Origin of the sequence: Methylobacterium sp. E-005, from assembly GCF_022829725.1 — a bacterium.
Taxonomy (GTDB): Bacteria; Pseudomonadota; Alphaproteobacteria; order Rhizobiales; family Beijerinckiaceae; genus Methylobacterium.
The window spans coordinates 1-56,494 of record NZ_JAKSYG010000030.1; the positions used below are offsets into that span (position 1 = coordinate 1).

Annotated in this window: 49 protein-coding genes and 1 other RNA gene (1 of these 50 cut by a window edge); 36 read left to right on the forward strand and 14 right to left on the reverse strand. The window is 69.4% G+C overall.

What is annotated here, in order from left to right:
* Positions 1-539, reverse strand: a 539-nt coding sequence (locus tag MKK88_RS02680; RefSeq protein WP_243997140.1) for a DEAD/DEAH box helicase, incomplete at its 3' end; no start/stop codon positions are given.
* The gene (locus MKK88_RS02685) at positions 536-1,492 is read right to left on the reverse strand and encodes an alpha/beta hydrolase (RefSeq protein WP_243997047.1); all 957 of its coding nucleotides are present in this window, start codon (positions 1,490-1,492) and stop codon (positions 536-538) included. The genes MKK88_RS02680 and MKK88_RS02685, both read right to left, overlap by 4 nt.
* A gap of 275 nt (positions 1,493-1,767) precedes the next feature.
* On the opposite strand from MKK88_RS02685, the gene MKK88_RS02690 reads away from it, so the two are divergent.
* Positions 1,768-2,121 carry a DUF6460 domain-containing protein gene (locus MKK88_RS02690; RefSeq protein WP_243997048.1) on the forward strand — a complete coding sequence of 118 codons (354 nt, stop codon included), beginning with the start codon at positions 1,768-1,770 and terminating at the stop codon, positions 2,119-2,121.
* A gap of 51 nt (positions 2,122-2,172) precedes the next feature.
* The gene (locus MKK88_RS02695; RefSeq protein ID WP_409566609.1) at positions 2,173-3,540 is read left to right on the forward strand and encodes an MATE family efflux transporter; all 1,368 of its coding nucleotides are present in this window, start codon (positions 2,173-2,175) and stop codon (positions 3,538-3,540) included.
* A gap of 229 nt (positions 3,541-3,769) precedes the next feature.
* On the opposite strand, the gene MKK88_RS02700 is transcribed toward MKK88_RS02695, so the two are convergent.
* A complete protein-coding gene (locus tag MKK88_RS02700; RefSeq protein WP_243997049.1) occupies positions 3,770-4,123 on the reverse strand; it encodes a hypothetical protein in 354 nt (117 codons plus the stop codon).
* Between the two features lie 215 nt (positions 4,124-4,338).
* On the opposite strand from MKK88_RS02700, the gene MKK88_RS02705 reads away from it, so the two are divergent.
* Positions 4,339-5,232, forward strand: coding sequence for an HpcH/HpaI aldolase/citrate lyase family protein (locus MKK88_RS02705; RefSeq protein WP_243997050.1), 894 nt, complete (start codon positions 4,339-4,341; stop codon positions 5,230-5,232).
* Positions 5,233-5,593: 361 nt separating this feature from the next.
* Here the strand turns inward: MKK88_RS02705 and MKK88_RS02710 are convergent, their stop codons facing one another.
* The 4 genes from MKK88_RS02710 to MKK88_RS02725 all read right to left on the reverse strand — a co-directional run bounded on the left by MKK88_RS02710 (position 5,594) and on the right by MKK88_RS02725 (position 9,736).
* A complete protein-coding gene (locus MKK88_RS02710) occupies positions 5,594-5,863 on the reverse strand; it encodes a hypothetical protein (RefSeq protein ID WP_243997051.1) in 270 nt (89 codons plus the stop codon).
* Complete coding sequence (locus MKK88_RS02715) at positions 5,860-8,157, reverse strand: FdhF/YdeP family oxidoreductase (protein ID WP_243997052.1); 2,298 nt, start codon at positions 8,155-8,157, stop codon at positions 5,860-5,862. Before MKK88_RS02715 ends, MKK88_RS02710 begins: the two co-directional genes overlap by 4 nt.
* Before the next feature lie 155 nt (positions 8,158-8,312).
* On the reverse strand, positions 8,313-9,389 hold the full coding sequence (locus MKK88_RS02720) for a quinone-dependent dihydroorotate dehydrogenase (protein ID WP_243997053.1): 1,077 nt from the start codon (positions 9,387-9,389) through the stop codon (positions 8,313-8,315).
* Positions 9,386-9,736, reverse strand: coding sequence for a DUF952 domain-containing protein (locus MKK88_RS02725; protein ID WP_243997054.1), 351 nt, complete (start codon positions 9,734-9,736; stop codon positions 9,386-9,388). The genes MKK88_RS02720 and MKK88_RS02725 overlap by 4 nt, the downstream gene beginning before the upstream one ends.
* Positions 9,737-10,048: 312 nt before the next feature.
* Between MKK88_RS02725 and MKK88_RS02730 the strand changes: the two genes are divergently transcribed.
* Both MKK88_RS02730 and MKK88_RS02735 read left to right on the forward strand, forming a co-directional pair.
* A complete protein-coding gene (locus tag MKK88_RS02730) occupies positions 10,049-10,681 on the forward strand; it encodes a helix-turn-helix transcriptional regulator (RefSeq protein WP_243997055.1) in 633 nt (210 codons plus the stop codon).
* 114 nt (positions 10,682-10,795) lie between these two features.
* The gene (locus MKK88_RS02735) at positions 10,796-11,893 is read left to right on the forward strand and encodes a two-component system sensor histidine kinase NtrB (RefSeq protein ID WP_243997056.1); all 1,098 of its coding nucleotides are present in this window, start codon (positions 10,796-10,798) and stop codon (positions 11,891-11,893) included.
* 97 nt (positions 11,894-11,990) lie between these two features.
* Here the strand turns inward: MKK88_RS02735 and MKK88_RS02740 are convergent, their stop codons facing one another.
* Positions 11,991-12,260, reverse strand: a complete 270-nt coding sequence (locus tag MKK88_RS02740; RefSeq protein WP_243997057.1) for a hypothetical protein — start codon at positions 12,258-12,260, stop codon at positions 11,991-11,993.
* Positions 12,261-12,452: 192 nt separating this feature from the next.
* Here MKK88_RS02740 and MKK88_RS02745 point away from each other — a divergent pair, with 192 nt between their 5' ends.
* The gene (locus MKK88_RS02745) at positions 12,453-12,707 is read left to right on the forward strand and encodes a hypothetical protein (RefSeq protein WP_243997058.1); all 255 of its coding nucleotides are present in this window, start codon (positions 12,453-12,455) and stop codon (positions 12,705-12,707) included.
* Between the two features lie 90 nt (positions 12,708-12,797).
* Here MKK88_RS02745 and MKK88_RS02750 read toward each other — a convergent pair whose 3' ends face one another.
* The gene (locus MKK88_RS02750) at positions 12,798-15,152 is read right to left on the reverse strand and encodes a PAS domain-containing sensor histidine kinase (RefSeq protein WP_243997059.1); all 2,355 of its coding nucleotides are present in this window, start codon (positions 15,150-15,152) and stop codon (positions 12,798-12,800) included.
* A gap of 177 nt (positions 15,153-15,329) precedes the next feature.
* A complete protein-coding gene (gene pepN / locus MKK88_RS02755; RefSeq protein ID WP_243997060.1) occupies positions 15,330-17,951 on the reverse strand; it encodes an aminopeptidase N in 2,622 nt (873 codons plus the stop codon).
* A 225-nt stretch (positions 17,952-18,176) separates the two neighbouring features.
* Between pepN and MKK88_RS02760 the strand changes: the two genes are divergently transcribed.
* The 9 genes from MKK88_RS02760 (at position 18,177) to murD (ending at position 28,537) form a co-directional block, all read left to right on the forward strand.
* Positions 18,177-18,617 (forward strand): VOC family protein, encoded by a 441-nt coding sequence (locus MKK88_RS02760; RefSeq protein WP_243997061.1) that lies wholly within the window; start codon positions 18,177-18,179, stop codon positions 18,615-18,617.
* 46 nt (positions 18,618-18,663) lie between these two features.
* Positions 18,664-19,059, forward strand: an RNA gene (rnpB, locus tag MKK88_RS02765) — RNase P RNA component class A.
* Between the two features lie 417 nt (positions 19,060-19,476).
* Positions 19,477-20,538 carry a 16S rRNA (cytosine(1402)-N(4))-methyltransferase RsmH gene (gene rsmH, locus MKK88_RS02770; RefSeq protein ID WP_243997062.1) on the forward strand — a complete coding sequence of 354 codons (1,062 nt, stop codon included), beginning with the start codon at positions 19,477-19,479 and terminating at the stop codon, positions 20,536-20,538.
* Complete coding sequence (locus tag MKK88_RS02775) at positions 20,535-20,948, forward strand: hypothetical protein (RefSeq protein ID WP_243997063.1); 414 nt, start codon at positions 20,535-20,537, stop codon at positions 20,946-20,948. Before rsmH ends, MKK88_RS02775 begins: the two co-directional genes overlap by 4 nt.
* A gap of 45 nt (positions 20,949-20,993) precedes the next feature.
* Positions 20,994-22,853, forward strand: a complete 1,860-nt coding sequence (locus tag MKK88_RS02780) for a peptidoglycan D,D-transpeptidase FtsI family protein (protein WP_409566610.1) — start codon at positions 20,994-20,996, stop codon at positions 22,851-22,853.
* A gap of 10 nt (positions 22,854-22,863) precedes the next feature.
* Positions 22,864-24,324: a UDP-N-acetylmuramoyl-L-alanyl-D-glutamate--2,6-diaminopimelate ligase gene (locus MKK88_RS02785; RefSeq protein WP_243997065.1), complete on the forward strand. Its 1,461-nt coding sequence runs from the start codon at positions 22,864-22,866 to the stop codon at positions 24,322-24,324.
* 18 nt (positions 24,325-24,342) lie between these two features.
* Positions 24,343-25,794: a UDP-N-acetylmuramoylalanyl-D-glutamyl-2,6-diaminopimelate--D-alanyl-D-alanine ligase gene (locus tag MKK88_RS02790; RefSeq protein ID WP_243997066.1), complete on the forward strand. Its 1,452-nt coding sequence runs from the start codon at positions 24,343-24,345 to the stop codon at positions 25,792-25,794.
* Between the two features lie 88 nt (positions 25,795-25,882).
* Entirely contained in the window at positions 25,883-26,968 is a 1,086-nt protein-coding gene (gene mraY / locus MKK88_RS02795; RefSeq protein WP_243997067.1) for a phospho-N-acetylmuramoyl-pentapeptide-transferase, read from the forward strand.
* A 204-nt stretch (positions 26,969-27,172) separates the two neighbouring features.
* The gene (murD, locus tag MKK88_RS02800) at positions 27,173-28,537 is read left to right on the forward strand and encodes a UDP-N-acetylmuramoyl-L-alanine--D-glutamate ligase (RefSeq protein ID WP_243997068.1); all 1,365 of its coding nucleotides are present in this window, start codon (positions 27,173-27,175) and stop codon (positions 28,535-28,537) included.
* 7 nt (positions 28,538-28,544) lie between these two features.
* Here murD and MKK88_RS02805 read toward each other — a convergent pair whose 3' ends face one another.
* Complete coding sequence (locus MKK88_RS02805) at positions 28,545-30,020, reverse strand: PAS domain S-box protein (RefSeq protein ID WP_243997069.1); 1,476 nt, start codon at positions 30,018-30,020, stop codon at positions 28,545-28,547.
* Between the two features lie 254 nt (positions 30,021-30,274).
* Between MKK88_RS02805 and MKK88_RS02810 the strand changes: the two genes are divergently transcribed.
* The 15 genes from MKK88_RS02810 to MKK88_RS02880 all read left to right on the forward strand — a co-directional run bounded on the left by MKK88_RS02810 (position 30,275) and on the right by MKK88_RS02880 (position 46,201).
* Positions 30,275-31,441, forward strand: coding sequence for an FtsW/RodA/SpoVE family cell cycle protein (locus MKK88_RS02810; RefSeq protein WP_243997070.1), 1,167 nt, complete (start codon positions 30,275-30,277; stop codon positions 31,439-31,441).
* Positions 31,438-32,547, forward strand: coding sequence for an undecaprenyldiphospho-muramoylpentapeptide beta-N-acetylglucosaminyltransferase (murG, locus tag MKK88_RS02815; protein WP_243997071.1), 1,110 nt, complete (start codon positions 31,438-31,440; stop codon positions 32,545-32,547). The genes MKK88_RS02810 and murG overlap by 4 nt, the downstream gene beginning before the upstream one ends.
* Before the next feature lie 50 nt (positions 32,548-32,597).
* Entirely contained in the window at positions 32,598-34,004 is a 1,407-nt protein-coding gene (gene murC / locus MKK88_RS02820; protein WP_243997072.1) for a UDP-N-acetylmuramate--L-alanine ligase, read from the forward strand.
* 66 nt (positions 34,005-34,070) lie between these two features.
* A complete protein-coding gene (locus MKK88_RS02825) occupies positions 34,071-34,547 on the forward strand; it encodes a DUF559 domain-containing protein (protein ID WP_243997073.1) in 477 nt (158 codons plus the stop codon).
* Positions 34,544-35,476, forward strand: a complete 933-nt coding sequence (gene murB / locus MKK88_RS02830; RefSeq protein WP_243997074.1) for a UDP-N-acetylmuramate dehydrogenase — start codon at positions 34,544-34,546, stop codon at positions 35,474-35,476. The genes MKK88_RS02825 and murB overlap by 4 nt, the downstream gene beginning before the upstream one ends.
* A gap of 30 nt (positions 35,477-35,506) precedes the next feature.
* Positions 35,507-35,740 carry an AbrB/MazE/SpoVT family DNA-binding domain-containing protein gene (locus MKK88_RS33710; protein ID WP_279602036.1) on the forward strand — a complete coding sequence of 78 codons (234 nt, stop codon included), beginning with the start codon at positions 35,507-35,509 and terminating at the stop codon, positions 35,738-35,740.
* Positions 35,727-36,083, forward strand: a complete 357-nt coding sequence (locus MKK88_RS02840) for a type II toxin-antitoxin system PemK/MazF family toxin (protein WP_243997076.1) — start codon at positions 35,727-35,729, stop codon at positions 36,081-36,083. The genes MKK88_RS33710 and MKK88_RS02840 overlap by 14 nt, the downstream gene beginning before the upstream one ends.
* 38 nt (positions 36,084-36,121) lie before the next feature.
* A complete protein-coding gene (locus MKK88_RS02845; protein WP_243997077.1) occupies positions 36,122-37,045 on the forward strand; it encodes a D-alanine--D-alanine ligase in 924 nt (307 codons plus the stop codon).
* Entirely contained in the window at positions 37,012-37,956 is a 945-nt protein-coding gene (locus tag MKK88_RS02850; RefSeq protein ID WP_243997078.1) for a cell division protein FtsQ/DivIB, read from the forward strand. The genes MKK88_RS02845 and MKK88_RS02850 overlap by 34 nt, the downstream gene beginning before the upstream one ends.
* A gap of 52 nt (positions 37,957-38,008) precedes the next feature.
* Entirely contained in the window at positions 38,009-39,331 is a 1,323-nt protein-coding gene (gene ftsA / locus MKK88_RS02855; protein WP_243997079.1) for a cell division protein FtsA, read from the forward strand.
* A gap of 93 nt (positions 39,332-39,424) precedes the next feature.
* Positions 39,425-41,161, forward strand: coding sequence for a cell division protein FtsZ (gene ftsZ / locus MKK88_RS02860; protein WP_243997080.1), 1,737 nt, complete (start codon positions 39,425-39,427; stop codon positions 41,159-41,161).
* Between the two features lie 437 nt (positions 41,162-41,598).
* Complete coding sequence (gene lpxC, locus MKK88_RS02865) at positions 41,599-42,546, forward strand: UDP-3-O-acyl-N-acetylglucosamine deacetylase (protein WP_243997081.1); 948 nt, start codon at positions 41,599-41,601, stop codon at positions 42,544-42,546.
* A gap of 190 nt (positions 42,547-42,736) precedes the next feature.
* A complete protein-coding gene (locus tag MKK88_RS02870) occupies positions 42,737-43,618 on the forward strand; it encodes an outer membrane protein assembly factor BamD (RefSeq protein WP_243997082.1) in 882 nt (293 codons plus the stop codon).
* A 504-nt stretch (positions 43,619-44,122) separates the two neighbouring features.
* Positions 44,123-45,796: a DNA repair protein RecN gene (recN, locus tag MKK88_RS02875; RefSeq protein ID WP_243997083.1), complete on the forward strand. Its 1,674-nt coding sequence runs from the start codon at positions 44,123-44,125 to the stop codon at positions 45,794-45,796.
* Between the two features lie 204 nt (positions 45,797-46,000).
* Positions 46,001-46,201, forward strand: coding sequence for a hypothetical protein (locus MKK88_RS02880; RefSeq protein ID WP_243997084.1), 201 nt, complete (start codon positions 46,001-46,003; stop codon positions 46,199-46,201).
* A 177-nt stretch (positions 46,202-46,378) separates the two neighbouring features.
* On the opposite strand, the gene MKK88_RS02885 is transcribed toward MKK88_RS02880, so the two are convergent.
* A complete protein-coding gene (locus tag MKK88_RS02885) occupies positions 46,379-46,597 on the reverse strand; it encodes a hypothetical protein (protein ID WP_243997085.1) in 219 nt (72 codons plus the stop codon).
* Positions 46,598-46,855: 258 nt separating this feature from the next.
* Here MKK88_RS02885 and pstS point away from each other — a divergent pair, with 258 nt between their 5' ends.
* The 6 genes from pstS to phoB all read left to right on the forward strand — a co-directional run bounded on the left by pstS (position 46,856) and on the right by phoB (position 52,369).
* Positions 46,856-47,896 carry a phosphate ABC transporter substrate-binding protein PstS gene (pstS, locus tag MKK88_RS02890; RefSeq protein WP_243997086.1) on the forward strand — a complete coding sequence of 347 codons (1,041 nt, stop codon included), beginning with the start codon at positions 46,856-46,858 and terminating at the stop codon, positions 47,894-47,896.
* Positions 47,897-47,981: 85 nt separating this feature from the next.
* Entirely contained in the window at positions 47,982-48,959 is a 978-nt protein-coding gene (gene pstC, locus MKK88_RS02895; RefSeq protein WP_243997087.1) for a phosphate ABC transporter permease subunit PstC, read from the forward strand.
* Positions 48,960-48,967: 8 nt separating this feature from the next.
* Positions 48,968-49,855 carry a phosphate ABC transporter permease PstA gene (gene pstA / locus MKK88_RS02900; protein WP_243997088.1) on the forward strand — a complete coding sequence of 296 codons (888 nt, stop codon included), beginning with the start codon at positions 48,968-48,970 and terminating at the stop codon, positions 49,853-49,855.
* Between the two features lie 23 nt (positions 49,856-49,878).
* Positions 49,879-50,709, forward strand: a complete 831-nt coding sequence (pstB, locus tag MKK88_RS02905) for a phosphate ABC transporter ATP-binding protein PstB (protein WP_243997089.1) — start codon at positions 49,879-49,881, stop codon at positions 50,707-50,709.
* Between the two features lie 115 nt (positions 50,710-50,824).
* Positions 50,825-51,544, forward strand: a complete 720-nt coding sequence (gene phoU, locus MKK88_RS02910; RefSeq protein WP_243997090.1) for a phosphate signaling complex protein PhoU — start codon at positions 50,825-50,827, stop codon at positions 51,542-51,544.
* 129 nt (positions 51,545-51,673) lie between these two features.
* Positions 51,674-52,369, forward strand: a complete 696-nt coding sequence (gene phoB / locus MKK88_RS02915; RefSeq protein WP_243997091.1) for a phosphate regulon transcriptional regulator PhoB — start codon at positions 51,674-51,676, stop codon at positions 52,367-52,369.
* A gap of 166 nt (positions 52,370-52,535) precedes the next feature.
* Here the strand turns inward: phoB and MKK88_RS02920 are convergent, their stop codons facing one another.
* Complete coding sequence (locus MKK88_RS02920) at positions 52,536-54,692, reverse strand: protein-disulfide reductase DsbD family protein (RefSeq protein ID WP_243997092.1); 2,157 nt, start codon at positions 54,690-54,692, stop codon at positions 52,536-52,538.
* 224 nt (positions 54,693-54,916) lie between these two features.
* On the reverse strand, positions 54,917-56,494 hold the 3' portion of the coding sequence (locus MKK88_RS02925) for an aminopeptidase P family protein (protein ID WP_243997093.1). Its footprint extends 261 nt past the window's final position; 1,578 of the gene's 1,839 nt are visible here — the last part of the coding sequence; its start codon lies off the right edge, out of view — the gene reads right to left on this strand; the stop codon is at positions 54,917-54,919.

The window sequence follows — 56,494 nt, forward strand, 5'->3', positions numbered from 1 at the left end:
AGCCGCGCCATCGCCAGCGACAGCAGATCACCCCGCTTCGACGTGACCAGCGCGTGCAACTCGTCCAGCACCACGCAGCGCAATCCGGAAAAGAAGTCCGTTGCCTCGCGATGGGCGATCAGCAGCGCCAGCTGCTCCGGCGTCGTCAGCAGGATATCGGGCGGCCGGCTGATCTGACGGGTGCGCTTGTGGGCCGGCGTGTCGCCGGTGCGGGTCTCGACGCGCACCGGCAGGTCCATCTCGGCGATCGGCGCCTCGAGGTTGCGGGCAATGTCGACCGCCAACGCTTTCAGCGGTGAGATATAGAGCGTGTGGAGCCCCGCCGGCTTCAGCTTCTGCGGCCCGCGCTCGGCCAAGGCGACGAGGCTTGGCAGGAAGCCGGCGAGCGTCTTGCCGGCCCCGGTCGGCGCCACCAGCAGGGCCGAGCGGCCCGCCCCCGCGATCCGCAGGAGATCGAGCTGATGTGGCCGTGGCGCCCAGCCACGCGCGGCGAACCACGCCCGGAAGCGTTCCGGCAGGATCTCCGCAGGCTCGCTCAGGCGAGGGCCATCAGGAAGCGGTCGATCAACTCCAGAGCCTGCTCGCTGATCGCGCTCGGATAGCGGGCGAAGACGTGGCAGCCGCCGGGATAGATCGCGGTGTGGCCGCCATTGCCCGCCGCCGCCCAGCGCGCCGACATGTAGAGCGTATCGTCCAGCAATGGGTCCCTGGTGCCGATCGTGAACAGGGCAGGCGGGAGACCCTTCAGCTCCGCGTAGATCGGCGACACGTCCGGCCGGCGGCGGTCGATCCCCTCGCGGACATAGCCGTTGGCGAAATTGGTGAGGTCGCGCGTGTTCACGACCAGGCGCTCCTCGCCCCAGTTGCGCACCGAGGGGGTCAGGCCCAGGTCGAAGAATCCGGCATTGAGGTTGGCGCCCCGGAACGCCCGCGTCAGGTTGTGCTTGTCGCGCAGACGCAGCAGCACCATCACGGCCAAGTGGGCGCCGACCGATTCACCGCCGATGGTCAGGGCGTGGATCCCGAACTCGGCTCGGCCGGGCCCAGCCAACCACAGGGCCGCCGCCTCGCAATCGAGCAGGGCGGCCGGATAGGGATGCTCCGGGGCCAGCCGGTACTCCACCGACAGGGCGACGAAGCCGCAGGCATCCGCGATCCGCTCCAGCCAGGGATCCTGCTCGTCCGCCGCACCCCAGACCCAGCCGCCCCGGTGGATGTGCAGGTAGGCGCCGCGCAGCTTCGTGCCGGGCTTCGGACGGATCACGCGGAGCTTGAGCGGGCCGCCGGGCCCGTCGATCGTCAGCCATTCGGCCCGGGCGCTGTGCGGCATCGCGGGCGCGGCCTTCGTGCCCTTCCGACGGCGCTCGCGGACCTCGTGGATCGACAGCGACCAGGGATCGGGCAAAGCCGCATGGGCGGCCACGATCTCGGCGTTCAGCCGGGTGGTCTCGGGATCGATCGTCGCCGGGTCGAACAGGGCGTGGTCGATCATCGTGCGTTGGGTCCCGTCGGCACCTGAAACCTCTTACGAAACATTCGGCTCCTGGGACATCGTCCCTGGACCCCTTGGCGCGGCCGGGGCAGTCCCGGCGCCGTCCCCGCCGCACCGGCCATCTTGGCGAGATCATCGCCGGTTGCCATCTCGGGGGGCGGGTGAAATCAGCCAACGCTCGATCGCCCCGCGGGTTTCGATGCGGTGTGATGTACCGGCCACGGTTCTGCCCGCTTCATCGATGATCGAACGGCGCGGGGTTTCACGAGGACACGATGCTCGTCGATCATCAACGGCACCGGCGGGACGACACGCAGCATGGGATGCCGCCGGGCGGCTACGGGGCGGATTCCTTCCGTCCCCGGGACTCGGCGTTGCGGCGCTTCCTCGGCGGTTCGCCGGCCGGGGTGTTCCTGCGCCTGCTGTTCCTGTCGATCCTCGTCGGCGCCTTCATGTCGATGCTGGGCCTGACGCCGGGGCGCCTGTTCTGGCACCTCTACGACTCGGCCCGGGCGCTGCTGGAAGTCGGCCTCGCCTCGCTGCATGATTTCGGCGGCTGGATCGTCGCGGGGGCAATCGTGGTCGTGCCGCTCTGGTTCATCGCGCGCCTGTTCTCCGTTTCGCGCTGATCGGCAGCCCGCAAGGGTTCACGAATCGTTCGCAGCCGCTAAGGTCGCGGCATGACGCCCGTGACCTTACGCCTGGATCAGCCGACGCATCGCCGGGTGCTGGCCCTCGCCCTGCCGATGACGCTCGCCAACGTCACGACGCCGATGCTCGGCTTCGTGGGCGCGGCGGTGATCGGCCGGCTGGGCGATGCGGCCCTGCTCGGGGCCGTCGCGCTCGGCGCGGTGATCTTCGACGCGCTCTTCTGGTCCTTCGGCACCCTGCGCATGGCGACCGCCGGCCTCACCGCGCAGGCGGTCGGCGCCCGCGACGACCGGGAGATCGACCGGATTCTGGCCCGGACGCTCGCGGCGGGCGTCCTGATCGGGCTTCTGCTGGTCGCGCTGCAATGGCCGGTCGGCCAGATCGCCTTCGCGATCAGCGGGGCGAGCGACGCCGTGCAGGCAGGGCTCGCGACCTACTTCCACATCCGCATCCTGTCGGCGCCGTTCGTGCTGGCGAATTACGGGGTGCTCGGCTCGGTCCTGGGTCGCGGCCGGACCGATCTCGGCCTGCTGCTTCAGGTGGCGATCAACCTGATCACTATCGGGCTGACCCTCGCGCTGGTCCTGGGTCTCGGCCTGGGACTGGCGGGCGCGGCGCTGGCGACCGTCTGCACGGAGGCGTTGGGCCTCGGGCTCGGGCTGATCGTGCTGGCGCGGCTGGGTTCACGCCCGTTCCAAGTGCCCCTGCGCGACCTGCGCGATGCAGCGGCCCTGCGCCGGACGCTGAGCGTCAACGTCGACGTGATCCTGCGGACCCTGGCACTGATCACCGCGATCGTCCTGTTCTCGGCGCTCGGCGCCCGCCAGGGCGACGTGGTGCTGGCGGCCAATTCCGTGCTGTGGAATCTCTTCCTGATCGGCGGTTTCTTCCTCGATGGCTTCGCCACGGCGGCTCAAACCCTGTGCGGGCGCGCGGTTGGTGCCCGGGACGCAGACGCGTTCCATGCCTCGGCCAGCTTGAGCCTGCGTTGGTGCCTCGGCTTCGGTCTCGTGGTCAGCCTGCTGGCCTTCGCGGGCGGGGGGGCCTTCATCGATTGCGTCACGACGAACGGTCCGGTGCGCGAGACCGCGCGGGCCTACCTCGTGATCGCCGCTTTGGCACCGCTCGTGGCCGCCGCGCCGTTCGCCTATGACGGCATCTATATCGGTGCGACCTGGACGCGGGTGATGCGCAACCTGATGCTCTGCGCCCTCGCGGTCTATGCCGTGGCGCTCGCCGCGGTTCAGGCGCTCGGCCTCGGCAATGCCGGCCTGTGGCTCGCCTTCGTGGCGTTCCTGGGCGCGAGGGGCCTCGGCCAGGCCTTCGCATATCCCTCGCTCACCCGCGCGACCTTTGCCGGGACGACCGGCCCGTTGCCCCTGCGGAGGGCGGCCTGAGCGTCGTCCATGGCGCTGCGGTTCACGGCATACGACGCAAGACCGGGAAGCTCTGGATCGACCATCCAATCCCCTCACCCTCCAGCTTCGGAGCGCCGCGCAGGCCTCGAAGGAGTCCTCCAGCTCGCTCCCGGATCCCTGGAGTTCCTCTTCGCGGCCCGGTGACGCGGTCAGCTCAGAACGAAGCGAGCGGATCGGACTGTCCGATGGCGAACGCGTTTTATGGCGCTCAGTGCGGATCCGTCCATGTGGTGGCGACGGGGGCGGGCGCCTGCGCGGCTGCAGATTGATTCACGGGCCGCGCCTCCCGCGGCACCGCAGCCTCCACCCGGCGCGCGACAGGTCGCCGGGGGGCCGCATAGCCGTAGCGGCGGCTGCGCCGCACCCGATGGCGCCGCCGCTCCGTCGAATTGCCGACGAGGCCGCCAACCACGGCCCCCGCGACGGCCCCGATCGGTCCGCCGACCAGCGCGCCCGCGACGGCGCCGGACCCAACCCCGAGTGTCGTCCGGCTCTGCGCCTGGGCCGCCCCGGGCGCGGCGAGCGCACCGATGAGGGCGAGGGCGACCAGAACTCTGCGCATGTCCAAAACTCACAGCCCGAGACTTCAATAAGCGCCGCCTTTAATCGTTGGAACATGACCAAACCACGGCTTTGATCCTCGAAGATTGAGCTCGGTATCAAACCGCAACGGAACTCACGAAACCGTACCTCTGGGGTGTAGCGCGAGGGGCCGTGTGCTTTAGGGTGCGCTGCAACGACGACAGGCCGCCCGGCGGCCATACGCGGGAGAAGCCCATGGCCCTGACGACCGACCTGCGCCTGCGCCGGAGCGTGCTCTACATGCCCGGATCGAATCAGCGGGCCCTCGACAAGGCGAAGACGCTGCCGGTGGACAGCATCATCCTCGATCTCGAGGACGCGGTCGGGCCCGAGGAGAAGGAGATTGCCCGCGCGCAGGTCTGCGCTGCGGTGAAGGGCGGGGAATACGGCAGCCGGGAGTTGGTGATCCGGGTCAACGCCCCGCAGACGCCCTGGGGCGAGGCGGATCTCCACGCGGCCATCGAGGCCAAACCCAACGCGATTCTGATGCCCAAGGTGTCGTCCCCGGCCGTGCTGGAGAGCATCGCCGACCGGCTCGAATCCCTCGACGCCCCGGAGGATCTCGCGATCTGGGCGATGATTGAGACGCCGGCCTCAATCCTGAACATTCAGGAGATCGCCCGGGCCAAGCGCGATCCCCGCAACCGCCTGACCTGTCTGGTGCTCGGCACCAACGACCTCGCCAAGGACACCTGGGCGAAGATCGTGCCGGGTCGCGTACCCATGCTGCCCTGGATGATGATGGCTTTGGCCGCCGCCCGGGCCGAGGGTCTCGCGATTCTCGACGGCGTCTACAACGACATCGCCGACACGGAGGGCTGCCGCGCGGAGTGCCGTCAGGCCCGCGATCTGGGTTTCGACGGCAAGACCCTGATCCATCCGACGCAGCTGGAACCGGCCAACACCTCCTTCGCGCCGACCGAGGAGGAGGTGCGCAGGGCCAAGTTGGTGATCGAGGCGTTCGAGCGGCCGGAATACGCGAAGCGCGGCGCGATCAAGCTGGAGGGCCGCCTCTACGAGCGTCAGCACCTCGGGGTGAACCGCCGGGCCGTGACCTGGGCGGAAGCCATCAAGGCGAAGGGGTTCTGAGGCGGGGAGCAGGTCAGGCGCGTCACGCGGCGGCCGAGAATGGGCGCTCTTGCCTTCCCCGCAGCGTCTCACGAACTCAGACATCGTTTACGACGTCGCGATCGTGGGATTGAGCGCGGGTCTCCCCTCCCGAGCGGAAGAGGGACAGGGTGAGGGACGAGAAATTTCAGTAGGAGGCTCGCCCTCTCGGCACATCAATCCTGTGCTCGATCCTGAGCGTTCTCGACCCTCGCCTCAACCTTCTGCCGCACGGAGAGGGGGGCTTGTCGCGCGGTCGCCAGCATCGGTGCCGACCCAGATCTTCGAGTGTCGGAGTTGGCAGAGGGGTAGGGAGAGTCAGGGGGGCTGGAAGCTCACCCCGTCATACACCCGCCGCCGCAAACCGCGTCCGCTGCGTCCGCGCATCCCGGGCCGTGACGGCGATGCGACCGGCTTCCTCCAGCCCGGCAAGTGCCCGCAGCACGAGCGCGTGCTCCACCCCGAAAGTCCGGGCAAAGGCACGGCTGTCGCCGGGCAGGCCGACATCCAACGCCGCCAAGAGGCCGGCCTCCAGGGGCGGCAACGCCGGGCAAGCCGCCGCAATCCGGTCGAGGGCCGCGACGAAGGCCGCCTCCTCGGGCGATTCGCTCACGCGGCCGCGCGCGCCTGAAGCGTCACCAACACCGACTTGGAAGTTGGCGTGTCACTCTTCTCGCCGTAGGTCGAGAGCGGCACGAGCACGTTCAGCTCCGGGTAGTAGCCTGCCAGCGCACCGCGGGGCATGTCGAACGGCACGAGGCGGAAATCCTCGGCCCGCCGGGTGATGCCGTCCGCATGCGTGCCGACGATGTCGACGCGCTCGCCGAGCCGATCGCGGATCTCCGCGAGGTCGTCCGGATGGGCGAAGACCACACGGCGCTCGCCGTAGACGCCCCGATAGCGGTCATCGAGCCCGTAGATCGTGGTGTTGTACTGGTCGTGGCTGCGGAAAGTCTGCAGCACGTAGGTGTCGCTGGTCTTTCGGGCGGCCTGATGCTCGGTTTCGACCGGAAGGGCCTCGGCCGAAAAATTGGCCCTGCCTGTATCGGTCTCGAACACCCGCTCGGCCGCAAGGTTGCGGAGCTTGAAGCCGCGCGGCTTGCGGACCCGGCTGTTGTAGCCGTCGAAACCGGGGATGGTCGCACCGATCGCGTCACGGATCCGGTCGTAATCGGCCGCGAACCCGGCCCAGTCGATGGCGGACGAGCCAACCGTCGCCGCCGCGATGCCCGCGATGATCGCGATCTCCGAGCGCAGCTCCTTCGAGGCCGGCTTGTTGATGCCGCCCGAGCCGTGGACCATGCTCATCGAATCCTCGACGGTCACGATCTGAACCTTGCCCTCCGGGTTCCGGTCGATCTCCGTCCGTCCGAGGCAGGGCAGCAGATAGCCGACTGCGCCGGGCACGAGATGGGCGTGGTTGAGCTTCGTGGCGATGTGGACGGTGAGCCGGCACGAGGCCAGCGCCTGCGCCACCACCGGCGTATCGGGCGTCGCCCGCAAGAAGTTGCCGCCGAGACCGATAAAGGCCTTCGCCGAACCGTCGCGCATGGCGCGGATCGCCGCCAGCACGTTGTGGCCGTGGCGGCGGGGCATCGCGACCCCGAAATGCTGCTCCAGCGAATCCAGAAAGGCCGCGGCGGGCCGCTCGTTGATGCCGACCGTCCGGTCGCCCTGCACGTTCGAATGGCCCCGCACCGGGCAGAGACCCGCGCCGGGCCGGCCGATATGGCCGCGCAGGAACAGAAGATTGGTGATCTCGCGGATCGTCGCCACCGAGTGCCGGTGCTGGGTCACGCCCATCGCCCAGGTGGCGATCACCCGCTGCGCCCCGAGATAGACGTCCGCCATCGCGGTGATCGCGTCCATCGTAAGGCCCGACTGGTCGAGGATCGCCTCCCAGGTAGTCGCCTCGACGGCGGCCCGATAGGCCTCGAGCCCGGCCGTATGGTGCTCCAGGAAGGCGCGGTCGAGGAGCGAGGGCCGCCCGGCCGCAATGGCCTCGGCGTCCCGGGCGAACACGATCTTGGCGATGCCCCGGAAGGCCGCCATGTCGCCGCCGGAGCGCGGCTGCAGGTAGTGGCTGGCGATCGGGCGGCTCGAACCGCGCAGCATCTCGACGGTGTTCTGCGGGTCGGCGAAGCGCTCCAACCCGCGCTCCCGCACCGGGTTCAGCACCACGACCTCGGCGCCGCGCTCGGCCGCCCGGCGCAGGTCGCCGAGCATGCGCGGATGGTTGGTGCCGGGATTCTGGCCGACGCAGAAGATCGCGTCCGCCTTCTCGAAATCCTCCAGCAGCACCGTGCCCTTGCCGATGCCGATCGCATCGATCAGGGCCACGCCGCTGGCCTCGTGGCACATGTTCGAGCAGTCGGGGAAGTTGTTGGTCCCGTAGGCGCGGGCGAAGAGCTGGTAGATGTAGGCAGCCTCGTTCGAGGCGCGGCCCGAGGTGTAGAATTCGGCCTGGTCCGGGTGTTCGAGCGCGCGGAGTTCCGCGCCGATCTCCGCGAAGGCCTCGTCCCAGCTCACCGGGAGGTAGCGGTCGCTCGCCGCGTCGTAGCGCAGCGGATGGGTCAGGCGGCCCTCGCCCTCCAGGGCGTAGTCGCTCCAGGTCCGCAGCTCGGTCAGCGTGTGCTTGGCGAAGAAGGCGGGCGGCGTGCGCTTGTCGGTCGCCTCCCACGAGACGGCCTTCACGCCGTTCTCGCAGAACTCGAACGACGAGCCGTGCTCCGGGTCGCCCCAGGCGCAGCCGGGACAATCGAACCCGTCGGGCTGGTTGGCCTTCAACAGGGCGCGGGCGCCCGTGAGCGGCGCGCGGCTGCCGAGCAGATGCTTGCCGCAGCTCTTCAGAGCGCCCCAGCCGCCGGCGGCGGACGAGCGCTTGGAAGACCCTTCGGACTGGGCCATGGATCGGTCCTGGATTGGCTGACGCGAGCGATCTCGCAGACGCGAGATAAGCGTGTCCGCGGCACGCTCACAATGGCGTGCGCGCGCAGGCCCCTCATGCATGGGGCACAGACTAAATGCCCGCTGGGCAAAGTTTTTCTAAGGACAACTCAAATCTAGGTCGCGCGGGCGAGTTCTTCCGCATCGCGGCCGACCAGCGCGTTGAGCCGCGTCACGCCCGCCCGGTCCATTCGCTCCAGCAAACCCGCCTTGATCCGGCCGACGAGTCCCGGCCCGTCATAGACAAGCGCCGAGTAGAGCTGGACGAGGCTCGCGCCGGCCAGGATCTTGGTCCAGGCGGCCTCGGCCGAATCGACACCGCCGACCCCGATCAGCGGGAGGTCATGTCCGAGGCGCAGGCGCGCCTGGGCCAGCATCCGCGTCGCCGGCCCGAACAGCGGTCGGCCGGAGAGTCCACCGGTCTCCCGGGCGAGCCCCTGCTCAACCAGGCTCGCGGGCCGCGCCACGGTGGTGTTCGACACGACGAGCGCCTGCACGCCCCGGCGGCGGGCGGTCGCACAGACGGCATCGAGGGCGTCGAGCGCCATATCGGGGGCGATCTTCAGCAGGATCGCCGCCCCGGCGCCGGTCGCGTCCCGGGCCTCGACCGTGCGGGCGAGCAACTCGTCGAGGAACGCCTCGCCCTGGAGATCGCGCAGCCCCGGCGTGTTCGGCGAGGAGACATTGACGGTGACGAAATCCACCAGCGGCGCCAGGGTGGATGTGCAGGCGGCGTAATCGGCGAGGCGGTCGGTTGAGTCCTTGTTGGCCCCGATATTGACGCCGACGATGCCGGGCCGGCCCGCCCGGGCGCGCAATCGGGCCGCCACGACCGTCAGCCCCTCGCTGTTCAGGCCGTAGCGGTTGATCACCGCCCGGTCGGCGGCGAGGCGGAACACCCGCGGCTGCGGGTTGCCCGGCTGCGGCCGCGGCACCACGCCGCCGACCTCCACGAATCCGAAACCGAGGCCGAGCAGCGCGTCCGGGATTCGGGCGCCCTTATCGAAGCCGGCAGCCAGACCGACCGGGTTGGGGAACCGACATCCGAGGAGGTCGACGGCCAAGCGTGGATCGTCCTGAGCCGGGCTTGGAGCCGGCAGGAGCGCCAGGGCGCGCAGGGTCAGGTCGTGCGCGCGCTCCGCGTCGAGGCGATGGAGCAGCGGCCGTACCAACGGGAAGGCGGCGCCGATCATGCCGGCAGGAGCCCGGCCGGCAGGATGTGGCGGCCATCCGCGCCGAGCGGTAGGGCGTCCACGGAGGTCACGGCGTCGAGGGACAGCGGGCCGTAGAGATGAGGGAACAGATCGCCGCCCCGGGAGGGCTCGTAGCGCAGGGCATCGCCGAGGGCTTCCGCGTCGATGGCGATCAGGAGCAGGTTGTCCTGCCCGGCGAAGTGGCGGGCTGCTGTCTCCGCCGCCTGCGCCGCCGTGGAGAAATGGATGAAGCCATCCTGGCGGTCGATCGGCGCGCCTGTGAATTGACCCGCGGCCTCGGCCTCGCGCCACAGGGGGCGCGGACAGATCTTGTAGATGAGCGCCATCGAAGCTCCCCGGAACCGTCGCGTGAATAGAGGGGGCGCCGGCCTGCGGCAACACCGGCACGCCGCTTATTCGAGGAGCGATTGCAATCTGCGGTCTGTAGTTCTACTTTCCTACGATTAGGTGGTGCGTCACAGAGCAGCGTCCGGGCAGGGTGTTCGGCGCCTGACCGTGCAAGGTCTGTTGTTTCCGTGCGTAACCGCTGGGTGTTGACCCTGCCCGGCGGGATCACGTCCTCGCGCACCCAAGACAGCCAGCCCTCAGCTGGCGGGCCGGGGTGCCGGCCCGGTCAGGGTCAAGCCTTCGAGACCGCCATGCTGTCGCACGAGCAGATCTGGAACGCCATCGACCGGCTCGCCGAACGGCATGGCTATTCGGCCTCCGGGCTCGCCCGCCGCGCCGGTCTCGACGCGACGAGCTTCAACCGCTCCAAGCGTGTGGGTGCCGATGGCCGGAAGCGCTGGCCCTCGACCGAATCGGTCTCGAAGGTTCTGGCCGCCACGGGTTCCAGCCTGGACGAGTTCCTGCGGCTGATCGAGGCCCGGGAGATCCCGGCCCGCACCATGGTGCCGCTGATCGGCCTGACCCAGGCCGGTGCCGGCCGCCTGTTTACCGACGAGGGCATGCCCACCGGCGGCGCGGGTTGGGAGGAGATCGAGTTTCCCGATCTCGGCGAGGAGCGGGCCTTCGCGCTGGAGATCCAGGGCGATTCGATGCTGCCTTTGTTCCGCGACGGCGACGTGCTGATCGTCTCGCCCACCGCCAGCGTGCGCAAGGGTGATCGCGTCGTGGTTCGCCTGCACGGGGGCGAGGTTCTGGCGAAGGAATTGAAGCGGCGCACGGCGCGGACCGTCGAACTCGCATCGCTGAATCCGGAGCACGAGGATCGGATCCTGAACCTCGGCGAGATCGCCTGGATGGCTCGGGTGATGTGGGTGCGGCAGTAGACGTTTCGGCACAGCCCGGGGGCGTGATCGCGAGCGGCGGCTTGGCCGCGGCGGCGTTCGCCGCTATCGCTGGCCCGTCGCGGGCCTTCCGCATCCGCTGAGCGCGAACGCAGCATGGCGCAGCCCGGAATGGATCCCAATGCCCAAGCCTATGCGCCACTGACGCAAGAGGCCCAAGCCCTCTTCGACGCCCTGCCCACACCGAGCCTGCTCCTCGGTGCGCAGGGCCGGATCCACCACGTCAATTCCGCCCTTGAACGCCTGACGGGCCACCCGGCCGAGGCACTCATCCGGCGGGGATTCGACCTCATCCAAACGCCGCATACGGCCGCGCTCGATCCCGCCCACGACGGCGCGCAGGAGTTTGCGGCGCTGCGCGCCGACGGGACGAGTTACTGGGCGTGCCTGACCACGGCGCCGCTGCCCGGCACGCCGTTCCGGGTCGGCCAGATCCTCGACGTCACGACGCGTCGCGAGGCCGAGGGCGCGCTCGCCCTGTCCCGGCAGCGCGAGGCGCTGGGGCTCCTGACCAACAGCGTCGCCCACGAGTTCAACAATTTCCTGCAGATCCTGATCGGCTACATCGACGGTCTGAAGCGCCGCCTCGGCGATCGCCAGGAACCCTTCATCCAGCGGGCCATCTCCCGTTCGGCCGACGCCACCGAGCGGGCGGCCATCCTGACGCGCCACCTCCTGGCCTATTCCCGCCGCATCGCGCCGGAGGTGCGGGCGGTCGATCTCAACGCCATCCTGGCCGATCTGGCAGACCGCATCGCACCCGATCTGCCCAGCGGGATCCGGCTCAACGTGGCGCCCACCGCCGGCCTGCCGCAGGCCATCAGCAATCCGACCCAGATCGAATTCGCCGTCCGACACCTCGTCACCAATGCCTGCGAGGCCATGCCGTCCGGTGGCACCCTGACGCTCGCGACCTTCCGGGTCGATCCCGGCGACCGGGCGATGCAGCAGCCAGGTGCCGGCAGCGTCGGAATCCTGGTGGCCGATACGGGACAGGGCATGTCACCCGAGATGCTGGCCCGGGCGCTCGCGCCGTTTCAGACCAGCCACGAGGCCGGGCGCGGCGCCGGCCTCGCGATCGTCCACGGCCTGATGAAGCGCCAGAACGGAACCATCACCCTGGACAGCCGGACCGGCGGGGGGACCGAGGTGCGGCTGTCCTTTCCGGCGGCACCGGACCGGACGCTCCACTGAACACGCGGGTTTCGCGCGGCCGGTGGGAGGCCCTGGTCCATCCCCCTCCGACGGTCGCCGGCGTCGGCGGACATGCACCCGCGCGACGCGCGACCCGCTACCGACGCCGGTAGACGTCATCGCCCTCGACGCGGTCATAGACCCCATGGCCGGTTCTGGCGCGATAGGCGCCGCCGGCGATCGAGCCCGGCGTCGGCGGCGTACCGGGCTGGGCGAAACTCGTCTCGGGCCGATAGGCCGGGCCCCAGCCGATCTCCTCGTCGCCCGCGGGATCCTTCCCGGGAAAGCCTGTGACGTAACCGGTGCTCTGCGCCAGCGCTGGCGTCGCGGCGAGGCCGAGCGTGGTTGCGAGGATGACGCGCCGCATTGTCCTGGATCGCATGGGCCGTATGCTCCGTGGGTGATCCGCCGAACGGATCGTCTGTGGCGTAAACCCATCCCCCCGGCGCGGGTTTGCAGGGCGTGCAGTCATGCCGCGGCCCTGACGGGCCCCGTCCCCGGGAGGGCTTCATTGCCCGGGCGGAGGAGTTCGTGGCATCGGCGCGGAGACGCGGGCGTCATGGAAGATTGGAAGGCTGGGTTCCGAGCCGAGTTGCGCGCCATCGCGATCGCCACCGGCGATGCGGCCTCGGCGCAGTTGCCGGGCCTGCTGCGACGCCTCCAACGGCATCAGGCGGGGCTCGCCGGTAACCCGATCCTGGGTCTCTACAGGCGTTGGCGCATCCGCAGCCTCGCCCGCGCCGTCGCAGATGCACGCTGGCATGCCGAGCAGGGGCGGATGGCCCGCCTCGGCGGCATCGATCCACGACGTTAGAGCGCTCTCCGCGCTGAACTGGACACCGGTTCGACGCGCCGCAATGCGCCACCGCGAAGGCCTACAGCCGCGCTCGACGCGACCGGCCCGCTACGCTGCGACCGGGGCCGCGCCGCGCCGACTGTTCCGCGGTGCGGCGGGACTGCACGCAGCCGGAAGGCCCGGACCGACCACGTTCAGCGGATCGGCAGGCGCGGCCGGCAGGCGAACGAGGACGATGGTGCCGACCGATTCCTCGGAGCGGATGCGCAGCGATCCGCCATGCAGTTCCACCATTGAGCGCGTGATGGCGAGCCCCAAGCCCGAACCCTTGTGGCTGCGGGTCATCTGCGCCTCGACCTGCGTGAAGGGCCGGCCAAGCCGGGCAAGGTCGGAGCGCCGGATGCCGATACCATTATCGACCACGTACAGATGCGTGCTCGCCCCCGCGCGCCGCACCCGCACGGCGATCTGCCCTCCGGACGGCGTGAACTTCACGGCGTTCTGCACGAGGTTGGCGAGGATCTGTTGAAGCGCGCTCGGATCCGCCTGCAGCTCGAGGCCCGCCGGCACGTCGGCGCTCACGGTGATCGCCTTCTCGTCGGCGACCGCCGCGAAGGGTGCGATGGCCGACGATACCGCCGTCTCCGCCGAGACCGCCCGGAGGTTCAGGCGCACCCGCCGCGCCTCGAGCCGGGCCATGTCGAGGATGTCGTCGATCATGGACAGCAGATGCGAGCCACTCTCGCGGATGTCGCGGCAATATTCGGTGTAGCGGGGCGTGCCGAGGGGTCCGAGAACCGCGTTCTCCATCACGTCGGCGAACCCGATGATGGCATTGAGCGGCGTGCGCAGCTCGTGGCTCATATTGGCCAGGAACTCCGCCTTGGCTTGGTTCGCCGCCTCGGCGACGGCCTTCTGGTCGAGATAGCGCTCGGCGAGGTCGGCGAGCTGCTGAGTCTGGAGTTCCAGGGTCCGGCGGGAGCGCTTCAGATCCTTGACGGTCTCGATCAGCTCGCGCTCCGAAGCCAGGAGCTGTTCCTGATGGCGCTTCAGGCTGGTGATGTCGGTTCCGACCGACACATAGCCGCCGTCCTTGGTGCGTCGCTCGCTGATCTGGAGCCAGCGGCCGTCCGCCAGCTCGGCCTCGAAGGTTCGGGCCGTCGCGCCGCTGGGCGCGAGACCGATTTCTGGCGATTCGCGCCGGATCTGGGGCAGCACGCCCCGGCCCATGACCTCCGTGTAGCTCTGGCCGGCGCGGGCATCCTCTGGGCTGAGGGCGTGGAGATGGCGGAACTTCGAATTGCACAGGACCAGCCGGTTGCCGATGTCCCAAAGAACGAAGGCCTCCGAAATCGCCTCGACGGCATCGCGCAAGCGCATATCGGCCGCCGCGTTGGTCTCCTCCAGGGCGCGCTGCTCGCTGATGTCGGTGGCGATCCCCACGAGATGCTGGCTGCCGTCCACGCCATTCACCACCACCTCGGCGCGGGCGCGGAACCAGACATAGGCCCCGTCGGCGCCGCGCATGCGGAAGGCGTGGTCGATATGGGTCTGATTGGCCGCGACCCCACGGGCGAGGCTGTAGAGGTCACCGTCGTCGGGGTGAACGAGGCCGTTCACGTCACCGAACGAGAGATACTCGTGCTGCCGCCGGTATCCGAGCAAACTGTACATCGAGTCGGACCAGTAGATCCGCCCCCGGGCGACGTCCCAATCCCAGAGGCCGCAGCTGCCCCGGCGCAGGGCCGTCTCCAGGCGCCCGCGGATCGTCTCGCGGGCGAGGTCGGCCCGGGCCGCCTGCCGGGTCTGCAGACCGTAGGCGAGCCCGACCCCGACGATCACGATGGCGGCCGCGGCGATCAGAACGATCTGGTCCCGGGTACGGGCGCTCCAGCCACGCAGCAGCGGCTCGATCGGCTGCACGACAGCGACCTGACCGACGCCGCCCGGCAGGCTGTGCATCGCAGCGAGCACGCTCTGGCCGTTCGGAAGGTCGAGGGCGATGGCGCCCGCGCGCTCGCCTAGGCCGGAGAGCGGCTCGCTCTTACCGAGCACCTGGGAGAGGGTCTCCAGCTCGGCCGGGAGGGGCGGATGGGCCGCGATGATGCGGGTGTCGGGACGGACCAGGAGCAGTCGCCGGCCCGAATGCCGGCCACTCTCGGGCATCAGCGCGCGCAGATCTGCTCCGACGCCCCCCGGGGAACCGACGGCACGCGCGGCCAGGCGCGCAAATCCTTCAATTTCCGTCTGGGCAACCGCAAGGATTTCGGCGCGCTGGCCGCGAATATGGAGGGCCGCCAGCCCGACCAAGCAGGCGAGGAAGACCGCCAGCGTGCCCGGGACAGCGAAGCGCAGCCAGCGCTCGGCCTGCCCGAACCGGGTCTCCTGCGCACGCCCCGGCCACGAAACGCCGACAGTCGAGTCCGCACGCGCGGAGAAGGAAGCGGAACCCGCCTCCGGCATGGCCGAACCTCGCCCGTGGGAACTGTGAACCGGACGGAGCGCTCGGCCCCCCGAATCTGGGTTAATACAATCATCCCGGGGGGCGGTTTGTCCACGGCTTTTTTACCATACGGGCTTGACCGTTGCCGCCTGTTGCACCGCCGCAAAAGAATCAATTTCTACCGTGGATGCAACTACTTAGCCGCCTCCCAGGGTGCGTGCGAGGATGTCGGCCGTGTCCCGGGAGAGACCCGGGATCGCCTTGATCCCGTTGAGCATTTCGGCGGCTTTGGCGGCGCGCGATTTTTCCAGCCGACGCCAGGATCCGAAGGCCGTGAGCATCCGCGCGGCAACCTGCGGATTGGTCGAGTCGAGGGCCGCGACGATCCTGGCCACACACGAAAATCCAGCGCCGTCGCGCCGCGCGAACTGGGTCGGGTTGCCGAACGCGAAGCTCCCGATCAGCGCGCGCACCCGATTCGGGTTGGTGAGCGTGAAGGCGGGGTGCTGCTGCAGCCGGGTGATTCGCTCCAGCGTCCCGTCCTCGGGAATCTGGGCCTGGATGGCGAACCACTTGTCGAGGACCAGGGGCTCGTCGGCGTAGCGCGCCGCGAACTCGTCCAGAGCCGTCTCCCGGGTCTGGCCCGGGATCAGCGCCAGGGTGGCCAGCGCGGCGAGGCGGTCGGTCATGTTGGTGGCACCCGCCAGACGCTCGGCGGCCCGCGCGGCGCCGGCCTCAGGATCGCCCGCTGCGATCAGATCGAGGGCGGCGTTGCGGAGCGACCGGCGCCCGGCCGAAGCGGCATCGGGGCTGTAGGGGGCGCCCGCGACCGGGGCGAGGGCGGCGTCGATCCGTTCCAGGCGCGGGCGCAAGGCCTGGCCCAGATACGCCCGCAGGTCGAAGCGCGCCCGGTGGATCGCGTCGGGATCGACATCGGCCGGAAGGGCGTCGGCGGCCTCACCCTCGCTCGGCAAGGCCAGCACCAGGGCCGCGAAGGCCGGATCGGCCAGCGCCTCGCCGTCGAGGAAGCGCCCCAGCGCCTCCGCGAAGGCCTCCCTGCGGCCGGTATCGGGTTCGAGGATCAGTCGCAGGGCGACGTCCTGGGCGGCCTGCCAGCGGTTGAAGGGGTCGCTGTCATGAGCCAGGAGGCGCATGCGCTGCGCGTCGGTGAGCGCGAGGTCGAGGCGCACCGGGGCCGAGAAATCGCGCAGCACCGAGGGGACGGGCTCCTCAGAGACACCCTCGAAGACGATCTCGGCCTCCGGGCCGTCGAGGACGAACACGCCGTCCCGCACCGGCGCGGCGGTGGCACCCGTGAGGGGTCCCGAAGCGCCGATGAGGCCGAGGGCGACCGGGATCACCAGGGGTGGCCCCTCCTGCCCATCCGCGTCGGGCAGGCTCTGTGCGAGCCGTAGGGTGTAGCGGGCGACCTGCGGATCGTAGCGGCCGGAAACCGAGAGGCGCGGCGTGCCGGGGCGCTCGTACCAGCGGGCGAAGACCGACAGGTCGCGCCCGGTGACGGTCGCGAAGGCCGCGAGAAAACTCTCGACGGTGGCGGCGCGCCCGTCATTGTCGGCGAAGTACCGGTCCATGCCGGCCCGGAACGCCTCGGCGCCGATCAGCGCGCGCAGCATTCGGACGATCTCGGCGCCCTTGTCGTAGACGGTGGCCGTGTAGAAGTTGTTGATCTCTGCATAGGCCCTGGGCCGCACGGGATGGCGCAGAGGCCCGGCATCCTCGGGGAACTGGCGCGCCCGCAGCGAACGCACCTCGGCGATCCGGTGTACCGGCCGGGAGCGCATATCCGAGGAGAACTCCTGGTCGCGAAAGACCGTCAGGCCCTCTTTGAGACAGAGCTGGAACCAGTCCCGGCAGGTCACCCGGTTGCCCGACCAGTTGTGGAAGTACTCGTGCGCGATGATCGCCTCGATGGCGGCGTAGTCGCCATCCGTCGCTGTCTCGGGGCTCGCCAGCACGTATTTGTCGTTAAAGACGTTGAGCCCCTTGTTCTCCATGGCGCCCATGTTGAAGTCCGACACGGCCACGACGTTGAACAGATCGAGATCATAGGGACGGCCGAACGCCGTCTCATCCCAGGCCATGGAGCGGATCACGGCATCGAGCGCGTAACCTGCGCGGGACTCCTTGCCGGGCTCGACATAGACCGCGCAGGTGACGGCACGGCCCTCCATCGTTGTGAAGGGGGCCTCGACCGTCCCGAGCCGACCGCCGACGAGGGCGAACAGGTAGGCGGGCTTCGGGTGCGGATCGTGCCAGACCGCGAAGTGCCGATCAGTGCCGACGGGACCGGACTCGACGAGATTGCCGTTGCCGAGCAGCACCGGCGCCTCGGCCCGGTCAGCCTCGATCCGCGTGGTGTAGACCGCCATGACGTCGGGGCGGTCGAGGAAATAGGTGATGCGACGGAAGCCGTCCGCCTCGCATTGGGTGCAGTAGACGCCGCTCGATCGGTACAGCCCCATCAGCTTGGTGTTGGCGGTGGGGTCGATTTCGGTGACGAGCCGCAGGGTGAAGGGCTCTCGGGGCGGGGCGCGCAGGCTCAGGCCCGCCGGGGAGGCCGTGTAGGCGTCCGGCGCGAGCGCCACGCCGTCAAGGGCCACCGAGACCAGCCGCAGGTCGTCGCCGTCGAGGTTCAGGGGCGCGGCCGGAACGCCGGCGGGGTTCGGGCGCAGCGCCAGGGTCGCGTCGATCCGGGTGGCGTGCGGATCGAGGCGGATGTCGAGGTCGACCCGGTCGATCAGGTAATCGCTGGGCCGATACTCCTCCAGGCGGATCAGCGGCGGCGTCTCGGTGCGCATGCGGCTCTCACTCCGGGTGTTCGCGACGATCCCTTCTGGTCGCTCGGAGCGCCCGGCGCAACGCGCGCCCGCGCCGGGGCAGGTCGGAGCGGCGGCCCGTCCTGGCCTACCCGCAGTCCCGGAGCCGCTCTAGCTAGAAGCGCGATTGGCCGCCGCGGAGCCGGCCATCTTGGTTCTCCCCGGGGGCATTTGATGGCCCTCGCCGCAGCAGAGGAACGTCCCGCGATGGAATACCTGCACACCATGGTCCGGGTGGCCGATCTCGACCGGGCGCTCGCTTTCTACGTCGACACGTTCGGCCTGCAGGAGGTCCGCCGCGTCGAGAACGAGAAGGGCCGCTTCACCCTGGTCTTCCTGGCCGCCCCCGGCGACGCCGCCCGGGCCAAGGAGACGCGATCGCCGCTTGTCGAGCTGACCTACAACTGGGATCCGGAAACCTATTCAGGGGGGCGCAATTTCGGGCACCTCGCTTATCAGGTCGACGACATCTACGCCTTCTGCGCCAAGCTCCGGGACAAGGGCGTGACCATCAACCGGCCGCCACGCGACGGCTACATGGCCTTCGTGAAGTCGCCGGACGGCATCTCGATCGAGATCCTCCAGAAGGGCGGCGCCAAGGAGCCGCAGGAGCCCTGGACCTCCATGGAGAACACCGGGACCTGGTGATCCGTCCTTGACCCGGACGGATCCGCGGGCGCATCTGCCCCCCGGATCAGCCGGCCGGGCAGCCGCTCCGGACGCTTCGCGCGTCCGGGGAGGAAAGTCCGGGCTCCATGGAGAGACGGTGCCGGATAACCTCCGGCGGGGGCGACCCCAGGGACAGTGCCACAGAGAGCAGACCGCCCCGGACGCGTCCGGGGTCAGGGTGAAAGGGTGCGGTAAGAGCGCACCGCGGACGCGGCAACGCGGACGGCATGGCAAACCCCACCGGGAGCAAGACCGAATAGGGGCGGCGCGCCCTTCGCGAGAGGGGCAGGCCTTCTCTCCAGGCCAGTCGCCCGGGTTGGTTGCTCGAGGCGGTCGGCGACGACCGTCCCAGAGGAATGGCTGCCACGTCGGCGCGTGAGCGTCGGCCCTACAGAACCCGGCTTACAGGCCGGCTGATCCACCGCCGCCGGAAAATTGTGCTCGCGCAGGGCCTTAGCGGCGAGCCGCGTTGCCCATGCCGAATTTGGCGGTCGCGCATTTTCCAGCGCGGCACAAACCTTCGGTTAACCTTGCCGGGTTCAGATCGATCCGCGCGGCAGCGCCAAGCTTGTCCGTTGACGATCCTCCGAGGCCCATGATACCCGGCATCCTCCCGTCAACGGCGTGTATCGGATCGCCGGGCGCAACCTGCCTCGTTGCAGGGCCCGGCCGTGCGCGGCGTTTTGCGCATACCGCATCCGGTGCCGTTCCCGTCACGTGTGCCGCCCGCGTGCGGCCCGGCCCAGGGCACCATGAGACGCTTGAGCCGCATCCGCGTCCGGATTTCCGGACCGCGCCGCCATCTCGCCACCGGCCGCGCCGCTGCGCCGAGGCGCGCATGAACCGGCGGCGTCCCTTGCCGGTGGTGCCGGGTCCGGCAGCGGAGTCCTGCGCTGCAGCGCCGCACATCCCCGTCCTGCTCGACGAGGTCGCAGCGGCACTGCGGACCGAGGGCGGCCTCGCCATCGACGGCACGTTCGGAGCCGGCGGCTACACGCGCGCGCTGCTCGATCGCGATCCCGCCCTGCAGATCATCGCCATCGACCGCGACCCGAGTGCGATCGCCGCGGGTCAACCCCTGGTCGCCGCATTCGGGGGACGCCTCCGACTGGTACCCGGTCGGTTCGGCGATCTGGACGCCCTCCTGCGCGCTGTGGGCGAGGCGCAGGCGGATCATGTCGTGCTCGATATCGGCGTCTCGTCGATGCAGCTCGACGCGCCGGAGCGCGGCTTCTCGTTCCGCAACGACGGTCCCCTCGACATGCGCATGGGTAAGGACGGCCCCAGCGCCGCCGATCTCGTGAACGAGGCCGACGAGACGGTGCTGGCGGACATCATCTACCATTATGGCGAGGAGCGGCGTTCCCGGGCCGTGGCCCGGGCAATCCATGAGGCCCGCCGCCGCGGCCGGATCGAGACGACCGGTGAACTCGCTGAGCTGGTTGCGGGCGTCGTCCGGGCCGAGCCCGGGAGCCACATCCACCCGGCCACGCGGACCTTTCAGGGCCTGCGGATCGCCGTCAACGACGAGCTGGGCGAGCTGGTGCGGGCGCTGCACGCGGCCGAGCGGGTGCTCCGGCCCGGCGGCCGGCTCGCCGTCGTGACGTTCCATTCCCTGGAGGACCGGATCGTCAAGCAGTTCTTCGCCGCCCGCAGCGGCCGTTCGGCCCACGGCTCGCGCCACCTGCCGGGGGCGCCCGTCGAGGCCGTACGCAGCTTCAGCCTCGTCACCAAGGGGCCGGTCCTGCCGGGCGAGGCCGAGACCGCGCGCAATCCCCGCGCCCGCTCGGCCAAGCTCCGCGCCGCGGAACGCACGGAATCCGACGTGCCGGAGCCGCTGGCGGCGCTGACCGCGCTCGCGAGCCTTCCCGAAGCCGCCCGCGGGGGCCACCGCCGATGATCCGCCTCCTCAACCTGCTGGCGGTCGTGGGGCTCGTGGCCTCGGCGATCTACGCCTACTCGATCAAGTACGACACGGTTTACCAGGGCGGTCAGGTGTCCAAGCTGCAGACGGCCCTGCACAAGGAGCGGCAGGCCATCGCCGTGCTGCGGGCCGAATGGCAGCTTCTGACCCGGCCGGACCGGCTGCAGGCGGCGGTCGACAAGCACCTCGCCCTAGAGCCGATCGGCACCAGCCACCTCGCGCGCCTGTCCGATCTGCCGGCCCGGCAGGAGCGCGGCGACGAGATCGGCCGTCTGCTCGCCGCGACAGCGACCCCCAAGGACAAGGGCGGACCCGAGCCGCGCACCACCGGCGCGATCACCCGCACCGTGACCACGACCCGCACCCCGACGACGGCTTCGAGGTAGTCACCCGTGTCCGAAGACACCGATCAGATCCTGGACGCCGCGCCGGTGACCGAGACCGAGGTTTCGGAACACGAGGCCGCGCTGCTCGAAGCCGCCGCTCTGGCCCATGCTGCGGCTGCCCCGCGCCCGATCCCCGAGGAGGCGCTGCCGCCGGAACCGCGGGCCGACCGCGCCAAGGTGTTCCTGCGCAGCATGTTCCGGCTCGCCATCGAGCGGTCGCACATGCGCGTGGCCCTCGTCGGGCTGGTCTTCGTCGGGGTGTTCGGGACGATCTCGGCCAAGCTCCTGGCGATGGCGATCTTCGGCGACCCGCCGAGCCAGGAGCACCGGGTCGCGGCCGCCTCCTCGACGGCCTTCCGGCCCGACATCGTCGACCGCAACGGCGAGATCCTGGCGACCGACATCCGCACGGTCTCGGTCTTCGCCGAGCCCGGCAACATCTACGACAAGGACGAGGCGGTGGAGCTGCTCACCGCGGTCCTGCCGGAACTCAACGCCTCGGAACTGCGCGCCAAGCTGTCCTCGCGCAAAGGCCGCAGCGGCGCGGGCTTCGTGTGGGTGAAGCGCGAGCTGACCCCGAAGCAGCAGGCCGAGGTTCATCGGCTCGGCATCCCGGGCATCGGCTTCCTGCCCGACCACAAGCGCGTCTACCCGAACGGCGTCGCGGCCGCCCACATCCTGGGTGCCACGAACCTCGACGGCATCGGCATCGCTGGAATCGAGAAGTACATCGATTCCACCGGCATTCAGGCGCTCAACAGCTTCGGCCTGATCAACAAGCAGGCCGACCTGAAGCCGGTCCAGCTCTCGATCGACCTGCGCGCCCAGTTCGCCGTGCGCGACGAGCTGGCCTGGGGCATCGATCACTTCAAGGCCAAGGCCGGCGCCTCGATGATCCTGGACGTGAAGACCGGCGAGGTCATCGCCCTGGTCTCCATGCCCGATTTCGACCCGAACGATCCGAAGGACGCGCTCTCGCCCGACCGGATCAACCGCATGAATGTCGGCGTCTACGAGATGGGATCGACCTTCAAGGCGATGACCCTCGCCATGGCGCTCGAATCCGGCAAGTACAACGTCAACTCGACCTTCGACACCCGCGGTGGCGTGCTGAACTGGGGTCGCCAGAAGATCCACGAATATCACGGCACCAACCGCGTCATCACCATGCCGGAGGTGTTCACGCACTCCTCCAATATCGGGTCGGCCAAGATGGCACTCGGCGTCGGCGTGCCCGGTCATAAGGCCTTCCTGCGGAAGATGGGTCTGCTCGACCGGCTACGCACCGAGCTGCCCGAAAGCGCGGCGCCGATCGTCCCGTCGCGGTGGAGCGAGATCAACACGATCACCATCGCGTTCGGCCACGGCATCGCGGTGGCACCCCTTCAAGCCGCAATGGCGGTGGGCGCCATCGTCAACGGCGGCGATCTCATCAACCCGACCTTCCTCAAGACCACGACCGACGACGCGAAGGCCAAGGCGACGCACGTCCTCTCGGCCCAGACCTCCGAGGCGATGCGCTACATCATGCGGCTGAACGCCACCGAGGGTTCGGCCAAGAAGGCGGCGATCCCGTACTACTTCGTCGGCGGAAAGACCGGCACCGCCGAGAAGGTGATCGGCGGCCGCTATATTCACAACCGCCTGTTCACGACCTTCATGGCGGCGGCGCCGATGAACGATCCGAAATACCTGTTCGTCACCATCATGGACGAGCCACAGGGTCTGCCGGAATCGGGCGGTTACGCGACGGCGGCCTGGAACTCGGGCGTCGTCACCGGCAAGGTGATCGAGCGCGTGGCGCCGATCCTCGGTCTGCCGCCGCAATTCGAGCCGCCCGTGCGTCCGTTCCCCCAGATGGTCAAGCTCAACGCCTACCACGTCAACCAGCTCGGCGGCCCGTGAGGGGGGTGGCATGACGGCCCGGCTCGCCGATCTCTTTCCGGAGGCCTCCGGTCCGGCCGCCAATCTGGCGGTGATGGGCCTGACCGCCGACAGCCGGCAGGTCGCCACCGGCACGGTCTTCGTGGCCGTGCCGGGCACCAAGGCCGACGGGCGCCGGTTCGCCGCCCAGGCGGCCAATCGCGGCGCCGTGGCGGTGGCCGGGGAGGGCGCGCGCCCGGGGGATCTGCCGGAGGCGGTCGCCTGGGTCGCGGTGGCTGATGCCAGACGCGCGCTCGCGCTCGCCGCCGCGCGGTTCGCCGGGTCGCAGCCGGAAACTGTGGTGGCGGTAACCGGCACGGCCGGCAAGAGTTCGGTCGCCGACTTCGTCCGCCAGATTCTGGCGCGCCTCGGCCGCGATGCGGCGAGCCTGGGCACGGTCGGGATCGTGACCAACCGGGGCGCGCAATACGGCTCGCTCACCACGCCGGATCCCGTGACGCTGCACGAGACTCTGGCGCGGCTCGCCCATGAGGGCGTGACCGAGTTGGCCATGGAGGCGTCCTCGCACGGGATCGAGCAGCGCCGCCTCGACGGCGTGCGGCTCATCGCGGCGGGCTTTACCAATCTCGGCCGGGATCACCTGGACTATCACGCGAGCATCGAGGAGTATCTTGCGGCCAAGCTTCGTCTTTTCACCGACCTGCTGCCGCCGGGCTGCCCGGCCGTCGTGAATGTGGATGGGGCCTATGCCGACCGGGTGATCGCCGCCGCCGCCGGCGCCGGGCGGCCCGTCCGCACCATCGGGCGCGCCGGCCGGGATCTACGGGTCGAGTCCGTCCGGACGGAGGGGTTTGCCCAGGCGGTCCGATTGATCGATGGCGCGCGCACCCGCACGCTGCGGCTGCCGCTCGTCGGCGAGTTCCAGGTCGAGAACGCCCTCGTGGCGGCGGGACTCGCCCTCGCAACTCCGGCGGGCGCGGCCGATCCGGACGGCGTCTTCGCGGCTCTGGACCACCTCACCGGCGTTCCGGGCCGCATGGAGCGGATCGGAGAGGTGCGGGGCGGGCTCTGCCTCGTCGATTACGCGCACAAGCCCGAGGCGCTGGAGAGCGTGCTGACCGCGCTCCGCCCCTTCGCGTCGGGCCGGCTGGTCGTGGTCTTCGGCTGCGGCGGCGACCGCGACCGGGGCAAGCGTCCGCTGATGGGCGCCATCGCGCAGCGCCTCGCCGATGTCGTCATCGTCACCGACGACAACCCGCGTACCGAGGAGGCTGCCGCGATCCGCCGGGCCATCCTGGCGGCGGCTCCGGGGGCCGAGGAAATCGGCGACCGGGAGGCGGCGATCCGCGCCGCCGTCGGCCGCCTCGGACCCGGCGATGTGCTGGTGGTCGCCGGCAAGGGTCATGAAACCGGCCAGATCGTGGGGGATCGCACCCTGCCGTTCTCGGACCACGCGGTCCTGCGTGGCGCCATCGCCGACGCGGCCGCCTGACGGCGACGAGGGTTGACCATGACCGCACTCTGGACCCGCGAGGAGCTCGAATCCGCCACCGGCGGCCGCCTGATCGGCGCCGGTCGGCCGATCGGCGGCGCCTCGATCGACACCCGGACGCTTCAGCCCGGCGACCTGTTCTTCGCCATCCGGGGCGAGGCGCGCGACGGCCACGACTTTGTCGCCGACGCCCTCGGGCGCGGGGCCGGGGCCGCAATCGTACGCCAGGATCGCGCCGATGCACTTGCGGCGTACGGCCCCCTGCTGGCAGTGCCGGAGGCGGGCGAGGATCCGGTGCTGACGGCGATGATCCGCCTCGGCGCGGCGGCTCGCGCCCGGACCAAGGCGCAGGTGGTGGCGGTGACCGGCTCCGTCGGCAAGACCGGCACCAAGGAAGCCCTGCGCCACGTCCTGTCGGAGCAGGGCGAGACCCACGCCTCGGCGGCGTCCTACAACAACCACTGGGGCGTGCCGCTGACGCTCGCCCGGATGCCGGCGGCGACCCGCTACGGCGTGTTCGAGATCGGCATGAACCACGGCGCGGAGATCGTGCCGCTCACCGCCCAGGTCCGGCCCGACATCGCGCTGATCACCACAGTCGAGCCGGTCCATATCGAGCACTTCGCCTCGCTCGCCGCCATCGCTGACGCCAAGGGCGAGATCTTTTCCGGGGTCCAGCCCGGGGGCGTCGCCATAATCAACCGCGACGGCCCGCATTTCGACCGTCTCGTCGCCCACGCGCAGGCCTCCCGGGCCGGACGGATCGTGAGCTTTGGCGAGCACCCGGAGGCGGATGTTCGCGCCCAGCGGATCGTGCTGCGCCCTGACCTGTCGGTGGTGGACGCGGTGGTGATGGGTGCGCCCGTGACCTACAAGCTGGGAACCGCCGGGCGGCACACCGCGCTCAACTCGCTGGGTGTCATGGCGGTGATCCACGCGCTCGGCGCCGATCTCGCCCGGGCGGCGCTGTCGCTCAGCACGCTGTCGCCGCCCGTCGGGCGCGGGGCGCGCACCGCGTTGGAGATCGACGGCGGCTCCGCCTATCTCGTCGACGAGAGCTACAACGCGAACCCCGCCTCGGTCCGCGCCGCGTTGGCGACCCTCGCCGGCATCGAGACCGGGCCGCGCGGGCGCCGCATCGCCGTGCTCGGCGACATGCTCGAACTCGGCGCCGCCGCCCCCGATCTTCACCGGGGCCTCGCCGGGGCGATCGAGGCGGCGCGCATCGACCTCGTCTTCGCGGCCGGCCCCCTGACGCGCCACCTGTTCGAGGCGCTGCCGGTGAGCCGTCGCGGCGGCGTCGCCGATACCGCCGCCGACCTGATCGAGCCGCTCGCGCGGATCCTGCGGCCCGGCGACGCCGTCATGATCAAGGGATCGAACGGCAGCCGCATGGGCCGGATTGTCGAGGCGCTGAAAGCCCGCTACGCGGTCGACCCGGCGCGGCGCGCCCTCGCGACGGCCCCATGATCGGCCCATGATCGATGCGGCCGAGCGTCCAAGACGATCGGTGCCGCTCCCTGAAACCCTCGCCTGAACGAAGGGGCCGAGCGCCCGGATGCTGTATCTTCTCTCGGAACTGAGCGGCAGCTTCACGCCGCTGAACGTGTTCCGCTACATTACCTTCCGCACCGGCGGCGCGCTGTTTACGGCGGGCCTGTTCGTGTTCTGGTTCGGGCCCTGGATCATCTCGCTCCTGCGCATTCGCCAGGGCAAGGGCCAGCCGATCCGCGAGGACGGGCCGCAGACCCACCTGCTGACCAAGCGCGGCACCCCGACCATGGGCGGGTTGATGATCCTGGCCGGCGCCGTGGTGGCGATCCTGCTCTGGGCCAACCCGCGCAACCACTACGTGTGGGTTACGCTGACCGTCACCCTCGGGTTCGGGGCGATCGGCTTCTACGACGACTACCTCAAGGTGACGAAGCAGTCGCACAAGGGGTTTTCGGGCAAGTTCCGCCTAGCGCTTGAGGCGACGATCGCGCTCGCGGCCTGCGTGACCATCGCGGTCTATTCCCCCGCGGCGCTGCAGAACCAGCTCGCCTTCCCGGTGTTCAAGGACGCGCTCCTGAACCTCGGTTGGTTCTATCCCCTGTTCGGTGCCTTCGTGATCGTCGGCGCGGGCAATTCCGTGAACATGACCGACGGGCTCGACGGGCTCGCCATCGTGCCGGTGATGATCGCCTGCGGCACCTTCGGGTTCATCGCTTACCTCGTCGGCAATTCGTTCACGGCGAGCTACCTGCAGGTGAACTACGTCCGGGACACCGGTGAACTCGCCGTGGTCTGCGGCGCGGTGATCGGGGCGGGCCTCGGCTTCCTGTGGTTCAACGCGCCGCCGGCCCAGATCTTCATGGGCGATACCGGCTCCCTGGCGCTGGGCGGCCTGCTCGGCAGCATCGCGGTGGCGACCAAACACGAGATCGTCCTGGCGATCGTGGGCGGTCTGTTCGTGCTGGAGATGATGTCGGTGATCATCCAGGTCGCCTCGTTCAAGCTGACGGGGAAGCGCGTGTTTCGCATGGCGCCGATCCATCACCATTTCGAGCAGAAGGGCTGGAAGGAACCCCAGGTGGTGATCCGGTTCTGGATCATCGCGGTGATCCTGGCGATGGCCGGCTTGGCGACCCTGAAGCTGCGCTGATACTTGTGATAGACAGGCGATACGAGCGGGCGATCCTATTCGCGCCCTCATCCTGAGGTGCCGCGGCGTAGCGGAGGCCTCGAAGGAGTCCTCCAGCCGGCGCAAAGATCCCTGGAGCCCTCCGTCGAGGCTTGCTGCGCGATCACCACAGGATGCGGGTGAGGGTGGGATTGGCCGGATTGGTTGCCGCATCCAGAGTTTCGCATGACCCCCGTCACCGTCTTCCAGGACAAGACCGTCGCCCTGTTCGGCCTCGGCGGTTCCGGTCTCGCCACCGCGACGGCGCTGAAGGCGGGCGGAGCGGATGTGCGGGCCTGGGACGACAATGCCGGCAGCCGGGCCCGCGCGGAGGAAGCGGGAATCACGATCGCGGATCTCGGCGCAATGGACTGGTCGGGCCTCTCCGCCCTGGTGTTGAGCCCAGGCGTCCCCCTGACCCATCCCGAGCCGCATTGGAGCGTCCGCCGCGCCCGGGAGTCGGGCGTCGAGATTATCGGCGACATCGAGCTGTTCTGCCGCGAGCGTCGGGCGCAGGCTCCGGGGGCGCCGTTCGTGGCGATCACCGGAACCAACGGCAAGTCGACCACCACGGCGTTGATCGCCCACGTCCTCGCCCAGGCAGGCCGCGACGTTCAGATGGGCGGCAACATCGGCACCGCGATCCTGTCGCTGGAACCGCCCTCGGCCGGGCGGGTCCACGTGATCGAGATGTCGTCCTTCCAGATTGATCTGACGCCAAGCCTCGATCCGAGCATCGGCGTGCTGATGAACATCACCCCCGACCATCTCGACCGCCACGGCACCATGGAGCAGTACGCCGCCATCAAGGAACGGCTCATCCAGGGGGCGGGTCTGGCGGTGGTCGGCGTCGACGACGCGTCGAGCCGCACCATCGCCGAACGGCGCAGCGCCGATCTCGTGCGGGTACACGTCCCCCACGGCGAGGTGCTCGCCACCGATGCCCTGACGGTGCGGGATGGGATCGTCCGGGATCCCGACGGCACGGCGCTCGCCGAGGTGAACGGGATCGGCTCGCTCCGGGGCGCCCACAATTGGCAGAACGCCGCGGTGGCCGTCGCGGTCGCGCGGGCTCTCGGCCTGTCGGGCGAGCAGATCCAGGCGGGGCTCGCCTCGTTCCCGGGCCTGCCGCACCGGATGGAGGAGGTCGGGCGGCGCGGCCCCGTGCTGTTCGTCAACGATTCGAAGGCGACCAACGCGGATTCGACCGAGAAGGCGCTCCTGGCCTTCCGGGACATCCACTGGATCCTCGGCGGCAAGGCCAAGGATGGCGGAATCTTCCCGCTGGTGCCGTATTTCGAGCGGGTCGCCCACGCCTACCTGATCGGCGCAGCCTCGGACGCCTTCGCGGCGACGCTTGAGGGCGCCGTACCCTACACCCGCTGCGAGACACTGGACCTCGCGGTCCCGAAGGCCGCCGAGAACGCCGCCGCCTCGGGTGCCCCCGAACCGGTGGTGTTGCTCTCTCCGGCCTGCGCCTCCTACGACCAGTTTCCGAACTTCGAGGTCCGCGGCAACCGGTTCCGCGATCTGGTGCAGGCGCTGCCCTGACGGGCACTCAGCGCGCCAGCACCTTGGCGGCCTCGCGGGTCGTTCCCACCGCCTGCGAGACACCGGCCACCGATTGCACGATCGCGCCGATATTGCCCGTGATTGCCGTGACCGCGCCGGAGGCGCTCTGCATATTCTCGGCGAGGTCGCGGGTCACCGCGCTCTGCTCCTCAATGGCGGCGGCCGTCGCCACCACGGTCTCGCGCATCACCGAGACCGAGGCACCGATCGAGCCGAGCGCCTCCACGACCTCCTGTGAGACCCGCTGAACGCTGGCGATCTCGCCGTTGATCTGACCGGTGGCGCGGGCCGCCTGATCGGCCAGCGCCTTCACCTCGGAGGCCACCACCGCGAAGCCGCGGCCGGCCTCGCCGGCCCGGGCCGCCTCGATCGTGGCGTTGAGTGCCAGCAGATTGATCTGGCCGGCGATGTTCTGGATCAGGCCGACGATGCCGGTCATTGCGGTCGCGGTATCGGCGAGACGCTTGGTATGGGCGTCGGCGTCCTGGACGCAGGCATAGGCCGTGTCGGTGGCGCCCTGGGACCGGACGATGCTCTGGGACATCTCGGCGACCGATGCCGCCAGTTCCTCGGCGGCGGCCGCCACGGTCTGGACGTTGCCGGCGGTCGAATCCGCGGCCGAGGAGGCCAGCGCGGCCGCCTGGGTCGAATGCCCCACCGCCTGCTCGATCTCTCCGAAATTGCGGTCGATGAGTGTGCGCAGGTCCGCCAGCAGGCGGACCTGCTCGCTGATGTCGGTGGCGAACTTCACGATCTTGTACGGACGCCCGGCCGCGTCGAGAATCGGGTTGTAGGAGGCCTGGATCCAGACCTCGCGCCCGCCCTTGCCGATCCGGCGGAACTGCGCCGCTTGATAGGATCCGTTGCGCAGGGCCGCCCAGAACGCCCTGTAGGCCTCGCTGTCCCGGTAGCCGGGCTCGACGAACAGGCTGTGATGCTGCCCGACGACCTCGCTGCGGGCGTACCCCATTGCCGTCAGGAAATTGTCGTTGACGTCGATCACCGTGCCATCGAGGTCGAAGGCGATGACCGCCTGAACCTTGTCGATCGCCGCGATCTGGCCGGCCCGGTCGGCTTCCTCGGTCCGCTGCCGGGTGATGTCGGTGGCGAACTTCACCACCTTGTACGGCCGTCCGCGGGTGTCGAGCATCGGGTTGTAGGAGGCCTGAATCCAGATCGGGCGGCCGCCGCGTCCCACCCGCTGGAACTGACCGGTCTCGAACGCACCGGTGCGCAGCCGCTCCCAGAAGGCCCGATACGTGTCGGAGTCGCGCTGGGCCGGATCCATGAACAGGCTGTGGTGCTGGCCGACGATCTCGGGCAGCGTATAGCCGACGACATCAAGGAAGTTCTGGTTCGCCGTGAGGATCCGTCCGCTCAGATCGAACTCGATCACACCCTGGACCCGGTCGAGGGCCGCGAGCTTGGCCTGAGTTTCACGAACGGACAGGGACTTGAACATGGCGCGTCGATTTCCGCTGGGCGGACCGGACGCTTGAGCTGCCGCGCCGCCGGATAGGTACATCCGGAAGTTGCATGATCAAAATTAACATCGCGTATCTTCAGGTAAGTATTCGCAAGTTGGTAAGTGTGATCAACGCCGGCTGCGATCGATCCGGAGAGGCCCGGCCATAAGCCTCCGTTTACCATTCCCCCACAGAGTCCGGCCCGACCCGCGCGGATCGTCGTCCGTGCGGCCTGGAGTCGTCGCCCGGCATGATGTCACGCGCGGAACGTACCCCCCTGACGGACTGGTGGTGGACGGTGGACCGCGGTCTGCTGGCAGCCCTGTTCGCGCTGATGGTCGCCGGTCTCGTCTTCCTGATGGGCGGCGGCCCGCCGGTCGCCGAGCGCATCGGCCTGCCGACCTTCTACTTCCTGAACCGGCAGGCGATGTACCTCGCGCCGACCATCCTGCTGATTTGCGCGGTCTCGTTCCTGTCGCTGCGCGGCATCCGCCGGCTCGCCCTGGTCACGTGGATCTGCGGCGTCGCCCTGTGCCTGCTGGCCGGAAAGTTCGGTCCCGAGATCAAGGGCGCGCACCGGTGGATCCAATTCGGCTCCTTCGGCCTGCAGCCGTCGGAATTCGTCAAGCCGGCCTTCGTGGTCGTGGCCGCCTGGGCATTCTCGGAGGGCGCGCAGCGCCGCGACATGCCGGGGGGCATCCTTGCCCTGCTGCTCCTGCCGATCACCATCGTGCCGCTGCTGCTCCAGCCCGATTTCGGCCAGACCATGCTGATTACCATGGTGTGGTGCGCGCTGTTCTTCGTGGCCGGCCTGCACCTGATCTGGGTGGCGATGCTCGGGGTGCTCGGCCTGGGAGGCGTCTTTGCGGCCTACATGTTCTTCCACCACGTGCGTGAGCGCTTCAACAAGTTCCTCGACAAGGATTCCGGCGGCGGCTTCCAGGATTTCTGGTCGCGCGAATCGTTCCGCTCGGGTGGCTGGTTCGGCACCGGCCCGGGGGAGGGGGTGGCCAAGCGCCACCTGCCGGACGCCCACACCGACTTCATCTTCTCGGTCACCGGCGAGGAGTTCGGCGTGATCGTCTGCCTCTGCCTCGTGGCGTTGTTCGCCTTCATCGTGCTGCGCGGCCTCAAGCTCGCCCGGCGCACCGACGACACCTTCTCGCGGCTGGCGATCACCGGCCTCACGACCCTCTTCGGATTGCAGGCCTGCATCAACATGGCAGTGAACACCCAGCTCATGCCCGCCAAGGGCATGACACTGCCCTTCGTGTCCTACGGCGGCTCCTCGCTGATCTCGCTGGCGCTCGGCACCGGCTTCCTCGTCGCCCTGACCCGGAAGCGCCCGCGCAGCGTACTGCTCAGCCAGAAGCCACCCGGCACCGCCCCCGCCACCGTCGCCGGAGTGATGCGGTGACGGTCTTCACCCCCACGATCCTGCTCTGTGCGGGCGGCACCGGCGGCCACCTCTTTCCGGCCGAGAGCCTCGCCCATGCGCTACGGGCCCGCGGCATCCGGGTCGCCCTCGCCACCGACGCCCGGGTCGATTCCATCGCGTCCGAGTTCCCGGCCTCCGAGGTGGTGACGATCGCCTCGGCGACACCCTCCGGCCGCTCGCCCCTGAAGCGGGCGAGCGCCGTACTGACGCTCGGCCGCGGCTTCGGCGTCGCCGCGAAGGAGATCCGGCGGATCAACCCGGCCGCCATCGTGGGTTTCGGCGGCTACCCGAGCGTGCCGCCGGTTCTTGCCGGCCAGATCCTGCGCGTGCCCACGATTCTCCACGAGCAGAACGCCGTGATGGGCCGGGCCAACGCCTTCCTGGCGCGCGGTGCCCGCACGATCGCCACAGGCTTCAAAGAGGTGCGCGGCGTCCCCGACAAGGCGAAGGCGCCCCGGATTCACACCGGCAACCCGCTCCGCCCGGCCGTTATCGAGGCCGCCAAGCTCGCCTATCCCGCCTTCGGCGCCGGGGATGTCCTGCGGCTCCTCGTATTCGGCGGCAGCCAGGGCGCCCGGGTGATGGGCGAGGTCGTGCCAGAAGCGATCGCCCGGCTACCCGATGCCCTGCGCGCCCGGCTGCACCTCGTCCAACAGGTCCGATCCGAGGACCTGACGGCGGTGCAAAACCGCTATCTCGCGATGGGGCTCGCCGGGATCGAGGCGGCGCCGTTCTTCAAGGACCTGCCGGCCCGCATGGCCGCGAGCCACCTGGTGGTTGGCCGCTCTGGCGCCTCGACGGTCTCGGAACTGGCGGCGATCGGCCGCCCGGCGATCCTCGTGCCTCTGCCCGGATCCCTCGATCAGGACCAGGCCGCCAACGCCGCGACGCTCGCCGCGATCGGCGCGGCGTGGGCGGTCAAGCAGGCCGATTTTACCCCGGACCGCCTCGCCGCGGACCTGACCGCCTGCTTCGCGACGCCGGCAAAATTGACCGCGGCGGCCGATGCGGCCAGAAGCGCGGGCATCCACGATGCCGCCGAGCGGCTCGCCGAGGTCGTCGTCGAGACGGCCGCCCGCACCTGATTCCCTGAGGGCTCTCGCACCGGCGATCCCGCCACCACACGGTTCGACCCATGAAGCTGCCCGACAAGCTCGGCCCCATCCACTTCATCGGCATCGGCGGCATCGGCATGTCCGGGATCGCCGAGGTGATGCACAATCTCGGCTACACGGTGCAGGGCTCGGACGCCTCCGACAACGCCAATGTCCGGCGGCTCGCCGAGAAGGGCATGCGCACCTTCGTCGGACACGACGCTCAGAACGTCGAAGAAGCGGCCCTCGTCGTCGTTTCAACGGCGATCCGGCGCGACAATCCTGAACTGCAGGCCGCTCGCGAGCGGCGATTGCCGGTGGTGCGGCGGGCCGAAATGCTGGCCGAGTTGATGCGCTTCAAGTCCTGCGTCGCCATCGCGGGCACGCACGGCAAGACCACGACCACCTCGCTGGTCGCCACGTTGCTCGATGCCGGCAACCTCGATCCGACGGTGATCAACGGCGGCATCATCAACGCCTACGGCACCAACGCCCGGATGGGCGAGGGCGAGTGGATGGTGGTGGAAGCCGACGAATCCGACGGCACATTCCTCAAGCTGCCCGCCGACGTGGCGATCGTGACCAACATCGATCCCGAACATCTCGACCATTTCGGTTCGTTCGAGGCGGTCAAGGACGCGTTCCGGCGCTTCATCGACAACATCCCGTTCTACGGTTTTGCGGTGATGTGCACCGACCACCCGGTGGTGCAGGACCTCGTCGGCCATATCGAGGACCGGCGGATCATCACCTACGGCGAGAACCCGCAGGCCGATGTCCGCCTCATCGACGTGGATCTGCGCGGCGGCCAGAGCCGCTTCCGGGTGATGATCCGAGACCGTCGCCCCGGCTACCGGATGGAGATGGAAGATCTCGTGCTGCCGATGCCGGGCAAGCACAACGCCCTGAACGCCACCGCGGCGCTTGCGGTGGCGCACGAGCTCGGCGTAAAGCCCGAAGCAATCCGCAACGCGCTGGCCGGGTTCGGTGGCGTGAAGCGGCGCTTCACCCGCACCGGCGAATGGAACGGCGCCACGATCTTCGACGATTACGGGCACCATCCGGTGGAGATCAAGGCGGTGCTCAAGGCCGCCCGGGCCTCGACCGAGCACGGGGTGATCGCCGTGGTGCAGCCGCATCGCTACAGCCGGCTGCAATCGCTGTTCGACGATTTCTGCACCTGCTTCAACGATGCCGACACGGTCATCGTCGCCCCGGTCTACGCGGCCGGCGAGCCGCCGATCGAGGGGTTCGACCGCGACAGCCTCGTGGCGGGCCTGCGCTCCCGCGGCCACCGGGACGCGCGGGCGCTGGAGCGGCCGGAGGAGCTGGCGGGGATCATCGCGGAGCTGGCCAAGCCCGGCGACTACGTGGTGTGCCTGGGGGCCGGCACGATCACCCAATGGGCCTACGCCCTGCCGGATGAGCTCGCCGCGCGGGGGCGGTGAGGGAATGCGCGCGGCCGATCCGGAACGGACGCGTTCCGGCGGGGCCTGCGTGAGGCGCAAACCGAGGTGGAACGCTGCCTTTGGTATCGTCTGCGCGACCGGCGTTTGGCCGGGTTCAAGTTCGTTTGTCAGGAGTCGATCGGCCGCTACGTCTCGGATGTCTGCCGCCGGGATCTTCGACCGATCATCGAACTTGACGGCGGTCAGCATGCCGACAGCGAACATGATCGCGTTCGTGACGCCTGGCTGGTGGCGCAGGGTTATCACGTCCTGCGATTCTGGAACGCAGAGGTCGTGAACAACATCGTCGGTGTCATGGACACCATCCCGGCTGCGCTTCCTCCCTCTCCCCGCGCGCGGGGAGAGGGCTGCGACGACCCCGTCGTCGGCGCGGCGAGCCCGAAGGGCGAAGGTGAGGGGGCGGCTCCGGTCGAGTCACAGCCGGAGCCGCCCCCTCACCCTCGGCTGCCGCCTCGCTCCGGCGACGACAAGGTCGCCGGAGCCCTCTCCCCGCAAGCGGGGCGAGGGGAGAAACACCCATGACCGCATCCCTCCACGACCGCATCCGCGCCGCCGCGCCCGATCTCCGCGGGCGCCTGCTCAGCCATCAGCCGCTCGCCGACCTCACGTGGTTCCGCGTCGGCGGACCGGCCGAGGTGCTGTTCACCCCGGCCGACGAGGAGGATCTCGCGCGCCTCCTCGCCGTTCTCGAACCGGACGTGCCGGTGACGGTGATCGGGCTCGGCTCCAACCTGATCGTCCGCGACGGCGGCGTGCCGGGCGTGGTGGTGCGCTTAGGGGGGAAAGCCTTCGGCAGCATCGCGGTCGATGGTGATACTCTCGCGGTCGGCACCGCCGTGCCCGACATGCGCCTCGCCAAGGCCGCCGCCGAAGCCGGACTCGACGGGCTCGCCTTCTACCGCGGCATCCCGGGCTCGATCGGCGGCGCGCTGCGCATGAATGCAGGCGCCCATGGCGGCGAGACCACCGACGTGCTGATCGAAGCGACCGGCATCGACCGCCGGGGCGCGCTGCGCACCTTCAGCCACGCCGCGATGGGCTTCTCCTATCGCCATTCGGAGGCGCCGGAGGACGTGATCTTCACCCAGGCCCTGTTCCGCGGGAAGCCCGGCGACCGCGCCGCCATCGAGGCCGAGATGGAGCGGGTCACCGCCGCCCGGGAGGCAGCCCAGCCGATCCGCGAGCGCACCGGGGGCTCGACCTTCGCCAACCCGGTAAACGGCAAGGCGTGGCAGCTCATCGACGCCGCCGGCTGCCGGGGGCTGACCCGCGGTGGGGCGCAAGTCAGCGAGATGCACTGCAACTTCCTGATCAACACCGGTGGCGCGACCGCGGCCGATATCGAAGGTCTCGGTGAGGAGGTTCGCCGACGGGTGCGGGAGACCAGCGGGGCCGAGCTGCGCTGGGAGATCCGCAGGATTGGAATTGGCTCAACGTCCGTAAGTCAGTAAGATGTAAGCCAAGCGACAGGGCTCTGGTGCATGCCGGATCGGGCTTCCACGACCGCCTATTCAAAGGTCTCCGTCAAAAGCCAAACGGTTCTGCCGCCGGAGGTGCGCGAGCGCTTGTCCATTCGGCCCGGCGATCGTCTGCGCTACCGGATCACGCCGGACGGCATCCGTATCGATAAGGCCCCCCCGGAGGGCGAGGACCCGTTCGTCGCCTTCACGGAATGGGCCGGCCCGATCGACGATGAAGACTATGCCGACCTCTGAGCAACCGAACCTGGCAACCGGCACGGTCGTGGTGGTGCCCTTCCCTTATTCGGACCGCCTTGCCGAGAAGCGGAGGCCAGCCGTCGTGGTGTCAGGAGCGGCCGTCGCCGCGGCCGGCTATGTGTGGATCGCGATGATCACGAGTGCCCGCAACGCGCGCGTCGCCGGCGATGTGCCGATTGAGGATTATTCTGCTGCAGGCCTCGGCGTCGCCTCTGTGATCCGCCCACTTAAGATGGCCTGTATCGAACCGACCCGGATCCTGCGCTGCGTCGGGACACTGCCGGCCGATACCGCCGCGCAGGTTTACACCACGATCCGAAGCCTGATCGGCCCGGCATGAGCCGATCTTTCAGCCCTCTGCCCGCCCTGGAGCCTATCATGTCCAAGCACGTCGCCGTCCTCCTGGGCGGCACCTCCGCCGAGCGGGAGGTCTCGCTCAGTTCTGGCAAGGCCTGCGCCGACGCCCTCGAAGGGGAGGGCTACCGGGTCACCCGTGTCGATGTCGGGCCCGACATCGCCGCGGTGCTGAGCGCACTTCGGCCGGACGTCGCCTTCAACGCGCTGCACGGCCCGGACGGGGAGGACGGCACGATCCAGGGCCTGCTGGAGATCCTGAAGATCCCCTACAGCCATTCCGGCGTCCTCGCCTCGGCCCTCGCCATGAATAAGGAGAAGGCCAAGATGGTCATGCGCGCCGCCGGCATCGACGTGCCGGAGGGCCGCCTCGTTAACCGTCTTGAGGCCGCCAGGGCACACGTTCTCCCACCACCCTACGTGGTGAAGCCCAACGCAGAGGGCTCCTCTATGGGCGTGATCATCGTGCGCGACGGCCGCTCGCACCCGCCCCAGATCCTGGCCTCCGAGGACTGGACCTTCGGCGAGCAAGTCCTTGCAGAACCTTACATAGCGGGCCGCGAGCTGACCTGCGGGGTGATGGGCGACAAGGCCCTTGGTGTCATCGAGGTGAAGGCCGCCACGGGGGACTGGTACGACTACGACGCGAAATACGCCCCGGGAGGCTCGCTGCACGTGCTGCCGGCCGAACTTAAACCAAATGTTTACCAGCGTGTCCAAGAACTGGCGTTAACGGCGCATCAAGCACTGGGCTGCCGGGGCGTCAGCCGTGCCGACCTTCGATTCGACGATACGCCGGGTGGTACCGGGCGGCTCGTGGTTCTGGAGGTCAACACGCAACCCGGCATGACCCAGACGAGCCTTGTGCCGGATATGGCGGCCCATGCGGGCCTGAGTTTCGGTGAGCTCGTCCGATGGATGGTGGAGGACGCTTCCCTGAATCGCTGAGCGGCGACGCCGCCGGCCGGAGCGGTCCCGCACGCCTCGCCGAGGCCGTGCGGGGACGGCTTCCGTCCCGCGCGCCGGCATCGGTTCGCCGTGCGCGCTCTGGTCAGCGCCTGGGCGCACGCCTGTCCCGGGGGACTGGGACGGTTGCCGTCTCGATGACCTTCGCGGCTTTTGCGCTGGCCGGGTTCGTGGCCAGCGGGCGCTACGATTCCTTCGTGGCCGAGCAGGGCCGACCCCTCGACATCGCCGCGCGGGTCCTCGGCTTCGGCGTCGAGCGCGTCACCATCTCGGGCATTTCCCGGATGTACGAGCGCGAGGTGCTCGCCGCCGCCGGCATCGACTGGCGCTCCTCGGTCCCGTTCCTCGACGTCGCCGAGGTGCGCGAGAAGCTGCTGCGCGTGCCGCTGATTGCCCAGGCCTCTGTCCGCAAGATCTATCCCAACGAGATCGCCATCACCCAGGTGGAGCGCGAACCCGCCGCCCTCTGGCAGAAGAACGGCGAGCTCAGCGTCATCGCGGCCGACGGCACCGTGATCGACGCCATGCGGGACGACCGCTACGCCAGCCTGCCCCTGGTGGTCGGCGAGGACGCCAACATCAAGCTGCCGGAATACCTCGCCTTGATCACCGCCGCGGGTCCGCTGGCCGAGCGGATCAAGGCCGGCACCTACGTCTCCGGCCGGCGCTGGACCCTGAAGCTCGACGGCGTCGACGTGCGCCTGCCCGAGACCGATCCGGCCGCCGCGCTCGCCCGCCTCGTCAAGTACGAGCGCGAGGCCGGCCTCCTGGAAAAGGACATCATCGCGGTGGACCTGCGCATGCGGGACCGCCTCGTGGTGCGCCTGACCGAGGAGGCGGCCGCCGCCCGTGCGGAGTCCCAGAAGGCGAAGAAGAAGGGCGCGGCCAGCTGATGACCTCGACCACGATCTCCGCCCGTCCCGCACCTCGCGTCCGGTAGCGTCAATGCACAGCCACCACGGCCTCACGCCGCGCTTGAAGCCGCTCTCGGCCCGACGCTCGACCACGCTCTCGGTGCTCGATATCGGCACCAGCAAGGTCGTCTGCCTCATCGCCGAGCTGCAGCCCGCCGAGGCGCTCACCACCTTGCGCGGCCGCACGCACCTCGCGCGCATCATCGGCATCGGCCATCAGCGCTCGCTCGGGCTGAAGGGCGGCGCCATTGTCGATCTCGCCGCCGCCGAGGGGGCGATCCGTCAGGCGGTCCACGCCGCCGAGCGGATGGCCAAGGTCGAGGTCCAGTCGGTCATCGTCAACATGTCGGGCGGCCGGCTCGCCTCGCAGCATTTCCAGGCGCGGGTGAACGTCCGCTCCGGCACCGTCACGGGCAGCGATGTCGAGCGGGTGCTCGAGACCGCGAGCGCCCACGGCGTCAGCCCGGGCCGGGCCGTGCTCCACGCCCTGCCGACCGGCTACGCCCTCGATGGCCAGGGCGCCGTGATCGATCCCTCGGGCATGATCGGCGAGGCGCTGAGCGTCGATCTGCACGTCGTCACCAGCGAGCTGGCGGCCGCCCGCAACGTCATGCTGGCGGTTGAGCATTGCCACCTCGGGGTCGAGGCCGTGATCGCCACGCCCTACGCGGCCGGCTTGTCGGCGCTGGTCGACGACGAGGCCGAGATGGGCGTCTGCGTCGTCGACATGGGCGGCGGCACAACCAGCGTCGGCGTGTTCTCGGGCGGGCATCTCGTCCACGTGGACGCGGTCGCGGTCGGCGGCCACCACGTCACCATGGACATCGCCCGCGGCCTCTCCACCCGCATGGCGGCGGCCGAGCGGCTGAAGACCCTCTACGGCTCGGCCCTGTCCACCCCGTCGGACGACCGCGACATGATCGCGGTCCACGGGGTCGGCGAGGACGAGGGCGAGGCCCCGGCCCACATCCCGCGCTCGCAGCTGGTGCGGATCATCAAGCCACGCGTCGAGGAGGTGATCGAGCTGGTGCGGGACCGGCTGCGCGAGGCGGGCTTCGCCGCGCAGGCCGGCCGGCGGGTGGTGCTCACCGGCGGTGCGAGCCAGCTCGTCGGCCTGCCGGAGGTCGCCCGCCGCGTCCTCCAGGGACAGGTGCGGATCGGTCGGCCCCTCGGCATCCGGGGCCTGCCGGAGGCCGCCAAGGGCCCGGCCTTCTCGGCGGCGGTCGGCCTGCTGGTCTACCCGCAGGTCGCCCATGCCGAGCATTTCGAGCCGCGGGGGCACGGCGCCTTCGCGGCGACCGGAACCGACAACTACCTGAACCGGGTCGGCCGCTGGCTCCGGGACAGCTTCTAGGTTTCACCCCCGCCCGTCCGGGCGGGGGTATCACAAGGGAATCCGGCGCCCCGGCGTCGCACGGACAGCACAGTTAGCGAGAGGCTCGACACCATGGCCATCACCCTCCAGGCGCCGGACATCCGGGAACTGAAGCCCCGCATCACCGTCTTCGGCGTCGGCGGCGCCGGCGGCAACGCCGTCAACAACATGATCGAGTCGGGCCTGCTGGGCTGCGAATTCGTCGTGGCCAACACCGACGCCCAGGCGCTCACCTCCTCGAAGGCCGAGCGGGTGATTCAGATGGGCCTGGGCGTGACCCAGGGCCTCGGCGCCGGCTCGCACCCGGAGGTCGGCTCCGCCGCCGCCGACGAGGTGATCGACGAGATCCGCGACCAGCTCTCGGGCGCCCACATGTGCTTCATCACCGCCGGCATGGGCGGCGGCACCGGCACCGGCGCCGCCCCGGTCATCGCCCGGGCGGCCCGCGACATGGGCATCCTGACGGTCGGCGTCGTGACCAAGCCGTTCCAGTTCGAGGGCGTCCGCCGGATGCGTACCGCCGAGTCCGGCATCCAGGAGCTGCAGGCTGCGGTCGACACCCTGATCGTCATCCCGAACCAGAACCTGTTCCGGGTCGCCAACGAGAAGACCACCTTCGCGGATGCCTTCGCGATGGCCGACCAGGTGCTCTACTCCGGCGTCGCCTGCATCACCGACCTGATGGTGAAGGAGGGTCTCATCAACCTCGACTTCGCCGACGTGCGGGCGATCATGCGCGGCATGGGCAAGGCCATGATGGGCACCGGCGAGGCATCGGGCGAGAAGCGCGCCAACCGCGCAGCCGAAGCCGCCATCGCCAACCCGCTGCTCGACGACGTCTCGATGAAGGGCGCCCGCGGTCTGCTGATCTCGATCACCGGCGGCTCCGACCTGACCCTGTACGAGCTCGATGAGGCCGCCACCCGCATCCGCGAGGAGGTCGATCAGGACGCCAACATCATCCTGGGCGCCACCTTCGACGAGAGCCTGGACGGAATCATCCGCGTGTCGGTGGTCGCCACCGGCATCGAGCCGGCCCTGATCTCGGCGAATTCGCCGAACAACCCGGCCATGGCCGAGACCGAGCAGCGTATCGCAGAGGTTGCCGAGCGCCTCCGCGCCGAGGCCCGCTCGCGCGCCGCCTCGCCGGTGCCGAGCATCCGCACCGAGTCGGTCGCCCCGGCCCCGGCGCCTGCTCCGGCCCCTGCGCCGCTCCAGGCCCCGGAGATGCGGGCCGAGCCGCTGATCAGCCGCGAGCCCGCCGCTCCGATGACCCGCGACGACGTCGTGCTCGCCCCGGTCCAGCCCCGGGCCGCAGCGCCCTTCGTCCCGCCGCCCGCGCCGCTGCCGGCCGAGCCCGCGCCGCAGTTCCAGGCCGGCCCGTTCGTACCGCCGCGTCCGGCCGCCCCGGGTGGCACGCCGCTGGCGCGCGCCCCGCGGATGCCGCAGATCCACGAGCTGCCGCCGATCGCCCAGAACCAGATCCTGGCGAACCGCGCCCAGGAAGAGTCGGCTCCGGAATCCAAGCGGACCTCGCTCCTCCGGCGGCTCGCCACGGTGGGCTTCGGCGGCCGGCGCGACGAGGTCGAGGGTGCTCCCGCGCCCCGGGCCAACCCGATCGCACCGCAGCCGCAGATGGCGCAGCCGCATGTCCCCCCGGCTCCGCGCGCTCCGGCCGCGCCGTCGGTGCCGCAATACCGCCCGGCGCAGGGCAACCTCGACCCCCAGGGCCGCGTCGCGCCCCAGCCCCGGATGATGGACGACGACCAGCTGGAGATCCCGGCCTTCCTCCGCCGCCAGGCGAACTGAGGGACCTTCACAGTCTTACGTGAGTCGAGAGCCGGCGGGCGACCGCCGGCTCTTCGTGTTGCACAAGCACAACTTCAGGTTTTGTGCCTCGATCTGGCAACCGTGGTCTCGGGCAGCACGGCTGTGACGGGCGGGGATCCCTGGTGCATCCGTGACACAGATTGGCCGCCGGTTAGTCACGGGTTAACCACTTTTTAAGCCGTTGATCCCACAGCACTTTGTGTCGGTGAGACGACAAGCGTGTCTGTAACAGAGCGTAAGAATCCGTGATTTGGCTGCCCTGTGCGGTGCAGCTATAGAAGCACCGAGACCGACGAGACATGCATCGGGACACAACCTGATCGCGTGAGCAGGGGCATCAAGCAGCGGACGGATCAGTCAGTTTTTCCCATTCCCGGTCGGAATGGCGGAACCTGATCGCGGCCGGGGGCTAAGGAATGCGAACGCTGAAACAGACGACCCTCAAAGGGCCGGCGACTCTTTCGGGGATCGGGGTCCATTCCGGGAACCCCGCCGAGATCACGCTCCGGCCCGCGCCCGCCAACCACGGCATTGCTTTCCTCCGCACCGGTACCCCCCACGGCAATGACCGCCTGATCAAGGCGCATCACGCCCTCGTTTCCGCGACCGAGCTCTGCACCGTCCTCGGGGACGTCGAGACCGGCGCGGTAGCCACCGTCGAGCACCTGATGTCCGCCCTGTTCGGCCTGGGCGTCGACAACGCCCTGATCGAGATCGACGGGCCCGAGATGCCCATCCTCGACGGCTCGGCGCTCCCCTTCGTCCAGGCGATCGATCAGGTCGGGATCGCCAGTTGCGGTACGCCCCGGCGCTGGCTCAAGGTCCTGCGCCACGTCCGGATCGAGGCGGGCCACGCCTTCGCCGAGCTCCGCCCGATCGACCGGGGCTTCCGCCTCGATGTCGAGATCGATTTCGAGAGCCCGGTGATCGGCCGCTCGCGCAAGGCGATGGACCTGTCGCCCGCCTCCTATCGCCGTGAGATCGCCGGCGCCCGCACCTTCGGGATGATGCGGGACGTGGAGCGCTACTGGAAGGCGGGCTTCGCCCTCGGCGCCTCCCTGGAGAACACCGTGGCGGTCGGCGAGACCGCGGTCGTCAATCCCGAGGGGCTTCGATTCCCGGACGAGTTCGTCCGGCACAAGATCCTCGACGCCATCGGCGACCTTGCCCTGGCCGGTCTGCCGATCCAGGGCGCGTACCGCTCCTTTTGCGGCGGCCACCGGATGAATGTCGGCGTGCTCTCCGCGCTTCTGGCCGACCGGGCCAACTACGCGATCGTCGAGGCACAGGGTTCGCGTCGCGACACCGCCCTTTCTGAACTCAGCGTCGGTCTGGGCATCGCCGCCTTCGCGGGCGACCTTTGACTAACAATCTGTGGTCCGCAAGCCACAGTCGGCAATCGTTCCAGCCCGCCTCAGCCTTGCCGCTTTCGTGCCCGAATCAAACGGCACGGTTTAACGGTCCGTGAACGGCGGGTACGGCCCGGCGGGTCGGATCCACGCACGCGATGGCATGACGGCGCGGGATGGCGCCGCTTCCGGGAAAGAGCGCCAGATGCCTGTCACCATTCGTCACCGCCGGGCGGCGGCCTTCGCGGCCCCTCTCGTGGCCATCCTCGGCCTGGGCCTCGGCGGCTGCGACTTCGACCCGACCAATCTCTTCGCCGAGAAGTACAAGCCCGAAGTCGTGCCGGATGTCCCGGCCGACAAGCTCTACAGCGACGGCTTGGCCAAGCTCGAAGACAGCGACTACGAGGGCGCGGTCAAGAAATTCGATAGCCTGGACAAGCAGTACCAATATTCCGAATGGTCCCGGAAGGCGCTGCTGATGACCGCCTACGCCAATTACGAGGGCCAGAAGTACGACGACGCGATCAGCGCCTCGAAGCGCTACCTGCAGAGGCACCCGGCCAGCAAGGATGCGGCCTACGCGCAGTACCTGATGGCGATGTCGAACTATAAGCAGATCCCGGATGTGACCCGCGATCAGGAACGCTCCGAGAAGGCGCTGGTGGCTCTTCAGGAACTCGTTCAGAAGTACCCGACCTCGGAATATGCCGTCGACGCGAAGGCGAAGATCCAGATCACCCGCGACCAGCTCGCCGGCAAGGAGATGGAAGTCGGGCGCTTCTATCTGGAGCGGCGCAACTTCCCGGCGGCGATCAACCGCTTCCGCGACGTGGTGTCCAAGTATCAGACGACCCGCCACGCCGAGGAGGCGCTGGAGCGCCTGACGGAAGCGTACTGGGCGCTCGGCATCGCCCAGGAGGCGCAGAACTCCGCCGCGGTGCTGGGGCACAATTTCCCCGAGAGCCCCTGGTATAAGGATGCGCACGCGCTCCTCGCCCAGAACGGTCTCGAACCGCGCGAGGAAAAGACTTCGTTTCTGTCGAAGATCTACCGGTCGGTCGCGGGCAAGACCGCCTCGGCCGAGTAAGGACGCGTCAGGGCCGCGGTCCGGGTTTCCCACCGGCTTCAGCCCTGCGGCATGTCTCGCGCTATCCGCAAGGGCTCTGCCCCAGACCCGCGAAAGGTCTCGACCCAGCCCGTTTAAGGTCATTTGACCGCCTGCATGGGTCGCAGTCTATCGCGCCACCATATTGAAAGAGCGCCATCTCTGACCCTCCCCCCTTGTGGGGAGGGGTCAGAGGGGTGGGGTTGGTGTAGGATCGAGCCTCTTGGGGCCTTCTGCACAACCGCCAACTCCTCCCCACAAGGGGGAGGAGAGTGCGCTTGGCCCTTGTCTCGGTGGTCCTGCAAACACCGGAAAAGGGCCGGGGCTCGCCCTTTCGAAACCATGACGCGGCAAGGTCGCGACGGACAGATCAGGGCTCGGAGCGCTGGCCCCGGGCCTTTCCCGTTGTGCGGCGCATTTTTGGGGTGAATCGGCGCGGCGACGGCCTTATGTCTGCGGTCCCCTCCTGAGGAATGCACCCGCCGCATGCTGGCGCAGCTCGCGATCCGCGACATCGTTCTGATCGACCGCCTCGAACTGAATTTCCGCTCGGGCCTCAGCGTCCTGACTGGGGAGACGGGCGCGGGCAAATCGATCCTGCTCGACGCCTTTGCCCTGGCGCTCGGCGGCCGCGGCGACGGCCGGCTCGTCCGGCACGGGGAGGCGCAGGGTGTCGTGACCGCGGTGTTCGATCTGCCCCTCGACCATCCGGCGCGCCGGATCGCCGCCGAGGCCGAGATCGACACCGAAGGCGACCTGATTCTGCGCCGGACCCAGATGGCGGACGGCCGCACCCGCGCCTTCGTCAACGATCAGCCGGTGGGTGTCCAGGTGCTGCGCGCGATCGGCGCCGCCCTGGTGGAGATCCATGGGCAGCACGACGACCGGGCCCTGGCCGATCCAGCCTCGCACCGGGCAATCCTCGACGCGTTCGGCGGCCTTCAAGGCCAGCTCACCAAGGTCGCGGCGGCCGCCCGGGCGGTCCGCAACGCCCGTTCCGACCTTGCCGAGCATCGCGCCCGCGTGGACGCGGCCCGCAAGGAGGCTGATTTTCTGCGCCACGCCGTGGACGAGCTGGCCGCTCTCGCGCCGCAGCCCGGCGAGGAAGCCCAGCTCGCCGAGCGCCGCAGCATCATGCAGCAATCGGAGAAGGTGGCGCGCGAGTTGAACGAGGCGTTGGACGCGGTGGGCGGCCCCCATTCCGGGGTCCCCCATCTTTCGGCCGCGCTGCGCAAGCTGGAGCGCCGCGCCGCACAGCTTCCGGCCCTGGTCGATCCCTGCGTCAACGCCCTCGACGCCGCGATGGTCGCCCTCGACGAAGCCCGCGCCGTGCTCGACGCCGCAGTGGCGGAGACGGAATTCGATCCCCGCGATCTGGAGCGGGTCGAGGAGCGGCTGTTCGCCCTGCGGGCGGCGGCCCGCAAATACGACGTCGCGGCCGACGATCTCGCGGCGCTCGCCGAGCGCTATGCCGGGGACGTTGCGGCGATCGATGCCGGCGAGGCGGCGCTGGCAGGCCTGGAGCAGACGCTCGCCGGTGCCGAGGCCACCTATGCCGAGGCCGCCGAGAAGCTCAGCGCCGGCCGCCGCCGGGCCGCCAAGCAGCTCGACGCGGCCGTGAAGGCCGAACTGCCGCCCCTGAAGCTGGAGCGCGCGCGCTTCATCACCGAGATCGTCACCGACCCCGAGTCGCGCGATCCGGCCGGCTCCGACCGGGTGGAGTTCTGGGCGCAGACCAATCCCGGCACCAAGCCGGGCCCGATGATGAAGGTCGCGTCGGGCGGCGAGTTGTCGCGGTTCATGCTCGCTTTGAAGGTGGTGCTCGCCGACAAGGGCTCGGCGCCGACGCTGATCTTCGACGAGATCGATACCGGCGTCGGCGGCGCCGTTGCCGACGCCATCGGCCTGCGCCTCGCTCGCCTCGCCGCTACGGTCCAGGTGGTCGCCGTCACCCATGCGCCGCAGGTCGCGGCGCGCGCCGAGACCCATTTCCTCATCGCCAAGGCGCCCGTGAAGGGGGCTGGCCGGGTCGCGACCCGCGTGGCCAGCCTGCCGGTCGCCGAGCGCCGGGAGGAGATCGCCCGGATGCTCGCGGGCGCCACGGTTACCGACGAGGCCCGGGCCGCGGCCGCGCGGCTCCTCCAGGGCGCCGACGGATGAGCTGCCTCCGCCGACAGGGGTGTCGGCTCGGCGGAGGGCGCCCATCCCAATGCCGCCCCGACATCCTGTCCGATCCCAGCGGCCAAATGACAGGTAAGCTTAACCGTGCGTTGACAGTAACCTTTCGTTAACCATTCCTGGTGACATTAACCACATCCCGGCACCGCAGCGGGTTTTTGGGCGGTCGTAGGGCGGAAGGGTACCATGAAGCCGTCAGTCGTCGAATCCGATGCGCTGCTCGACTCGGGTCGGCCGCTGAGACGGGCGATCGATACGCGCCAGCTCGGTCTCTCGCTCCGCAGCGTCTACGAGGGCAGCGTCGACACGCAGCCGATCACCGATACCCACGTCGAACTGCTCCTGCGCCTGCGCCAGAAGGAACGGGAGCAGCGCCGGGCCGGCTAGGGCCCTCGCCGCCGAATAGGACGCCCATTCGGCGCACGCGCACGCGTTCCCGCTCGTATTGGAAACCGGTGCCGCCGGCTGAGCGGCAACAACCTGCGATTTAGCAAGGACCTTTGCGAACGAAGCGTCGGCCTGACTACGCAACCCTTCCCCGACTCAGCGCGTCGTCATGGCACCTCACCAGCGGCGCGCTCCGGGGCGCCGACGATATTCGGCCGCTCGAATCAAGGTGAGCACCCGGTCGAGGTTGATCAGCAGATCGGCTTCGTCCCGCCGCGCCGCCGCAGCCGTATCCGGATCGCTGCTGAACTTCTGGCGGGCCTGAGCGAGGGCCAGGGCGCGCTCCACGGCCTCCCGCTCCGCATGCAGGGCAAGCCAGCCGGGGTCGGTCTCCATCGCTGTATCGACGCTGTCGCCCCCCACGGTTCTCACGTCCTTCCGGCTGCGTTGTCCACATGGAACGCACGAGACCCGTGAACCGTGCCGCAGAACCTGCGGCGCGATGTCATGTCGGTGTCATCTCCCTGTCGTAACCGCGCAGACATCGGGCGGCCGGCGCTGGGTCCTTCAAAAGACCGGCCGCGAGGCTCTGCCGCGGGCATGAGCATGCCGGCGGGGCGGTGCAGGCACTTGCCCGACGGCAACGGAGATTCCATGAGACCCTTCGCTTACGCGCTCGCCGTCGGCCTCGCGACGGTACAGCTGGCGTCCGCGGCGCTGGCCGCCGACATCACCGGGGCCGGGGCCACGTTCCCCTTCCCGGTCTATTCGAAATGGGCCGAGGCCTACCGGAAGGAAACCGGCTCCGGGCTCAACTACCAGTCGATCGGATCCGGCGGCGGGATCAAGCAGATCCAGGCCAAGACGGTCGATTTCGGCGCCACCGACGCGCCGCTGAAGGGTGAGCAGCTCGACAAGGACGGCCTCGTCCAGTTCCCGACGGTTATGGGCGGCGTGGTTCCCGTGGTGAATATCGCCGGCGTCGAGCCGGGCAAGCTCAAGCTCACCGGCGACGTGCTGGCCGACATCTACGCCGGCAAGATCGCGAAATGGACCGATCCGCGGATCGCCAAGCTGAATGAGGGCCTGAAGCTGCCCGAGACCAACATCACCCCGGTCTACCGGTCCGACGCTTCGGGCACGACCAACATCTTCACGACCTACCTGTCCCAGGTTTCGGACGGCTGGAAGAAGGAATACGGCGCGGCCACGACGATCTCCTGGCCGGTTGGTCAGGGCGGCAAGGGCAACGAGGGCGTGACCGCCACCGTGAAGCAGGTGCCGAACTCCATCGGCTACGTCGAATCGGCCTACGCCAAGCAGAACAAGCTCGCCTACACTTTGCTCCAGAACAAGGCCGGCAAGTTCCCGCAGCCGGACGACAAGGCCTTCCAGGCGGCGGCCGCCAGCGCGGACTGGAAGGCGGCGCCGGGCTTCGGCATCTCGCTGACCAACCAAGCGGGCGATGATGCGTGGCCGATCACGGCGGCGACCTTCATCCTGCTCCGTAAGGATCCGGCTGATCCGGCCAAGGCCGCCGCTGTGCTCAAGTTCTTCGACTGGGCCTACAAGAACGGCGACAAACTTGCCTCCGATCTCGACTACGTTCCGCTGCCCGACAACGTCGTTTCACTGATCCACGACGAGTGGAAGAACGTGAAGGACAAGGACGGAAAGCCCGTCTTCAACATGTGAGCCGGGACGGGAGGAGGCTTTGGCCTCCTCCCTCGCTTCTGGGATCGTGCCGCGCTACCACGCCATCCTTCGCAGAGAACCGCGGATGCCCGCTTTGACTGAAACGATTGCTCTCGGCCAAACCCGTATGGCTGCGGCGCGGAAGGGTCCGAGCCGGAACATGGATGCCCTGTTCCGCGGCTGCGCCTACGGCGCAGCGCTCCTGGTGCTGACCGTCCTCGTGGGGATCATCGGCTCCATCGTGTATGGCGGCCTGCCGGCCTTCCGGGAGTTCGGCCTGGGCTTCCTGACGTCGAGCGCCTGGAACGTCGGGACCGAACAGTACGGCGCCCTCGTGGCCGTCATCGGAACGGTCACCTCCGCGCTCCTGGCCCTCGTCATCGGTGTCCCGATCTCGCTCGGCATCGCGATCTACCTGACGCAGCTCTGTCCGGGCTGGGCGCGCAAGCCGGTCGCGATGACGATCGAACTGTTGGCCGCGGTGCCGAGCATCATCTACGGGATGTGGGGGCTGTTCATCTTCGCCCCGCTCTTCGCCCGCTTCATCGAGATCCCGGTCTCCAACGTCGTCGAGGGTCTGCCGATCGTCGGGACCGTGCTGTATGCCCGCATCCCGTCGGGCGTCGGCGTGCTCACCGCCGGCATCATCCTGGCGATCATGATCGTGCCGTTCGTCGCCTCGGTCGCCCGCGACATGCTCGACCAGATCCCGACGATCCTGCGCGAGAGCGCCTACGGGGTCGGCTGCACCACCTGGGAGGTGACGCGCTTCGTCCTGATCCGGCATGCCTCGGTGTCGATCATCGGTGCGATCATGCTCGGCCTCGGCCGGGCGCTGGGCGAGACGATGGCGGTGACCTTCGTGGTCGGCAACGCCAACCGCCTCTCGGCCTCGATCTTCGATCCCGGCTCGACCATCGCGTCCCGGATCGCCAATGAATTCAACGAGGCGGATGGCATGCAGCTCAACGCCCTGATGGCGCTCGGCTGCATCCTGTTCGTCATCACTTTCATCGTCCTGATCGTCGCGCGCATCCTGACGTCGCGCGTGCGGGTTGGTTGAGGATCCCCATGGACGCGATCAACACACGGGCCGCGACGCCCCTCGCGCGAAGCCGAGTCCGACCCGGCCGGCGGCGGGCGGACGCGCTGCTCCGCGGCTTCTGCGCCTTCGCCACGCTGATTGGCGTGATCGTGCTCGGCTCGATCCTGCTGATGCTGATCGTCGAGGGTGTGCGCGGCTTCACCCCGACCCTGCTGACCCAGCCGACCCCGGGTCCCGGCAGCGAGGGCGGCGGCATCGCCAACGCGGTCCTGGGCAGCCTGATCCTGACGACCATCGGCATCGTCATCGCGACGCCGGTCGGCGTGATGGCCGGGACCTTCCTCGCGGAGTACGGCCGGGGCTCGAAGCTGGCCTCGCTCATCCGCTTCCTGAACGATATCCTGCTCTCGGCGCCGTCGATCCTGATCGGCCTGTTCGTCTACACGCTGATGGTGCGGCCCATGGGCAGCTACTCCGGCTGGGCCGGCAGCGTCGCCCTTGCGATCATCGCCACCCCGGTGATCGTGCGGACCACCGAGGACATGCTCAGCCTCGTGCCAGGTACCCTGCGCGAGGCCGGCGCGGCCCTGGGGGCCCCGCCCTCGACGGTGATCATGAAGGTGAGCTGGCGCGCGGCCTCGGCCGGCATCGTGACCGGCATCATCCTGGCGCTGGCCCGCATCGCCGGCGAGACGGCCCCGCTCCTGTTCACCGCGCTGAACAACAACAGCTGGTTCAACGCCGATCTCATGGGCGGCATCCCGAACCTGCCGGTGATGATCTACCAGTTCGCGCTCTCGCCCTATTCCAACTGGCAGCAGCTGGCCTGGGCCGGAGCACTCCTGATCACCGTGACCATCCTCGCCCTCTCGATTGTCGCCCGCGTGGTGATCAAGCCGCAGCGGGCCCGCTGAAGCGCGCCCGAAGGATTAGCCCGATGAGCAATGCCGCAGCGACCGTGACCGCCGAGCCCCAGTTCCACCCCTCCGCCAAGGCCGGCGCCGACACCAAGGCGCCGGTCCGGATCGCCGTGAAGGATCTGAACTTCTACTACGGCCAGTTCCACGGCCTGAAGAACATCAACCTCAACTTCCACGATCGGCAGGTGACCGCATTGATCGGGCCCTCGGGCTGCGGAAAGTCGACGCTGCTGCGCACCTTCAACCGGATCTACAGCCTCTATCCGGAGCAGCGCGCCGAGGGGCAGATCCTGCTGGACGGCGTGAACATCCTGGATCCCAAGGTCGATCTCAATGACCTGCGCGCCCGGGTCGGCATGGTGTTCCAGAAGCCGACGCCCTTCCCGATGTCGATCTACGACAATGTCGCCTTCGGAATCCGGCTTTACGAGAAGCTCGGGAAGTCGGAACTCGACGAACGCGTGGAATCGTCCCTGCGCAAGGCGGCGCTCTGGGAGGAAGTGAAGGACAAGCTCAAGCAATCCGGCATGGGCCTGTCGGGCGGCCAGCAGCAGCGCCTGTGCATCGCCCGCACCGTGGCGCAGCGCCCGGAGGTGATCCTGTTCGACGAGCCGACCTCGGCGCTGGACCCGATCTCGACCGGACGCATCGAGGAGCTGATCGAGCAGCTGCGCGATGAATTCACCATCGCCATCGTCACACACAACATGCAGCAGGCGGCGCGCATCTCGCAGTTCACCGCCTTCATGTATCTCGGCGAACTGATCGAATTCTCGCAGACCGAAAAGATGTTCATGAACCCGACGGAGCGGCGGACGCAGGACTATATCACCGGCCGCTTCGGCTAAGCTGTTTCGAAGACCGGTTTCCGCGCGATCACGACCCGGATGCCGCGGCGGCCGGGCGGGATCGCCGCAAACGCGTGGGATCGCACGTCACGGCCCCCATCGAAGGATCCTCCCCATGCCCGGCCATATCGTTACCTCCTACGACACCGATCTCGAAAATCTCCGCCGCTCGATTTCAGAGATGGGCGGCGTGGCAGAGAAGATGACCACGGAGGCGACCGACGCCCTGGTGCGCCGTGACGATGGGCTCGCCCAGGCGGTGATCCTCGCCGACAAGCGCCTCGACGCCCTTCAGCGGGACATCGAGGAGCGTTCCGTTCTGCTGATCGCCCGGCGTCAGCCCCTGGCGATCGACCTGCGCGAGACCATCTCGGCGATCCGCGTCTCCGGCGATCTGGAGCGGATCGGCGACCTCGCCAAGAACGTGGCCAAGCGCGTGGTCGCGATCTCCGATCAGGCCCCGGCCCAGAAGATCGTGCTGGGCGTGCGCCACATGAGCGACCTCGCTGAGGGCCAGTTGAAGGACGTGCTCGACGCCTACGCGAGCCGCGACATCCAGGCTGCCCACGACGTCTGGGAGCGCGACGGCGAGATCGACGCATTGTACAACTCCCTGTTCCGCGAACTCCTGACCTACATGATGGAGGATCCGCGCAACATTTCGTTCTGCACGCACCTTCTGTTCTGCGCCAAGAACGTGGAGCGCATCGGCGATCATACGACGAACATTGCCGAGACGATCCATTACCTCGAGACGGGCGAGACCCTCGCGGGCGACCGACCCAAGAACGACGCGTCGAACTACGCGACGGTGGATGGGGGACAGGCTCCCTAACGCCTCATCCCGGAAGGCGGAAGCCGCCTTCCGGATTCCGGTGCGCAGCGCCGAGCGCGCACCTTGAGACAGGGCGAAGCCCCCGGCACCATGGGGGTCTGCCGCGAGAACAGGTCATCGAACGTGAGCATGCAAGTCCTGATCGTCGAGGACGAGGAGGCGCTGACCACGCTGCTGCGCTACAATCTGGAGGCCGAAGGCTTCCTGGTGGATTCGGCGGCCCGGGGCGACGATGCGGAACTGCTCCTGGCCGAACGGATGCCCGATCTGGTCCTTCTCGACTGGATGCTGCCCGGCCTGTCCGGGATCGAGCTCTGCCGCCGCATCCGAGCCCGTCGTGAAACCGAGCGGCTGCCGGTGATCATGCTCACCGCCCGGGGCGAAGAGGGCGACCGGGTCCGCGGCCTCGGCACGGGCGCCGACGACTACATCGTCAAGCCGTTCTCGGTGCCGGAACTGCTCGCCCGGATCCGCGCGCTGCTGCGCCGGGCCAAGCCCGCCCACGTCTCGGATCGTCTGGCCGCGGGCGACCTCGAACTCGACCGCACCGGCCATCGGGTGCGCCGCGCCGGCGAGGAGCTGCATCTCGGCCCGACCGAGTTCCGGCTGCTCGAATTCCTGATGCTGGCCCCGGGCCGGGTCTTCTCGCGGGAACAGCTCCTCGACGGGGTCTGGGGCCACGACGTCTACATCGACGAGCGCACCGTCGACGTCCATGTCGGGCGCCTGCGCAAGGCGCTGAACGGGCCGCGCCAAGCCGATCCAATCCGCACCGTCCGCGGCTCCGGCTACGCCTTCGACGAAACCTTTTCCTTGGAAGCCTGAAGCGCAAAGCACGGTTTCAAAAGGTCGAGACCTTTTGCGGGTCCAGGGCGGAGCCCTGGTGCCGGAAACCATCCGGTGTCGGGGCAAGCCCGATCCCAGGTTCTGGCCCGACAGGGGCTCCGCTCCGACACCCCGCCAAAGGGTTAAAGCCCAATGGTGAACCCGGTCAGCGCGTCGCCGCGGCGCTCCTGCCGGCGGGCGGCACCGAGGCCAGGGCCTGCAGCACCGTTCCCTCGGTGAGGATCTGCGGCAGCACCTGGGGTTCCCCCGTGCCCGTATAGAGCAGATAGAGCGGCACGCCGCTCCGTCCGTGCTTCTCCAGGAGGCGGGTGATCTCGGGGTTCTGGTTGGTCCAGTCACCCTTGAGGTAGGTTATGCCCCGCTCGGCCATGGCGGCGCGCACCGCTTTCGTGGACAACGACGTCGTCTCGTTCACCGCGCAGGTGATGCACCACGCCGCCGTCATGTTGACGAAGGCGGGCCTGCGATCGTTGACCAGCGCGTCCAGGCGCGTCTGCGTGAACGGCTCGATGCCACCAACCTTCGCCTGCGCCGTCGGCCCGGCTCGATCCTGAGGAAGGGTCAGCGTGAGGGCCGCGACGCCGATCAGCGCCAGCGCCGCGCAGACCTGAGCGATCCGGGCCGCCACGGGTGCTGCGCTGCGCCCACGCTCCCAAGCCCAGGCCGCAAAGCCCACCAGCACGAGGCCGATCAGCGCCGCCAGCAGACCACGCGGGTCGACCTGTTGCGCCAGGACCCAGACCAGCCAGGCCACGGTGGCGTAGACCGGGAAAGCGAGCCCCTGCTTGAGCGTCTCCATCCAGGCACCCGGCCGCGGCAGTGCCCGCAGGGCCGGGGGCCAGAGGGTCAGGAGCAGAAACGGCAGGGCAAGGCCGAGCCCGAGACACGCGAAGACGGCCAGCGCCACGCCGGCGCTCTGCGTCAGGGCGAACCCCACCGCCGAGCCCATGAAGGGCGCCGTGCAGGGGGTCGCCACCAAAGTCGCCAGGACGCCCGTGAAGAACGAGCCGGCCAGCCCGTCCCGCCGGGCGAGGCGGTCGCCGACAGCCGCGAGCCGGCCGCCGATCGCGACGACGCCGGACAGGCTCAGGCCCATCGCGAAGAGCAGATAGGCGAGCCCCGCCACGACGAGGGGCGATTGCAGCTGGAACCCCCAGCCGATCGCTGCCCCGCCGCTCTTCAGCGCGATCAGCGCCGTGGCCAGTCCCAGGAAACTCGCCAGCACACCGGCCGTGTAGGCGAGGCCGTGCAGGCGCAGGCGGGCCGGGCCCTCGCCGGCATGCCGCACAAGGCTCAGCACCTTGATCGAGAGGACGGGGAAGACACAGGGCATCAGGTTGAGGATCAGGCCGCCCAGGAAGGCGAAGACGGCCGCGGTCGTGAGGGTCAGCGCATCGAGGTCGGGGGCGGCCGATTCCGTGGCGGTCGCTTCAGCGGGCGCCGGTGGGGGGGCGGCGGCCGGAAGCACGGGCTCGTCGCCATACGCGAAGGCGAGGCGGCGCGTGCCGGACTCTGTCACCTCATCCAGGGTCAGCACGCCCGGAAGGGTTGCGGGGGCCGCTTCGGCCGGACTGCTCCGCGCGAGGGTGAGATGCAGGCCGGTCCCGTCGACGGACATCACCTGCGCGGCGGCGTTGTCGATCGCGGTCTCGGCATAGGGAAAGTAGGCGGCATTCCGGACGGCGTCGGGTTTGAGGCCGGTCGCGGCAAAATCGAGCTGCAGGGTATCACCCTGGCTCGACAGGCTGAGCGGCCAGAGTGCGGGGGCGGGGAGCGCGGTGCGGGCGCGGGCGAACAGCGCAGCATTGTCCGGGTCGGGGCGCGGCTCGCCGACCGGCAGGGTGAGGGCGAGGTCGGCGGAGCCCGGCACGCACTCGGTCTCGCAGACGAGATAGGTCAGCTTGGCCTGGATCTGCACCGGACTCGCCGGATCGAGGCTCGGCGGCGGCGTCACGGGCACGAGGAGGGTGACCTCGCCCTCGTAGCCGTAGTTCATCAGCGTGGCGATTGGGATGCGCTCCGGCGCCGGCCAGTGGATGGCCCCAGCGTTGAAGCCAGCGGGCAGCGTCCAGGTCAGCTCGGGCGGCAGCCCCGAATCCCCCGGGTTGCGCCAGTAGACGTGCCAGCCAGGCTTCACCTGCATCCGCACGGCCAGGGTGAAGGGCTGCGCCCCCGACACCGCCGCGGGCTCGGCCACCAAGCTCGACCGCACGAGATCCGGTGGCGTGCGCAATCCCTGCGCCACGGCCGCCGACACGCTCGCGGCGAGGATCAAGATCGGGATGACGAGGCGGCGGATCATGCTGTCCCTTCGCACGCCGGAGGGCTGCGGTTTCAGGCTCGGCGTTTCGCGTGCGGCACGGGCTTTTCCGTGACCGAGCATTCTGGCGCCAATCAGCGCCCCGTCGCACGCCGGACCACCGAAGCCGTCCGGGGGTCGAAGAGGATGCCGCCGAACGTGTCGCGCCACCGGGGACCGCGCAAGGGCGCGAGATGCATGCCCGGCGGCTGCGAACGGATCAGCGCTCAGCCTGCCAGCGGCGCCGTTGCCTGCTGAAGCCATGCACGCACCCCATCATCGAGCTCCGGCGATAATACCTCCCGGACCCGGGCATGGTAGGCGTCGACCCAGGCGCGCTCGGCTGGGTCGAGCAGATCCGGGCGGATGAGCCGCTGATCGTAGGGCGCGAGCGTCAGCGTCTCGAAGCCGAGCATGGGGCGCTCACCATCCGCAAGGTCACGCGGCTCGACGAGGATGAGGTTCTCGATCCGGATGCCGTAGGCGCCGGGCGCATAATAGCCGGGCTCGTTCGACAGGATCATGCCGGCCTCCAGCGCCACCGTGCCGGTCTTGGCAATCCGCTGGGGCCCTTCATGAACCGACAGGAAGGCGCCGACGCCGTGGCCGGTGCCATGGTCGAAATCGAGCCCCGCCTGCCAGAGCGGTGCCCGGGCGAAGGCGTCGATCTGCGCGCCGGTCGTGCCCTTGGGAAACACCGCCCGGGCGATGGCGATATGGCCCTTCAGCACCAGGGTGAACCGGTCGCGCATGGCCGCGCTCGGCTCGCCCACCGCGACCGTGCGGGTGATGTCGGTGGTCCCGTCCGGGTACTGCGCCCCGGAATCGATCAGGAACAGCTCGCCCGGCTGCACCGTCCGGTCGCTGGCCCGGGTGACCCGGTAGTGGACGATCGCCCCATTCGGGCCGGACCCCGAGATGGTCGGGAAGGACACGTCGCGCAGGTCGCCGCCGGCATCGCGAAAATCCTCCAGCGCCTCGACCGCGGCGATCTCGGTGAGGCCGCCCTCCGCGGCGGCCGCGTCCAGCCATGCCAGGAAGCGCACGACGCTCGCCCCGTCGCGGCGGTGGGCGGCGCGGGCACCGGCGATCTCGGCGGCGTTCTTGATCGCCTTCATGTCGGTGATCGGATCCCTGCCGACATCGACGGTGCCGCCGGCCGCCTCGATCCGCTCCTTGAGGGCGACAGCCCCCGTGGCGGCGTCGAGCCGGACCCGCGCCCCGCCGAGCGAGGCCAGCCCATCCTCCAGATCCCCCCGGGGTAGAAGCTCGGCGACGGGGGCAAGGGACGCGCGCAGGTCGGGATCGACAACCGGCGAGACCAGGAAGAGGCGCGCCGCCCCCTCGCGCGGCAGGATCGCGTAGCCGAGGGCCAGGGGCGTATGCCCGACATCGGCGCCCCGCAGGTTGAAGGCCCAGGCGAGGTTGTGGGGATCCGAGATCACCAAAGCGTCACAGCCGGCGGTCTTCAGGCTGTCCCGCACGCGGGCAAGCTTGTCCGCGACCGTCTCGCCCGCCAGAGCGTCCGAATGACGGCCGACCCGGCCGGCGGGGGGCTTCGGCCGTCCGGCCCACACGGCGTCCACGAGGTTCGGCACGGCCCGCAGGGCGCCACCCGCTTTCGTGGCGGCCCGTTCCAGTGGCGCGAGCCCGTCCGGCGTGTGCAGCCACGGGTCGAAGCCGAGAACCTGATCGCGCTTCAGGTTGGCGCCGATCCAGGCTTCCGGGGTCGATTCGGCGAGCGGGACGATCGTCAGGATGCCGGTATCGACCTGCGCGGGGGCCTGGAGCGTGTAGCGGCCATC

Bases quoted from the DNA above. Each gene is read 5' to 3' on its own strand.
- MKK88_RS02685 (WP_243997047.1), bottom strand. From the start codon at position 1,492: ATGATCGACCACGCCCTGTTCGACCCGGCGACGATCGATCCCGAGACC.
- MKK88_RS02690 (WP_243997048.1), top strand. From the start codon at position 1,768: ATGCTCGTCGATCATCAACGGCACCGGCGGGACGACACGCAGCATGGG.
- MKK88_RS02695 (WP_409566609.1), top strand. From the start codon at position 2,173: ATGACGCCCGTGACCTTACGCCTGGATCAGCCGACGCATCGCCGGGTG.
- MKK88_RS02700 (WP_243997049.1), bottom strand. From the start codon at position 4,123: ATGCGCAGAGTTCTGGTCGCCCTCGCCCTCATCGGTGCGCTCGCCGCG.
- MKK88_RS02705 (WP_243997050.1), top strand. From the start codon at position 4,339: ATGGCCCTGACGACCGACCTGCGCCTGCGCCGGAGCGTGCTCTACATG.
- MKK88_RS02715 (WP_243997052.1), bottom strand. From the start codon at position 8,157: ATGGCCCAGTCCGAAGGGTCTTCCAAGCGCTCGTCCGCCGCCGGCGGC.
- MKK88_RS02720 (WP_243997053.1), bottom strand. From the start codon at position 9,389: ATGATCGGCGCCGCCTTCCCGTTGGTACGGCCGCTGCTCCATCGCCTC.
- MKK88_RS02725 (WP_243997054.1), bottom strand. From the start codon at position 9,736: ATGGCGCTCATCTACAAGATCTGTCCGCGCCCCCTGTGGCGCGAGGCC.
- MKK88_RS02730 (WP_243997055.1), top strand. From the start codon at position 10,049: ATGCTGTCGCACGAGCAGATCTGGAACGCCATCGACCGGCTCGCCGAA.
- MKK88_RS02735 (WP_243997056.1), top strand. From the start codon at position 10,796: ATGGCGCAGCCCGGAATGGATCCCAATGCCCAAGCCTATGCGCCACTG.
- MKK88_RS02740 (WP_243997057.1), bottom strand. From the start codon at position 12,260: ATGCGGCGCGTCATCCTCGCAACCACGCTCGGCCTCGCCGCGACGCCA.
- MKK88_RS02745 (WP_243997058.1), top strand. From the start codon at position 12,453: ATGGAAGATTGGAAGGCTGGGTTCCGAGCCGAGTTGCGCGCCATCGCG.
- MKK88_RS02750 (WP_243997059.1), bottom strand. From the start codon at position 15,152: ATGCCGGAGGCGGGTTCCGCTTCCTTCTCCGCGCGTGCGGACTCGACT.
- pepN (WP_243997060.1), bottom strand. From the start codon at position 17,951: ATGCGCACCGAGACGCCGCCGCTGATCCGCCTGGAGGAGTATCGGCCC.
- MKK88_RS02760 (WP_243997061.1), top strand. From the start codon at position 18,177: ATGGAATACCTGCACACCATGGTCCGGGTGGCCGATCTCGACCGGGCG.
- rsmH (WP_243997062.1), top strand. From the start codon at position 19,477: ATGAACCGGCGGCGTCCCTTGCCGGTGGTGCCGGGTCCGGCAGCGGAG.
- MKK88_RS02775 (WP_243997063.1), top strand. From the start codon at position 20,535: ATGATCCGCCTCCTCAACCTGCTGGCGGTCGTGGGGCTCGTGGCCTCG.
- MKK88_RS02785 (WP_243997065.1), top strand. From the start codon at position 22,864: ATGACGGCCCGGCTCGCCGATCTCTTTCCGGAGGCCTCCGGTCCGGCC.
- MKK88_RS02790 (WP_243997066.1), top strand. From the start codon at position 24,343: ATGACCGCACTCTGGACCCGCGAGGAGCTCGAATCCGCCACCGGCGGC.
- mraY (WP_243997067.1), top strand. From the start codon at position 25,883: ATGCTGTATCTTCTCTCGGAACTGAGCGGCAGCTTCACGCCGCTGAAC.
- murD (WP_243997068.1), top strand. From the start codon at position 27,173: ATGACCCCCGTCACCGTCTTCCAGGACAAGACCGTCGCCCTGTTCGGC.
- MKK88_RS02805 (WP_243997069.1), bottom strand. From the start codon at position 30,020: ATGTTCAAGTCCCTGTCCGTTCGTGAAACTCAGGCCAAGCTCGCGGCC.
- MKK88_RS02810 (WP_243997070.1), top strand. From the start codon at position 30,275: ATGATGTCACGCGCGGAACGTACCCCCCTGACGGACTGGTGGTGGACG.
- murC (WP_243997072.1), top strand. From the start codon at position 32,598: ATGAAGCTGCCCGACAAGCTCGGCCCCATCCACTTCATCGGCATCGGC.
- murB (WP_243997074.1), top strand. From the start codon at position 34,544: ATGACCGCATCCCTCCACGACCGCATCCGCGCCGCCGCGCCCGATCTC.
- MKK88_RS33710 (WP_279602036.1), top strand. From the start codon at position 35,507: ATGCCGGATCGGGCTTCCACGACCGCCTATTCAAAGGTCTCCGTCAAA.
- MKK88_RS02840 (WP_243997076.1), top strand. From the start codon at position 35,727: ATGCCGACCTCTGAGCAACCGAACCTGGCAACCGGCACGGTCGTGGTG.
- MKK88_RS02845 (WP_243997077.1), top strand. From the start codon at position 36,122: ATGTCCAAGCACGTCGCCGTCCTCCTGGGCGGCACCTCCGCCGAGCGG.
- MKK88_RS02850 (WP_243997078.1), top strand. From the start codon at position 37,012: ATGGATGGTGGAGGACGCTTCCCTGAATCGCTGAGCGGCGACGCCGCC.
- ftsA (WP_243997079.1), top strand. From the start codon at position 38,009: ATGCACAGCCACCACGGCCTCACGCCGCGCTTGAAGCCGCTCTCGGCC.
- ftsZ (WP_243997080.1), top strand. From the start codon at position 39,425: ATGGCCATCACCCTCCAGGCGCCGGACATCCGGGAACTGAAGCCCCGC.
- lpxC (WP_243997081.1), top strand. From the start codon at position 41,599: ATGCGAACGCTGAAACAGACGACCCTCAAAGGGCCGGCGACTCTTTCG.
- MKK88_RS02870 (WP_243997082.1), top strand. From the start codon at position 42,737: ATGCCTGTCACCATTCGTCACCGCCGGGCGGCGGCCTTCGCGGCCCCT.
- recN (WP_243997083.1), top strand. From the start codon at position 44,123: ATGCTGGCGCAGCTCGCGATCCGCGACATCGTTCTGATCGACCGCCTC.
- MKK88_RS02880 (WP_243997084.1), top strand. From the start codon at position 46,001: ATGAAGCCGTCAGTCGTCGAATCCGATGCGCTGCTCGACTCGGGTCGG.
- MKK88_RS02885 (WP_243997085.1), bottom strand. From the start codon at position 46,597: ATGGAGACCGACCCCGGCTGGCTTGCCCTGCATGCGGAGCGGGAGGCC.
- pstS (WP_243997086.1), top strand. From the start codon at position 46,856: ATGAGACCCTTCGCTTACGCGCTCGCCGTCGGCCTCGCGACGGTACAG.
- pstC (WP_243997087.1), top strand. From the start codon at position 47,982: ATGCCCGCTTTGACTGAAACGATTGCTCTCGGCCAAACCCGTATGGCT.
- pstA (WP_243997088.1), top strand. From the start codon at position 48,968: ATGGACGCGATCAACACACGGGCCGCGACGCCCCTCGCGCGAAGCCGA.
- pstB (WP_243997089.1), top strand. From the start codon at position 49,879: ATGAGCAATGCCGCAGCGACCGTGACCGCCGAGCCCCAGTTCCACCCC.
- phoU (WP_243997090.1), top strand. From the start codon at position 50,825: ATGCCCGGCCATATCGTTACCTCCTACGACACCGATCTCGAAAATCTC.
- phoB (WP_243997091.1), top strand. From the start codon at position 51,674: ATGCAAGTCCTGATCGTCGAGGACGAGGAGGCGCTGACCACGCTGCTG.
- MKK88_RS02920 (WP_243997092.1), bottom strand. From the start codon at position 54,692: ATGATCCGCCGCCTCGTCATCCCGATCTTGATCCTCGCCGCGAGCGTG.